The sequence below is a fragment of the Bacillus sp. FSL R9-9492 genome (assembly GCF_038007365.1).
Lineage (GTDB): Bacteria > Bacillota > Bacilli > Bacillales > Bacillaceae_G > Bacillus_A > Bacillus_A mycoides.
Genome location: NZ_JBBOXC010000001.1, coordinates 886,030 through 943,700, shown reverse-complemented (window position 1 = coordinate 943,700; position 57,671 = coordinate 886,030). Strand labels below are relative to the sequence as shown.

The following is a 57,671-nucleotide window of genomic DNA, read 5'->3' as shown; positions in this document are numbered from 1 at the left end:
TCATCGAAGCAAATTCACGAATTTCTTCTGTACCAATTTTCGCTAACGCTTGTATGTAAGCTTGCCCTGTTAATTTTTGTGCTGTATATGTTTTTCCAGACATCAAAATTTTCTCCGGGACACGATCTCTTACTAACCTGTTATAAGTTGACATCACTTTTCCTCCCACTTTTAATAACACCCAAGCTCTGCTTTATAGAAAAACCACTCTTTTTTCACACAAGCACTTAACATATCAATTCCTGATCCGTGCGCCTTTACTACCGGAAAGAAGTAATGCTCTGGTTCTTCTTTCTTATCGCCGTATAAGGTTTGGTACTCATCAGGAATCGCCTCTTTTTTCACATCCCGTTCTTTCTTCACTTCACCAGAGAAAGAAACAGTTGGATGTCCCTCAAAGAATAATGCAGTCCGTACCGCAAGAGATGGTGTACTATGCAAAGCATAATATGTAAGTAAAATAATAACGATAACACCGATAATTTTCTTCATTTATTACTCCTAAAAAAAGTGCTAACACAATTATACTAAAATGTGTTAGCACTTTCTTCCCTTTATCTCGAATTAACGGGCAGTAAGACTAATAATCCGCGGGTGATAAACAAATCCCCACGGATTAAAGTTTCACTTTATTCCCCTTTAAATGCTGGTAAACGTTTTTCTAGAAAAGCAGCAATACCTTCTTTATGGTCCGCTGTTTGTCTCATCGCATATTGACCACGCTTTTCGAGCTGAAGCGTTTGTTCTAAATTAGAACGATTTACTTCACATAAAATTTGTTTCGTTTGAATCATCGCCTTGATTGGTTTTTGTAACCATTCATTAATTTTTTGCTTCACAGCCGTTTGGAAATCCTCACCGATTACTTCATCAATTAAACCGATATCTAGCGCTTCTGTCGCTGATAATTTCTTCCCTTCCCAAATAATTTTCTTCGTCATATTTTCACCGACGCGCTTTTGAAGGAAGAAATGGCCACCACCATCTGGAATTAAAGCGATTCCAATAAAGTTCATCGCAATAACTGATGATATATCTGCCATAACATAATCAGCTGTTAATGCAATACTTAATCCAAGTCCAGCAGTCGGCCCATGAATTGCACTAATAACAAGCTTCGGCATCGTATATAACGTCACAACGATTTCAGAAATTGTATTCATGATGCCTTCAAACTTACTTTCATCATTACTTGAAAGCATTGATTTAATATCTCCACCCGCAGAAAAACCACGGCCACTTCCACACAACACAACAACGTGAACAGAACTTTCCGCCACTTCTTTCAACTTTTGTAATAACTCTTTTAACGTTGGTTCATCTAATGCATTTAAAACCTCTGGACGATTGACCATAACCGTTGCTACGCGCCCTTCATATTTCACAACAACAGATTCTGTTTTACTTGTTACTTCCATTATATATACCCCTCTTTTCAACATAAAGATTATACTTATATAATTATAGAAAGCATGTTAAAAATCCTTCTTTTTTCTTAATTTTCTGTCTAATTTTCTCGTAATTTGTATATATCTCCGTATAAAACATCCAATTTCGTTAAAAAATATAGAAATTAAAGTCGGTTTATCAATATTTTTCATCTATTTACCATTACAATGAAATGGTGTATTCTTAATTTTGATGCAAAAAAATAAATATTGAAATTCATTCGCCTTATTATGTAAACAAGGCTTTTATCCCCATCTCTTGGGTATTGAACTAAAGGAATGAAGAAATGGAGGAATATATGGTTAATAAGTTGAAACAAACGGATAACTACTTCCCGCATTTCCTATTGCTATTCATTGTGTTTCAACCAATTTTAGATTTATTAACGTCTTTTTCAATCTATGTATTACACATGAGCGCAACAGTTGGAATTGTAGTCCGTTTCGCCTTTATGCTTCTTGCATTAGGTTATCTACTTCTTCATAGAGAACAACCTGGAGCGAAAAAGTACATTCTCTATTTATGCCTACTCGGGATCGTACTAGCAATTGGTCTTGCAAATAATATGATGATTAAATCTCCAGTTTCATTTGGCGAAGAAGTAAAGTTTATTTTAAAGAGCATATATCCAATTGTGCTACTGTTTGGATATACCATCGTCTTTAAAGAGTTGAAAAATAAAGAATATACGTTGCATAAAATCATTACATATTTCTTATATGCAACTTTAATTTTAAGCATCACACTGATTGTTGCAATGCAAACTGGTACAGATTTCCCAAGCTACCCTCACTCAAAGATTGGCTCAAGAGGTTGGTTCTTTGCTGGAAATGATTTAAGTTCTATTTTTGCAATTATGTTCCCAATCGTAGTGCTCTATTCGATTCATAAAACAACTTCTTTCTCGAAAATCTATTACTGGATTCCAACAATGCTTGCGATGTATGCAAGTATTATGGTCGGAACGAAAGTAGGATATGGTGCAATTGTTCTAACGCTTGGCGTGGCACTTTTATTCTCATTCATTGAATATATGATTCATCGCAAAAAAGAAGGAACAGGATTCACATATCTCGTAAATACAGTTGTTGCCGCTATTGTACTAGGAGGTTTAATTGTACTTACACCACATACTCCTATCGCAAAAAATATGGGCATCCACATGCAAATATACGAATACAAAAAATCAGTACAAGAAGAAAAGGATAGAAAAGAAGGAAAAGTAATTAAAGAAGAAAAACATGAGCAGGGTGAACTAACAGACTCTGAAATGAAAAGTTTAATTTACAGTGATCGCGATAAATTTTTAAAAGTATACAAACAATACTATAAAGACGCACCACTATCACAAAAACTATTCGGAATGGGCTATGCTGGTAACTATACTGATAAAATTAAGTTAATCGAAATGGATTTCCACGACCTATTCTTTGCATTCGGAATCGTCGGTTTCCTTATTTACTTAATACCATTTCTATACTTCGGTATTAAATTATTCATTCGTATCATGACAAACTTCAAGAAAATATTAACTGTGAAATATATGCTACTGGCTAGCACGCTCGTCCTATCACTTGGAATCGGCTTTATGTCCGGGCACGTATTAACAGCGCCATCCGTTAGTATTTTCTTCGTTGTTATACTCGCTTATATGATTGTTGATTTTGAAATTGAATAAAAAAAAGGTGCTCCAACAAGTCAGTTATGCTGGCTTTTGGAGCACCTTTTTTATAAACGCATCTAGATAAACAGTTTTTCTCTTTTATATTTAATTAGTGTGTTACGTATTCTAAGTTTTCTTTTGCGATATATGCTTCATTTACAGCAGGATTATCAGAAATAATTTTAACCCACACTTGTCCATTTATCGTTTCTTCACCTGTAACTGTTACAACTTTATTTGTAGTTAAGCGATAAAGTCGTTCATTTGATCTATGCGGATCCTTTTTCACTTCCACATCATTCTTCACACGAGCAAGTTTATACTTGTTGTATTCTTTTTTACCTAAATAAGAATCAAAACGATTCATATGCCCCGCTACTTTTTTACCCCAATTCGCATCAGATGCATATTTCGCATTTAAACCAGCAGCTTTATCACCTGTATATGTTGCTGTATAACGCCAATGTCCTGGATTTAAATATCCTTCATTCATGTATACTTTTGCTGCATGTTCAATACAATCTTCTTTTGAATTAAATGCTTCCCCGTTACCATATGGACTATCGTCTGTTGCTTTTAAACCAAATAAATTATTTTTGTCTTTTGCAAGAGCGCTTGTTCCATAATAACTTTCATGAATTGCTAATGAATATAAGAATAATGCATTTACATTATACTTGCTTTCTACTTCTTTAAATTTCTTTCCTAAACCAATTAATGGAGAGTCTGGCTTAATCGATTTCACATAACTATCTAGTTGTTCAGCTGTATAACCTGTTTTCGAACGTAATGATAAATAATTGAAATATTGATAGAAAGTTTCGTCTCCAAATGTCTTTCCATCTACACTATACATTTGCTGTCCTTGCTTCATGAAAGAAGGTGCCACACCATATCTAAATTCTGTATATCCAGGTGAGCTTGTATTATATGTATAATATTTATGGTATAAATATCCATCTGATTTCACATAATAAGAAGACTGTTTCATTTCATTTGTAGGAATTAAAGTGATTTCATTCTTCTTCACATAACCTGTCAAACCAGAAACTTGAACTTTCACACGATCTTCGCCAATTTCTAACACTTTCAATTCTGTTCCATACTGAATATATGTATATACTGCTGACAATTTCTCGTCATAAATATTAATAATATTTTGCCCAGTTATTCTCTTCGCACTTGCAAAACCATCTTTAATCCATAAAAATTCGTTCTCGTATTTCACCGCATTCATACCTTTATTTTGAGCAGCCGTAACCGCTTCTTTATACGTATTATAGCGCTCTACTTCTTGCTCTGTTCCGTTTTCTCTTACATTTATCACGACATATTTCTTAGTTTCTACAGGATTGCTATTTCCGTTTTTTTCAATTGTCTGAAGCATGCGATCCAACATAGCTGAAGCCATACCTCTTGTAGCTGATAAATGTGGTCTAAATGTATTATCTTCTGGATACCCCTTAATAATTTGAGTAGCCACCATAACTTGTACATGCTCTTTATAGTTAATACTATCTTTATCAGTAAAGGTAAGCGGACTTACAGCTATTTTAATATTTTTATAGTCTAACGCTCGCTTTACCATTATCGACATTTCTTCACGTGTAATCACATCATTTGGTGAGAATGTCTCGTTAGTACGACCATTAATAATTTTCGCTCCATATGCTCTACTTACACCATCATATAAACCGTAAGTCTTCGGCACATCCTCGAAATTCGAATCAGCTTTCGGTAAATTTAAAGCCCTTGCTATGAATGTAGCAAACTCTGCTCTTGTTACTAATTTATCAGGCGCATATACATTCTCACCATACCCCATTAAAACTCCTTTAGTAATAAGTGAACGCATATGCGTCTCAAACATATGACCTGTAATATCATCATTTGCCGCATAACTTGAAATAGGAGTTAAAAGTAATGAACCCGTTAATGCCACTGCTGTTATACCTTTTGAAAAAGTCTTCACGGTTGTCCTCCTCGTAATCTACGAATTTATTATCACAAATTTGATTATATAATAATCGCAATCATTTTAGCATAATAAATAGAAATTAACATAAAACGTTTTTATAATTAGAATTTTCATTAAATTGAAAAACAAAATAAAAGACACTTTACTTTTTTAATAAAGTGTCTTTTTCCATATGATCAATGAGTTTCTTTGTTGCCTGTTTGCCTTGCAACCGAAGTTCATCTATTGTTAATTGTAACTCTTGCTGCACAGTTCCTTGTTGCATTAATTGCTTTTTCGCAAGTTCATATAAATACTCAGCACTCCATTCGCCATCCACACTTCCTATAACTGGCTGATTCACTTGACTTAAAAACGAATCAATTTTCGGATCGTACGAAATCCCGACCATTGGAGTTTTGGCTACTGCAGAAAAAACAAGTGCATGAAGACGCATACCAATTAGTAATGAACATTGTGATAAAATGAATATTTTCTCGTCGATATCCATTTTATATGGAAGCATATACGTCTCTTCTCCCATTAATTCTATTACTTCACGCGAAGCTTTTTGATCAAATGGCTCATGCATTGGAACAAATAAAATTTGGTATCCTTCTTGCTTTAATTTTTTTAATGCCATAGCTAATTTTTTTATATAATCTTCTTTTGCATGCCAATAACGTACACTAACCGCGATTACTTTTCCATGTATCGAATGCTTTTGCAACCAATCCGATTGTTTTGTTCGTTTCCATGTTAAAACAGGGTCTGGAACAATTTCAATATCGTTTTTTATACCAAGTCCTTTTAAATATAAAAACGAATCCTCATCTCGAACTGATACATAGGAAGCTTTTGACAAGTTCCATTTTACTAATAGACGATTATATCCTTTTGTAATTGGCCCTATTCCTTGTGAATAAATATAATACGGCTTTTTTAATAATCGAGCGAGTCCCATAATACCCGTATAATATAGAATACTCTTCGTACTTGTCTGATCTTGAAGAAGGCTCCCGCCACCGCTAATAACTCCATCACTGTTTTTTATCGCATGATAAACAGCTTTTATATTCCAGCGATCTACCGATTCTACACCATACATTTCCTTTGTATATTTAGAATCATTTGATAGTACTACTAGTTCTATATCCGGGTTCTCTTTACTTAACGATTCAATAATTGATTGTAGAATCGCCTCGTCTCCAACATTATAAAAACCATAATATCCTGATAAGACTAAACGCACCCTAAATCTCCTCCAAAACTAGGTAACCGTTTATTTCATTTAACATAAACTGGTACCCATTCCTTACCTAAACACTTGATACCCTACATAGTTTCCTCTTTATCAGTTCATATGAATTTTAATAAAAAATTAAATTTCTATATTTATCTTTTCAAAAATGGTATTTTTTTTATTGATATCCATTTTAATTTCAAAGCACATACACCATACAAAATGGTTGTAATACTTAATGCTATACCACTGAATAATAACGTCATAATTCTTGAAGATGTAACATCTATCACATTACATAGTTCATACAATCCTAGTCCCAAAATACATGCTATTCCTAGCACACCAAAAAAGCTTTTTAAATGAATAGAATAGGCAATATAGCTTCGAATATACAAATAATTTACAATACAAATCAATACGTAAGTAATTAATGTACTATACGCCGCTCCATCTATGCCAAACTCCTGCACTAACATCATGTTTAACACGACTTTCACACAACTCGCGCCAATAACAATCCATGCAGCTTGTGCAGAACGATTAATCCCCTGTAAAACACCTATTGATAATACCATAACCGCAGTAAAATACGAACTGCCAATCATAACTGTTAACATACTACTGCCTTTTACGTCTGTGAACAATCCGATATTTAACGGTACTGTTAATGCCATCAACCATATTGTTAACGGTGCTGTCAAAACATGCGCTAGTCGATTTGTATTTTGAATTGTTATTTTCGCCAAATTTATATCTCTTTTGGCCAATGCGGAAGTTAAGAGTGGTATTAACGGAAATACAATTGCACTTGCAAAAATAACAATTATTTGCGTGAATGCAAAACCGCGACTGTATATTCCAAATTGTTCTTGAATTTCTGTTGATGATCCTTGTAATACATGCGGTATTGTAAGCGAGTCTACTAAATTTAAAAGTGGCATTGATAAAGCTCCGATAGCGATTGGGATCGATACCCGCAATATCTTTTTGCCGTTTTCTCTTAAATCTCGGAGCGAATAGGAATTGCTTTTATTGTAGTATGGACTTCTATTATATTTTATACGCAAATATATAAGCGAACTAATGACTCCAAGAAAAGAGCCAACCATCGCACCACTAGTAATAACAGTATTACTCTTATCCCATGATACTAGTATGTAAGCAATTATTAGCATAAAAAACACACGTACAAATTGCTCAATGACTTGTGATACCCCTGTTGGTTTCATATCACCGAAACCTTGAAAATACCCTCTATAAACCGCCATGTATGGCGCAATGAGTAATGCTAATGAAGTAATAAGCAACGGCATTCTAGTTTCTTGTCCACCAAGCATATTTGCAATTTCAATAGAAAATAATACAATGACTAAACAGCCGAAAACGCCAAATGCTATCCCTATAATTGACGCTGATTTAAATAATTTCGCAATTTCCTTTTGCCTATTTTTTTCGTTCAACTCTGCAATTAATTTCGAAATTGCAAGTGGAACTCCGGCTACCGATAATGTAAGAGCAATCATATATACAGGAAAAACAAGGCGGAAAATACCGAGCACTTCATCTCCTGCAATATTTTGTAATGGAATTTGAAAAAAACTACCAAGCAATTTCGACAAAAAAGTTGTAATGGTTAAAATTGCTGCTCCTTTTACAAATGTTTTATTCATATTTTTTCTCTTTTCTTTTATACATATACTCTCAAGCATATTGTTTTAAACGATAGGGATTCACTTTATCCCATTGATTATCATAACAAATTTATTATAGGTTGAATACTTGGTTTTTTTTTCAAAATAGAAAAGAGAACCAGTTCACGCCTATTTCTTCACAATTAATTTTCCGATTCCTTCCATTATATATGTACATATTATCACTGTTTCTGTTACTCAAAAAAGCTCTTCTTCTCTATCACTGCGATACATATTACTAAAAACATTATAAGAATATCCCACAACTCTACATTATAATGTATGTAAGATTGTGAGATATTCTAATTACCATCTAAACACTTAAGATTTTCAATTGCTCTTTCTGTTCATCGTTCGCCATTACTACGATTGTTTTTTCAATACTCGGATGTACTTGCTCAAGCTTTACACTTGCTCCTACTTTATTTGATTGCTCAACAAAATTTAATAATGCCATAGCTCCTGATACATCCATATAACGCACATCTTTCATACGTAAAACAACCGGTGACTTCACATCTTGTAAAGTAGAGAAAATACGATCTACTGATAGGAAAGAGAGCGGCCCTTGAATCGTGTACGTTTCTTCTCTTTCTTTTACGATAGAAGTTTTACGTTCTTTACACTTCACCATATATATGATGAACGAAAGAATAATACCGAATGCAACAGCAATCATTAAATCGAACTTCACCGTTACAATCATCGTTACGAGCATAACAACGACATCACCTTTAGGAGCGACATGCATCTTTTTCATGCTTTCCCAATCGAACATTCCAATACCAGTTAAAATTAAAATACCTGATAATACAGCAAGCGGAATGTATTGTACGACCGAACCAAGACCCATAATAAAAATAAATAATATAACACTATGCATACATGCCGAAAGTGCTGTTTTACCACCACTTCTTATATTCACGATAGACCTTACAGTCGCACCTGCACCTGCTAATCCGCCAAACAATCCGCTCATCATATTACCGATACCTTGTCCAATGAGCTCTTTATTACTTTTATGACGTGTACCTGTCACATTATCCATTACGACCGATGTTAACAACGAGTCAATCGATCCTAATAAAGCAATACTAAGCGCTGGTAAAATAAGTGTTGCTATTCCTGTTCCACTTAAAGATGGAATATGAAGCGTAGGCATCGCTTCTGGAATGGTTCCAATCTTTTCAATTACTTTATTTAATGAAAGATTTCCGATAATCGGTAACTTTACTGTAAGTCCTTCGAGTAGAGAAGAAAATAAAGGAAGCAAAGCTGTCACACCGACTAGTGCTACTAAACTAGACGGAATCGCCTTAATCCATTTGCCAGAAACAATCATTACAATAATCGTTAACACAACAAGTAGAAAACTATTTTGTACGTGCTTTATTTCACCTAAAATAATGATTAATGCAATACCATTCATAAATCCTGAAACGACAGGATACGGAATATATCGAACGTAAGAACCGAGCTTACATACACCGAATAAAATTTGAAATAACCCTGCCATCATAAAGGCAATAAAACTTGCCTCTAAGCCGTGCGTCGCAATAACTCCTGTTGCGATAACAGTAATTGGTCCAGTTGGCCCCGTTACTTGCCCAGGTGTCCCGCCAAATAACGCTGCGAATAAACCTGCAAAAATCGCACCATACAATCCGACAAGTGCTCCCTCAGACGTTCCCGTTGCAGCAATACCAAATGCAATCGCTAGCGGCAAGGCAACAATCGCAACAGTAAACCCTGCTAAACATTCCTTTGCTATTTTTTGAAACATATAAATAACCACCTTCTTATAAAGTCCATGTTCCATTGTACATCTAAAACAAATCATTCGTTAGCGTATTTATAAAAAACTCTTTACAGTCTCGTGAAGTAAACGTCTACATTGATAAATAGCCTTCCCAAGTCAAACTAAAAAACAGCAATATGACGAATCTACCTTTGGAAACAAACTTGACTATGCTATAATGAACAAATTAAATCTTTTACTATATACTTGGAGGCACTATGCTAACTTTTGAAGAAAAATTATCAATTATTGAATCTTTCCCGGAATTAGAAAGAAAGAACGTATCATTAAAACGCGTAAACTTTCACTTTGAAGAAAGTCGTTTAGATAAAAAGAACGTTGTATATCATTTACACCCAAATGGAAACGGATTTGTATATGCAAACTTCATTAAAGGTTATAGAACAGATGATAAAGGTATGATTAACATCCGTGAGTTTTCAGAAGAAGAACTGCGTTCATTAATTGAAAAAGTAATTGAACGTCTATCACAGGAGCAAGAGGAAATTGTAGCACCAATAGAACCTGCTGCCGAAGAGGAATGGAAGAACGAAGACGGTCATATCCTAACTCTTATTCAAGAGGATGACATGTGGAACGTTTACGCTGGCGTAAACTTAGACGGTACATTCAACTCTTATCCAGAAGCTGCGGAATACCTTGATGAAGAAGGTTTCTCACGCAAATAATACGTTCCTTACTACTAAAGAGGGCCGTCCCAGTTTTTTTGGGGATGGCCCTCTTTTTATTAATAGGTAGGCTATCATTGTCTTATTTTGTAGTTAAGCCGATATCCTTTGTCGAAACGTCGATATATGTAGAGTTGCGTTCGATATAATTTCATGCACTGTTGCAAATTAACCCAATAAGAACATAAATCCATTTCGAAATTAGGCTTTTTGGGCAGTCCCATCCATAAAATTATGGAATCAAAACTTCTTATTTTCACTATCCCCTATAAAAATTTGAATTTGACAACTATACGTCTCCGTATTAAAAATATCACTAACTAACTCCACTTCAATAAAACTCTCCACTTCTATATTATTTTCTTTTATGTATTTAATTATGGCATTTCGACGTTCTTCCTCATTTTCTTTACTATACGCTAATGTTACATATTTCCCGCCCGGTAATACTTTTATATTTTGCATCTCTTCCATATGTACATGGTCTTCTACCTTATTAAACACATACTTCGGTTCTACATCCCACTTTTCATTGACATTGTAGAGAATCCCCATTTCCATTGCCATTTTCTCTTCATAATCTTGCACGATCTTCTCTAAATCGGAATAATACAGTAACTCCTGTAAACTCCCCACTTCTTTACAAGGTGCTACAATCACATTCCGCTGTTCAAAGAACTGAATACACACTTCATCACCTTTTAATATTTCCTGTGAACTCCCTACTTTCGCATTTAACCCATCAATCGTTTCAATTACCTCTTTCATTTTCTTTATATGCTCTTCCGCTTCCGCTCTCTTTAATTGCAAAAATTGCAGCAATTTATCCATATCACATTCCTTAAAAATCTCTTGAAGTTCTACTATACTGGTATTCAACTCTCTACAGCTTTTTATAATATCAATGTGAATGAATTGATCTATAGAATAATATCTATATCCTGTTGATTCATCAACATATGTTGGAATAAGAATCCCCATCTTATGATAGTACCTTAACGCTTTTATCGTAATATCCTTTATTTTTGCAACTTCTCCAATAGAAAATAATGTTTTCACCTGAATCTCTTCCTTTTTATTTTTTTCGCATGCAACTATTGACTCTCCCCTTAGAGGAGACCTTACTATTTATAATAAGTCATTTACATTAATAAAGGGAGTATACAATTATGAACACAGTAAAATATAGAAATCTTGTCAAAGAAGACTATGAGCCTATAAAACATTTAATTGGCGAGGCATTTGGATTTAATGAATTCATTACAGATAAAAAATTTTTAGATTCCGTATTAAACTTCTATCTACACAGTTGCATTTTAGGAAGTTCCTTTAGTAAGGTAGCCGAAAAAGATAATAAAGTTATCGGTGTTATTTTAGGCGATTCCAAAAAAGATAAAAACCGTTTAAAAAGATTCCATAATACTGTTAGCATTGCCTTTAATACGCTGAAACTATTCATGACGAATAAAGAGAATAGAGAATTTTTAAAAGCATTTATAAAAGTTAAAAAAACATATAAAGAACTCATTCAAGGAAAAGAAGAACATTTTCAAGGATGCATACAATTATTCATCGTATCCGAAGAATCTAGAGGTCTTGGAGTTGGGAAATCTTTAATGAATCACTTGTTCCAATATATGACAACCGAAGATGTAACATCTTTATATTTATATACAGACAATAACTGTAACTACGTATTTTATGACAAACAAAACTTCAAACGTATACAAGAAAAAGCAGTTAATTTTGGACCAAAAGAAGAAGATTTCAACATATTTTTATACCGCTATGACTTTAGCCAACGATAACATTTACACTTCAATGCTCTTTGCTAATTAGCAAAGAGCATTATTAAGTATGATATCACTCGCGAGTGGTTGTCAAAAAATCATACTAGCTTAAATACTCCAGCCAAACTCTTCTACTACTATTGTTTCAGTTCGATTAGTGCGAAAGAGAGGAAGATGTATAACAACTTCAATTTAAAAAGGAGCGCACAATATGGAATGGATTCACGAATTATTTCAGCAATATGGGTATTATGTCGTACTTGTCGGATTACTATTAGAATATATTGCTCTACCGTTTCCAGGAGAGCCAACATTAGCCTATGCAGGATTTTTATCACATCAAGGTGATTTAAGTTTACCAATTTTAATTATTTTATCCTTTATTGGGACAAGCGTAGGTATGACATTCCAATACTTTTTAGGAAATAAACTTGGTATGCCTTTCATTCAGAAATACGGAAAATATGTATTTTTAACCGAACGAAAAATTAATTTAACGAAAATGTGGTTTGATAAATACGGATATTTTCTAATCTTTATCGCCTTTTTCATTCCAGGCGTTCGCCACTTCACAGGATACTTTGCAGGAATTATCAACTTACCGTTTCGTCGCTTTGCGATGACAATTTATTCAGGCGCCCTATTTTGGGTATCCTTCTTCTTAATCGGTGGTTACTGGTTAGGGAAAAACTTAGAAGATATATTCCTAGTACTTGAACAACACATTTGGAAAATTATCTTCGGTATTATTATCATTACGCTAATCACCCGATTTCGCAAAAAAATAAAACATGTGATTTTAAAAGGTATAAATTAAATCTTTCATCAACAAACTTATATGCGTACAAGAATAATAAAAAGCGGGGACACATAGTCTCCACTTTTTATATACAGCCCGTTCTCAAACTAAAAACACAAGAGCTTGACACTATTTCCTTATTAAGAAAGATAATCTTATTTGTAAAGATAGCTCCCTATTTTTTCGCGCCTTTTAACGACTCTCTCAGGACAAATTTTTGTAATTTCCCGCTCGCATTACGAGGCAGTTCATCCACAAATAAATAGTGACGTGGACGTTTATAGTCTGCTAATTCATCACTTTCTTTACAATATATTTCCAAATCTTCTTCTGTAATCGCTTCATCTTTCTTTACAACAACAGCCACGACACGCTCTCCCCATAGTTCATCTGGCTCACCAAGTACTGCAACATCTAATACACCAGGGTGACTATGAAGAAAATCTTCAATTTCGCGAGGATAAATATTTACGCCACCGCTAATTACCATATCATCAACGCGGTCTGCAACGAATAAATAGCCGTCTTTATCGAAGTATCCTAAATCACCAGAATGATACCAGCCTTTATACATCGATTTTGCATTTGCTTCTTCTCGGTTATGATAACCAGCCATCATAGTTGGACCGCGCAAAATAATTTCCCCTACTTCATAAGGAGGCAACGTATCATCTGGCTCTGCTGGTCCATCTTCGTTCGGTTTTACAATGCGAATTTCATGACTAAAACATGGCGTGCCTGCTGAACCCGCCTTCGTAATTTGATCCTCTTCTACGAGAAACGCAACAACTGGTCCCATTTCTGTCATTCCGTAAATTTGAACAAGATCAATATAAAGACGCTCTTTACATTCCTTCACTAGCGCCGGTGCCATTGCAGCTCCGCCGTATACACCGATTTTCATTGAAGTTAGATCATACTTAGTTAGATCTTTTTGCAGTAACATATTCCACATCGTCGGTGCTGCAAAAAACGTCGTAATCTTCTCTTCTTGAATGGTATGTAATACTCTATCCGTATCAAAATGATGTAAAATAACATTCTTTCCGCCAACTTGAATGCGCGGTATGATTCCAGCATTTAACTCGCCGCAATGATATAAAGGTGCTACCACAAGCCCGGCGCTATCCCTGTTATATTTTATGAAATACGTACAAATCATACTATGCTCAGCCATATCACGATGGCGATGTAGTACACCTTTTGGATGACCAGTCGTACCGCTCGTATAAAGCATAGAACAATAATCCATTTCATCTACTACAATATCTACTTTTTCAGCTGATGCTTCATTTACTTTTTCATGGTAAGAACTCGCATAGGAAGGTGTATCGTCTTCCACGTACCAAAAAGACGAATTTGGAAAATCTCGTTCAATCATAGCAACAGTTGATTCGACTGCTTTTTCAAAGACAACTACTTTCGAGGCTGCATCTTGGAGGATATACGATAATTCTTTTGCTTTTAAGCGGAAATTAATTGGATTGAAGATCGCGCCAATTTTCGCACAGGCTAAGTAAACGTTTACAAATTCACGACAGTTATATAGGTAAACAGATACACAATCTCCCTTTCTTACTCCTTCTTTCAATAGAGCTTGCGCCGTTTTATTTATTTGCTCATCCCACTGTTTATATGTCCAACGAATATTTTTTTCTGGTTCTACTAACGCCTCTTTATTCGGATACTTGCCAACTGTCAAATCAAAAATTCTCCCTATCGTCATGTACATGCCAACAATTTCCCCCTTTTCTCTTTCATAAATCTATCATTTCGTCTATAAGTAGACATTGTCCTCTAATAATATGACTAATTTTTCTGATTATTATCGACATAGTTTTACAAATGGACCGTTTGATGGTAAATGAAATTATATCGGCGATTTTTTGAATATATCGAACGCAACTCAATTTATATCAGCTATTTTTCGAATATATCGACTTACCGACAAAAACTGACAATATAAAAAGAGGCTGTTCCAAATCGGAACAACCCCCTTCTTCTTACACGAATAGCTCTTCTAAAATTTTCAGTTTATCTTCTGTATATTTCACGAAGCCATCGTTATATGATTTTGGATCTTTCGGATTCGCAAAGTGTGTAATTGCTCCTGTTTGTGGGTGAACAAATTTACTTGATGCCCCGCAACCAAGTCCGATAATCGATTGTACTTCTTCCATAATAACAATATTGTAGATACTTTCTTGCGTCGGTATTGCATACCCAACGTTTTCTAAGTTACCTAAAATATTTTTTTGACGATATAAATAGTATGGCACGTAATTATGGTTCTTCGTCCACTCTTCCGCCTCATGCATCATCGCAGTAATTTCTTCGCGACCTGCTACTTTATATTTACGTTTGTTTTGCGTCATTTCAGAAGCACGTTTAAATGATAACGTATGAACTGTTAACGATTCTGGCATTAACTTTTCTGTTTCATCTAACGTGTGCTTGAAGATGTCTAACCCTTCACCAGGAAGACCAATAATTAAATCCATATTAATATTGTTCATTCCCATTTCACGTGCTAAATGATACTTCTCAATCGTTTCTTCTACAGTGTGATGACGTCCAATTGCTTTTAGTGTTTCTTGGTGGTATGACTGCGGATTAATACTAATACGGTCAATATTCCATTTATTTAACACTTCTAGCTTTGCTGGTGTGATCGTATCTGGGCGACCTGCCTCAACTGTTACTTCACGTACATCTTTCACATCAGGGAAAGCTTGGTACATTTCTTCATACAACATATCCATCTCTTCTGCTGTAATACTCGTCGGTGTACCGCCGCCGTAATAAATCGTCGTAACTGTAACACCTTTTTCTTTTAAAAACTTACCAATTTCACGAACTTCATAATGTAACCCGCCTAAGAACGAATCAACTGATCCTTGGCGTCCGTTAATTGCATAAGCCGGGAACGTACAGTACGCACATTTTGTAGGACAAAACGGAATACCGATGTAAATACTTACTTCTTCTTTCAAACGGTATAAATCCGGAACAACCGCTAATTGGCAATCAACAATACGCTGAAGAAGTTCAATTTTCTCTTCATGAATTAAATAACTTTCACGAAGTTCTTTATGCGCTTCTTCTTTTGACATACCATTTTGAAGCAGTTTGTGAAGAAGTTTCGTTGGGCGTACCCCAGTTAATATTCCCCAGCTCTGTTCAAGTCCAGTTAGCTGTTGAAGTACAGAAAGATATACGTAAGAAACAACATGTTTCACTTGCTTCATACGTTCTTTTTCTTCTGTGAAAGCAGATAAATCTTTTGCGAATGTTTCTTCATATACATTTCCGGTTGCAACATCTGTTAAACGAGCCGATGCTGTCACATTACCTTCTATCTGTATATCAACGATAAGATTTGCTTCTTCTTTCTCAAACCCTATCGTGCTCTCTTCAAAAAATAAACCGCCAATATTTTGTAGCGGACGTAAAAAACGATCATCTTGTAACGTTTTAATTGAAATTAACAACATTATCACCTTTTCATTTGCAAACTCTCTTTAGTTTACTTGAAGGGCGTTTGAAGGTCAATACAGAAGGTTTTACCTGTTTCTCTTACATTTTTTCAAATAATTCTTTTTATGAATATCGCTCATGTATATAGACATCATGATTTTCTCTTGTTAAAATTTATTAGTACGAAAATCTATACATAGTGAAAATACAATATATAAAGGAGGAATGTTAACACTAGATTCCATAATCTAATGTGTTAAAAAAAATATGAAAAAGAAATTTTATAGTGTTTTAACTCTCTCTCTTGCATTACAAACTGTTCTTGCACCTACTTATTCATTTGCAGAGAGTGCTGAAAAATCCGCCGAAGTATATACGGAGGATCAAGTTTTTAAAAGTATCAAAGAGCATGTGAAAGAGCATAGTACTCATGAAGAAGATATCGAGGTTACTGGCCAATTCCTACTATACACATCAAAAAAACATTCATTATATACCGCGAATGATTTAAAAAACAAATCGAATATCGAGATTACAGAACAAGTCGTAACGGCGACAAAGAAAAAAGGGAATGCATACTACATAACAACTCCAGCTGGCGCTGGGTGGATAAATAACAATGATAATAGCTTAGAAGTTCAAGAGATTCATAAACTATCTAATCAAAAATTAATTGTGAAAGAAGAAGCTTCCATACATTCATTACCATTCCAAACGTTTAAAGAAGAGGGTAAACTACAGCCTCAAGTAATTATTCCTACTGAACAAGCAGGAAATTGGTTTAAAGTCCAAATAAATGAAACATCAAAATGGATTTATGCACCTTCTGCTACATTTGAAGGTACAAAAGCTTCATTATTAAAAAACGGTCGTTCTGCTAAAAGTAGTTTATTGAGAGCTCCAGCTACTCTACAAACAAACAATATTTATGGCGTTACATTTAAAGAAATGATTGTCCCAAAAGGAAATGAAGATATTCGCCCTGGCTACGCGATGGTCCCTAAATATATTACGATTCACGAAACGGCTAATCCAGCGAAAGGTGCCAATGCTCTAAATCACGCAAAATTCTTAGATAGTCAAGCACGCGGAACAGCTGATCGCGCCGCATCTTGGCATTTCACAGTAGATGATAAAGAAATTTACCAACATCTTCCAGTAAATGAAGTTGGATGGCATGCTGGAAATAAAACTGGAAACTATGAATCTATCGGAATTGAAATTGCCGTTAATCAAGATGGAAACTATGAAAAAGCGGTAGAGAATGCCCGTAAATTAGCAGCTTATTTAATGAACGAATTAAATATTTCTCTAGATAAGGTCCAAAAACACCAATTTTGGTCAGGAAAAAATTGCCCTGCGTATATGATTCAACGCGGACAATGGGATGCTTTCTTAAAAGGAACTGAAACATACTATAAGGAAAACCGAAAAGATCCAGTAACTGATGACATTACAGGTGGATGGTATGAACAAGACATTCGTCAATTAGCAGCTAGAGGCATTATGCAAGGAGAAGGGAACGGCAAGTACTTCCCAGAACGTCTTGTAACGCGTGCTGAATTTGCTACATTAATTACTCGTGCTTTACAATTACCAAGTGGAAATGCTAATTTCACAGACTTAGAACAAGTACATCCATCTTTAAGAGACGGTATTAATCGTGCAGCAAGCGCAGGCATAATCCGCGGACGTGGTGATAATACCTTTGATCCAAATACTACAATTACACGCGAAGAAGCTGTTATTATGATTGATCGTTCTCTAAAACACGCTGGTATTTTCGCAAAACCAGTTGAACTACCATTCGTAGACCAAAACTTAATTTACGCTAAAGAAGAAGTACAAAGAGTGTATGGATATGGAATTGTAAAAGGTAACGAATTTAATCAATTCGTACCAAAAGGACCATCACAACGTGCTCACGCAGCTGCATTTATAAACAGAATGCTTAACGTGATTGAAGCTTAAAAACATTTATAACTAAATATAGATGTTTTTACTTTAATCCTTCTGTATTAACCTAAAAGGCAAAAGAGATAATATTATCTCTTTTGCCTTTTATACATCTATTAACTATTTTTAGTCATAAATTTTAAACGTATTCCTAATAATAGAAGAACAACACCGACGAATGGAAGATAATTCATATCATGCCCTGTAGCTGGAAGTTTTTGATTGTTAGAACCGCCTTGTTCTTTTTCTGGTAAGTTAGGCTTTTCTACTTCTTCGCCTGGGCTTTCTGTTCCTTCACCTGGCTTTTCTATTCCTTCACCTGGTGTTCCTGTTTCCCCACCTGGTTTTTCTATTCCTCCACCTGGTGTTTCTGTTCCTTCACCTGGCTTTTCTATTCCTTCACCTGGCTTTTCTGTTCCTTCACCTGGTGTTTCTGTTTCTCCACCTGGTGTTTCTGTTCCTTCACCTGGCTTTTCTGTTCCTTCACCTGGCTTTTCTGTCTCTCCACCTGGTGTTTCTGTCTCTCCACCTGGTGTTTCTGTCTCTCCACCTGGTGTTTCTGTCTCTCCACCTGGTGTTTCTGTCTCTCCACCTGGTGTTTCTGTCTCTCCACCTGGTGTTTCTGTCTCTCCACCTGGTGTTTCTGTCTCTCCACCTGGTTTCTCTGGACCTTTTCCTGTTTCTTTTTCATTGGTAATTTGAAGCTTTATAACTTCTACTTTCTCATTAGAAATCGTAAATTCAATTCCCTTATCAGATAAATTATATCCTTCTGGAGCCTGGACTTCTTTTAAAACGTAATCTCCTGGTTCCAGTTTCTTCGAAGTTGCTTTACCATTTTTATCTGATGTTAATGTGTCTATTTTTATTCCATCTTTCAGAATTTCAAACACTGCACTTTCTAATTTTTTCTCTGTATCATTAGCATCTATCTTTGTAATTTCTACTTGACCTGTGATTTTTTCTTTCACTTTTTCATTCAATACTTCTTGTTTTACTACTTCATTTGCTACAACATTTACTTCCACTTTTAATTCTACCGCTTTGTAGCCTTCCGGCGCTTTCGTTTCTTCTAACGTGTACTTACCTGGCACTAAGTTTTCGAATGTCACAACACCATCTTTATTCGTTGTTTTCGCTGCTCCAACTACTTGACCAGTTTCGTTTTTCAGTCTGAATTCTGCGCCTTCTAGAACTTTTCCACTCTCTGCATCCTTTTTGATTACTTGTAAGCTTCCTAGTTCTTTCGCATTTTCTACTTGTACTTGTACTACTTTGTTTGCTTCCACAACGACTTCAATTTCTTCTTTTAGTAATTTATATCCTTTTGGTGCTTTCGTTTCTTTTAACGTGTATTTTCCTGGTTCTAATTTCTTAGAGATTACTTTACCTGTTTTATCTGTTCGTAACATCTCTACTTTCTTACCATCTTTATACACTTCAAATTCTGCGTCTGATAAAAGCTTCGTTTTATCGCTTGCATCTACTTTTACGATTTCAAATTGACCAAGGCTCTTACTATTCGTTACTTTTACATCAACAACTTTTTCACCGTCGACTGTTACATGAATTACTTGTTTTGTTAACTCATAACCTTCTGGTGCTTTTGTTTCTTCTAACGTATACTCACCCGGTACTAGTCCTTCTACTTTAACCGTTCCAGACTTATCTGTTGTAATTTTTTCTTTTACAACATTTCCTTTAGCATCTTTCAATGTAAATACTGCGCCTGCTAAACGTTCCGCTTGATCTTTATCATCTGTTTTAATAATTTGTAGAGAGCCCAAGAGTTTTTCATTTTCTGCCTCTACTTTTACTACTTCTTTCTCATTTTGAATTGTTACTTTCCATTCTTTATTTGAAATCTTGTAACCTGCTGGTGCTTTCGTTTCTTTCACTGTGTATTCACCTAATGGTAATTTCGGTAACATCGCTTTTCCACTCTCATCAGTTTTCAACTCTGCTACCTTTTTGCCATCTTTATACACAGTAAATTCTGCATCTGATAATAGCTTCGTTTTATCATTCGCATCTACTTTTACGATTTCAAATTGACCCAGAACTTTTTCGTTCATTACTTCCTGTTTTACTACTTCATTTGCTACAACATTTACTTCCACTTTTAATTCTACCGCTTTGTAGCCTTCCGGCGCTTTCGTTTCTTCTAACGTGTACTTACCTGGCACTAAGTTTTCGAATGTCACAACACCATCTTTATTCGTCGTTTTCGCTTCTCCAACTACTTGACCACTTTCGTTCTTCAGTCTAAATTCCGCGCCTTCTAGAACTTTTCCACTCTCTGCATCCTTTTTGATTACTTGTAAGCTTCCTAGTTCTTTCGCATTTTCTACTTGTACTTGTACTACTTTGTTTGCTTCCACAACGACTTCAATTTCTTCTTTTAACAACTTATATCCTTGTGGTGCTTTCGTTTCTTTTAATGTGTACTTTCCTGGTTCTAATTTCGTAGATATTACTTTACCTGTTTTATCTGTTCGTAACGTATCTACCTTTTCACCATCTTTATACACTTCAAACTCTGCGTCCGATAATAGCTTCGTTTTATCATTCGCATCTACTTTTACGATTTCAAATTGGCCTGTAGCTTTTTCAGCGATTTTTTTATTCAACACATCTACAGTCACTGTTTTATTAGCAGCTACATCAACACGAACTGAGCTAGATGATAGTTCATAACCTTTTGGTGCTTCAACTTCTTTTAATGTATATGTTCCAACTGGAAGTTGTTTTGATAAAGCTGCACCTTTACCATCTGTAATAATTGTTTCAACAACATTTCCATCTTTATCTATAACCTCAAATTTTGCACCTGGTAGAAGTTGACCAGATTCACTATCTTTTTTCAACAATTTAAATTGACCATTCTCTACTTTTTTCGTATTCTTCATAACAATTTCAATTACGTTTGTACCATTAATTGTTACTTTTACTGGTGTATCAACTTTTATATATCCTTCTGGTGCACTTATTTCTTTTACAAAATAGTCACCAAGTGGTAAATCCTTGACTTCAGCAATACCCTTTTCATTCGTTGTAACAGTAGCTACAACATTATTGTCTTTGTCTATAACATCAAATTTTGCATCTTTTAAAACAATGTTTTCATCGTTTGCATCAACTTTTTTAATTTGTAAATTTCCTTTTTCAACTGATGGATTTTTCCATTTCGGCCAGTTAAATTTAAAATTGTGAACCTCAAACCCATCTCTTTGGTGTAATCCCCCAACATAGGCTTGTCCATTAATAGAACCACCCTTTGTCTCTACAACAGCATTTGGAGCAAACACACTTCCTACTACGCCATATCCTTTTGTTGATATTTTTGTAGCATTCGGAAACGCCCAAATTACTTTACTAGCTAACTCAGTAAAAGGTGAATTAGGATCATATGCTTGTGATGTATTAATTAAGTCTGTTGCCATCCCAGTATTTTTCGTATCGTACAAAATTGCACCGCTACCAAAATTCACTTCTTCTGCGTCTGAATAAATAACAATAAAGTCTTTGTTATTTACATTCGGAAGATAAACATCTCTTACATCAAATGTTTTCTTTCCTGTTAAGCCTGAAGAAACATAAATATTAGGATTGTTTACATCCTCTCCGATGCCAAAACTCATATTAGGTTTTGGTTTATCAGTATGTAATTGACTCGCATCTCCAATTACACCATCAACGTCTTTTCTAAATTCTTTGAACTTGGCATCAATCTCTGCTTGCTCTCTATAAGAGATACGGTCATAAGATGACTTCATTGCACCTTCTGGGTCACCATCTTTTGTCATCGCCACTGTTCCATCTTGAATGATTACTTGTCCTGCTCCCGCTTTCGTAAATTGACCACCTAGTAATAATGATGGATATCCTTCATCTTTCCATGTTGCTCCAGCTAAGTTGTTTGCTCCAGTTGCAGCCGCTACGACTGTATAACTTGATGCGTTCATGTTCTTTTGAACAGCCATCGCACCCTCAATATCCGCACTCGTTGCACTATGATCACCAAAAATGATTGCGTTATAATAAGATGTATCGCCTAAACCTTTTAATTCTGTTGTAGCTGCCTCCGCTTTATACGGTAAATGGATTAAAAAATTCATACATACTAACAATATAATTATAAAACTACTGCATATCTTTTTTACTTTTTGACTTAATGATTTCCTCAAGAAATTCATTCCCCCTTTTCAAATTTCAAAAACTTATAACAAGAAGTACATTTCAGATGTACTTAAAACCTATTCATACTAATTTACAAATAATCCATTTAAATAAAACAAAGAAGCTCTACAACTAATTGGCGAAACTACTACAATTCATTTTTGAGATAATACGTGAACTAAACTAACATGCCGAAGTGTTTTACGTACGGGAGCTCAATAAAATTAACTCGAAGAATATTTCATGTGGTGTAACTATTTTGGCAACATCATCCACTCTACAACAGTTTTCTAAAGTATTCAAGTGAATTGTATGGATTACAGACACAATTCCTCACCTGAAACGCTTTCATTTCTTATTGGAATATTGATTTAAACTTTTCAAATAAAGTCGACAAAAAAACGTAGCCAAAAAGCTACGTTTTTCTTTCATCGTTTCGGTGTATGTTTATGATTCTTTAAAAAAGGAAGCGGGAATTGCTTACGAAAATGCTCTTTAATCATGTACTCTACGCCGTTCTCAGTATTAGAACGTGTAATCCAGTCCGCCGCTTGCTTTAATTCTACAGGAGCGTTCCCCATCGCTACCCCAAGCCCAACATTTTCAATTACCTCTAAGTCTTCTACGCTATCTCCAATCGCAACCATTTCACTAAGGTTAATATTTAAATGCTCCCCAAGTAATTGTAAACCACGTAGTTTTGATACATTTTGAGGGAGAATTTCTATATGTCTTTCATCACACTCGACGTACTCTACATCTTGAAATGCCTTTTTTAACGTATTCATCCCTCTTTCTTTTTCACCTTTCGTATGGAAAACAATATCAATTTTTGGCGCAGCTACTGGATGATCACGCAGTGCATCCCCTAGCGAATCTACAAATTGAACTGGATAAAATAACGGATCTGCGCTTGATAATACAGTACGCGCAATTAAGTTTGGTGTATTTCTCTCACGATTCCCAATTGAATATCGTTCATGAGAAATGCGAACATTACAATCAAAATGCTCTAACACTTGCACAATATTAAAGGTTTTCTCTTCAGATAATCTCCTTTGAGCGAACGGCTTATCTAACGATGCTGAAACGAAAGCACCGCCATGCGTAACTAATATAGAATCTAATTTTAACGCCTTCGCTATTTTATGAGCAGATTGAAAATTACGATTCGTAAATAATGTAACGTATACATCTTTTCTTTTCACAAAGTCAATTGTTTCTCGTATCCCTTTTGCGATTTTTCCGTTGTTGTATAGTAGTGTCCCATCTATATTAAGAGCTAGTAAGCGATAAATCATGTCGCACTCCCCCTCTTCGCTGTTGTACTCTATCCATAATTTATGAAATAAATGTAGTAAATAGAACGAGTTAGAATTACTACTGAAAATTTGGTTTACTATATACATATACAACTGGCAAAGGAGATAGTACAATGCAGGCACCTTCTTCTTTTTATGAAGGCGATACGTTAGAGGTCGCAAAGAAGTTACTCGGACATAAACTCGTTCATATTGTAGACGGCATAAAGCGGAGCGGAATTATTGTAGAAGTAGAAGCATACAAAGGTCCAGATGATAAGGCCGCTCATAGTTACGGAGGCAGACGGACTGATCGAACAGAAGTAATGTTCGGTGCACCCGGACATGCTTACGTATATTTAATTTACGGCATGTATCATTGCTTTAACGTAATTACAGCACCAATCGGCACCCCGCAAGGAGTTCTCATTCGTGCTCTTGAACCTGTAGATGGAATCGAAGACATGAAACTAGCGCGCTACAACAAAACCGACATTACGAAAGCTCAGTATAAAAACTTAACAAATGGCCCCGGAAAACTATGCCGCGCGCTCGGAATCACTTTAGAAGAGCGCGGCGTATCACTTCAAAGTGATACGTTACATATTGAATTAGTTCCTGAAGAAGACCATTTATCATCCACACATAACATAATAGCTGGCCCTCGTATTAATATTGATTATGCAGAAGAAGCCGTTCACTATCCCTGGCGGTTTTATTATGAAAAGCATCCGTTTGTTTCAAAATAAAGAAGCTATCCTATAAGTCAGTGAAACCAACTTATAGGATAGCTCTTTTTTCGTAATTCATCACACGTCGAAAAGCCGAAATCCGGGCTCGGATTTCGGTTTTGTTTCTATAAAAGAAACCGTTGTTCCTCCAACATTGCCAAATACAGCTCATCTCCAAAGAGAAAATCTTAAAAGCATTATTTTTTTAATGCATAATAATTATCTAAATTGAATTTCGACATAATGAAAGTTCCTGTTGGCGTTAAAAGTTGTGACATAGATTGTATGACCTGCGGTAATTTCGCTGGCTCAATGGGATGTGATAGTAGGATGTACTGGAATTTTTCATCTATAAATACCTCATGTAACTTGTCATACGCAGCAGAAGTTGTAGGAGCTACCCTATTTGCAAGAGCTGCTGCTTTTTCATTAATTTCTGCTCCAAATATGGAAACTGCCGGGTAACGCCTTTTCATTTCTAATAAAGTTGCACCACATCCAGCTCCTATATGAAGAATATTCACTTGATCAGGCGCAAATCGATCTACAATTGCTAGTAAATCATAATGAATGTATAAACTTTCACCATAAAATCCCCATTTTTCATACAATTTTATATTATTTGCATGTAAAACTACAGAAAATTTCATACTATCTTCTTTCCATGAGACACTTCCGTAGTGATGAATAAATGTATCTTTACATAAATACAGTTTATATCCTTTTTCAAACATTCTTAGTGACAAATCATCATCTTCATAATTCCCCGGTGTAAATCGTTCATCTAATAATCCAACTTCATCTAGCACTGATTTTTTTATAAGCATACAGAATCCGATTAATTTCATACGTTCTTCCCATTTATCTTTATCACTTTGATTATATAAAGTTGCAAACCTCTGCATTCCTTCAATATCTTTATAAAAAGTTTGTATAGCAGTATAGTAAGCGGCATTATTAGTTACGGGCCCTACCGCTCCAGCATCCTTACTTTCATATAAACACCGAATTAAGTTGCTTAGCCAATTTTCAGTTACGACCACATCATTATTCAATAATAGAATATTGTCACCTTTTGCCTCTTTAATTCCCTGATTGCATCCCTTTGGAAAACCCATATTCTCCGCATTTTCCACTAGCATAATATCCGATTGTTTTTGTAACCATTCTACAGTACCATCTGTTGACGCGTTGTCCACAACTATTAACTCATACTCTTGTTCCACTGTATAAGTTCTAATACTTTGGATGCATTCTTTTGTATATTGTAATTGATTATGAGTCAATATAATTATACTTGTGAGCATGAATCAAACTCCTCTCAGCAGCCAAAATGATTATCTAGTATTATTAAATATTATTTTCCCGATAAACTATCAAAATATTTTCTATTATATTCAATGCTCGGATTATTAGGTATGAACTGTGCAGCTTGTTCGTTATGATAAATTGCCTTTTCATATTCTTTTATTCGATCATAACAAATACATAGTTGAATATGCGGCAACCATGTATGACACTCTTCTCGGACAAACGGAGAATCCTTTGGTCGTGGCCCGTCAATTGCTGCATGGTACCAATATATCGCTTTAGAATATTCCCCTTGTTGCAAAAATACACGTCCTAAGTGGCAACAAAGTTCTCCTCTAGGCGTGTCATACGTAAATGATTGCAAACAAGACTGTATAGATTTTTTTAAGTCCCCCAATTCTAAATAACATTCGGCTCTTTTTAAACAAGCTTGAATGTTATCTTCAACCCAACCCTTTTCTTCATCTAAAAACCTAGAATACCCCTTAACAGCCTTATCAAATAATCTGTGATCCTTACATTCATTTGCATAATAGTACACATCGCGGGGGCTAAACTCTTTTCCACTCTCAAGATGTTTTTCATATATTTTCAAATTACGATTAGTATATGCTTTTTCTTTTTTATGACTTACCCCTACGTCACTATTTATAAGATTTCCATACACCTCTAAATATTCATGAACAAATCCATACCATTGAAAATTTTTACTTCTGTTGACTAATCGATATCTCCTTAAAGAATGTGTTGGATTTCCTTCTATATCAAAAGTTAAATAATATTTCATAGATACTGCATCCGTGCTACGATCTAACGTATGTTTTAACTGCAACAATTTCTTTATATCTTCCGTATCTATTATGTCATCTGCGTCTAGCCAAAGAATATATTCTTTTGTAGCTTTAGAAAACGCAAAATTTCGTGCCGCTGAAAAATCTTCAATCCATTGAAAATCATAAACTTTCGCGTCGTACTTCTTCACAATTTCTTTTGTACCATCTGTTGAACCTGTATCTACAATAATAATTTCATCCACAACACTTTTAACCGATTCTAAGCATTTTGATATAGTTTGTTCTTCATCTTTTACAATCATGCATAAACTAATAGTAATGGAGTTTTCCATCATATCCCCCCTATCCTTTTGATGTATATGTTTGGAGAGAAATTTATATTTCTTTTGCTTCAAAATTGAGTTTTCATTTTACAAAAGAAACATAATGAGGCGGTGCGGTGCAGTGAAATTGGATAGGGGAATTTCACTCGAAGATTGCAAATCAATGAAAAAACCGAAGCCTGAACAAGACTTCGGTTCTTTATATAGAGAATACATAATTTCGATTCCTTTTTACTCCGCACCTTCCGCGGTCGCAATATCATTCTCTAAGTTTTCTCTTGATAATTCAGCTGCCATAAAATCAGCTGTTTCAGGAAGTGCTAAATGCATATGAGCTTTTTGACAAATTTGGATCGTACAGTTTTCTACAAAATAGTCGAAAACATGTCCGCCACCGCTTCTTTCATCATCAATGTAATGTAAGTGGAAACCAGCTACACCAATACCTTGCGCGTAATCTGGTGTCCAAAATCCAGCTAGCGTACCTTCTGTATCTTTAAACGAAAAAATCGGTTGTGATTTCGTCACTTCAACGAGCGGCGTATACGGTTTTTCTTGTCTTGGAACAGTTCTCGTTCTAACTTCACGGAACGTACCGTCCATTCGAATACCATAAAATAAATTTTTACTTGGCATTAACTCATGTAATAATGCTTCCACTTCTTCACGATTCATCGGACGCTCTACCTTATAACTCATTTCTTTTTCAAAAAACGTTACAGTCGCAAACGGTGTTGTTTCTTCCAGGTCTACTTTTTCTGCTGAACCGTCTGAACGTAAATGATAAAACTCATTATCAAATGCAATCATTTCACCATCTAATTGATCAAATGTGCCGATGCCGAAATCACCACGTTCTTTCAATTCCTCAAAGTTAATAACACCATCATATATACCATCTAATAGCGCAAGCATTGTAGATGTTTGATATACTTCATTATTCGTTTTCGTTCTTTTTGCATCAATATCAATTAATTGCGCAACTGTCATCTCACTCATGCCCCCATCAGTTTAATTGGTTTGGTAATAGTTTTTCGCTTAATTTAATGTTGTCACGGTAATCGATTGGAATATCAATAATGACAGGACCGTCTGCTTCTAATGCCGTTTTCAATACATCTTCTAATTCATCTGGTGTATTGACACGAAGACCTAACGCCCCGAAACTTTCCGCATATTTCACAAGATCGACATCGCCAAACTCTGTAGCTGATGTTCTGCCGTATTTCATCATTTGTTGGAACGCAACCATATCGTACGTACCGTCTCTCCATACAAGATGGACAACCGGAGCATTTAAACGTACCGCTGTTTCTAACTCCATCGAAGAGAATAAGAAACCACCATCACCTGACACTGAAACAACTTTTTTACCCGGCTCAACTAAAGTAGCGGCAATTGCCCAAGGAAGTGCAACACCTAACGTTTGCATACCGTTACTAAATAATAGTCTACGTGGTTCATAAGAACGGAAACATCTTGCCATCCAAATAGAATGGGAACCGATGTCACATGTAACGGTTGTATCGTCACTAATTAAAGAACGAAGTGTACGAATGACTTGAAGTGGATGCGTAACACCTTCTGAAGCACGATTTGGAACTTCTGCTTGCTCTGATAATTTCGAGCGTAATCGTTCTAAAACTGCTTCTGATTTCGTATTTAATACAAGCTTCGGTAATTTCTCCGCAATGCTATTTACAGTTAAAGCGATATCGCCAATTAATTCACGCTCTGGTTGGTAATCATGATCGATATCCGCTTGGTGGTCATCAAGATGAATAATCGTTCTGTCTCCAAGTTTATTCCAAAATTTAGGATCATACTCAATTGGGTCATAGCCGATAGAAATAACAAGATCCGCTTCTTCTAGTAAAATATCACCTGGTTGGTTACGGAATAATCCAACGCGGCCGAAGAAATGATCTTCTAACTCACGTGAAATCGCGCCAGCTGCTTGATATGTTTCAACGACAGGAAGTTCTGTATCCGCAATTAATTCACGAACCGCTTTCGTCACTTCATTTGTGCTCGCTCTCATACCGAGTAAAATAACTGGTAATTTCGCTGATTTTATTTTTTCTACTACGTATTCAATATGACTTGTGGGAGCGATTCCAAGCTGTGGCTTAGAAAGCGCACCGATAGATTCTACTGTCGTTTCCGCAGTCATAACGTCTTGCGGAAGACTTACAAGTGTTGCTCCTGGATTTGTAGAAGTAGCACTTCGAAATGCATTAGTAAGTGCTTCTGGTACATTATCAGGATGCTCGACTTCTACGCTATATTTAGTGATTGGTTCGAATAATGCAGCATTATCCATAGATTGATGCGTACGTTTTAATCGATCTGTACGCGGAACTGCACCAGCTAAAGCAACAACGGGATCACTCTCCGCATTCGCAGTAACAAGACCTGTCGCTAAATTTGATGTCCCTGGTCCTGAAGTTACAAGACATACGCCCGGTTTCCCTGTTAATCTACCAATAGCAGCTGCCATAAATGCTGCATTTTGTTCATGACGACAAACAATTAACTCTGGTCCTCTTTCTTGCAGTACATCAAATACAGAGTCAATCTTCGCTCCTGGAATACCGAAAACATGTGTAACACCTTGTTTAATTAAACAATCAACAACAAGATCTGCTCCTTTTGTTTTTGTTTTCACGTCGTTTGCTTTTACACCTGTACTCAAACTAATCATCCCTTTATTTCATAATGTGTGTAATAAAGATTTTAATTTTATATACTTCACCACATTAATTAACATAGTGTAATATATCTCGTTTATCATTATAGTACAAATGCATTATTTTTCCAACGATATGAATTTGACAGTTTTTTGACAACCTCTAAGGAATACGCTTACAAACCTTTGTTTATCCTAAAATAATATTTTTATATCTCCTCTAAAAATGCACGAAAAAATTCCATCTAATCACAGTATTAATAAGATTATAGTACCTTGCAAAAAACACTACTAAATGATATATTTGTAAATATTGGAATACCCAACATTTGGAACGCACCTTATAATTCGTATCCCCCTTTTCAAAAGATAGGATTCTCAGCTGTAATTCATCATTTTATAAAGGAAAGTGATTGTTATGAACAAAAGTGAATTTTTGGAACAACTTAGTTCTTCCCTGCGGAATATGCCTAATGTAGAAAAGAAAGATATTATCTCAGAGTACGAAACTCATTTTATCAGTGGTAAACAAGATGGGAAATCTGAAGAAGAAATTGCTAGAAAACTAGGAAACCCTAAAACGATCGCGAAAGAGCTTAATGTTTCCTATGCAATACATAACGCTGATAATAAACGAAGCTTTAAAAATATGATAACCGCACTATTTTCTGTTATGAGTTTAAGTGTTTTAAACTTTACCTTTATCATTATCGCCTTTTTCGTACTACTCTTTTTATTACCGATTCTTCTAGCACTTATCATTGCTACTCCATTTTTAATCATTTCACCTATTTTATTAATAGCGTTAGGATTTTTTAAAGGGTTTCATCAAATCAGTTATTCCGATGTTTACAATGTGTTCATCGCTTTTTGCAGCGGTTTACTCATATCCGTCATATCTTACCAAATGGTAAAACATCTATACGCAACTTTAGTAAAGTATTTGAAATGGAATATAGCTATTTTACAAAGATAATAATGAATATAAAAGGAGATTAAAATGAAGAAGTATACTTTATATCTACTCATGTTACTTACAATTTTATTTCTATCAGCTTGTTCAAACAGTGCACAACCTAAGGCAGAAAACGATGTGCAATCTATTAAAGATGTAACGATAAAAATTCCAGAAACTATATTCACTTCCTCAAAAAAGAATGAAACGATTAACGAAGACGAAATGAAACAAAATATAAAAATTTATTTAGATTATAGCAGAGAGTTAGACGAAAACATCGTTCCACTTTCATCATCTATGTCTGACGAGAATGTCACGGAATCCGACCGAGAGAAATTAAAGCAACTAGTAGATTTAGCGCAACAAAATGATGCGAATTTCCATGATTTTATTAGTAACAATACGATCCCTGATGATTACAAAAAACCTTCGAAAGAAATCTATGAATTTATTTCATCGTCTACAGCACTTTCAGTAGAACTAGATCAAGAAATAGAAAAAATCGCTCAAGATGGTAACTTATTCAAGACCGATTTTTCTTTTACAAAGCGCTTTGAGAAAGTTAATGGTAGAAAGCAAAAAGAGATTGAAAAGTTTTTGAAAGAAAAAAATATTAGAACTGAGTATTTCAACAAGTAATTATATATATAAAAGAGAAATTGAAAGATACATCATATATTCCCGTCAAAAATAGTCACTAACACATGGCTATTTCGGCGGGGATTTTTTTGTGGAAGGACTATCAAATTCCCCACAAAAAAAACGCCCCCATACTAGGAGCGTCTTCCATCATTACGCTTGTTGCGCGCTATATAATTCTTCAAGTGGCTTCATGATGATTTTGTTAACGTCAGTGATAACGATGTTTAAACGTTGCTCAGTTTCCATTAACTTTGTGATTTTTGCATCTTGTTGAATACGAGTTACAACTTCTTGTGCTTTTTGGTTATCTTCTTCAGTGATTTCTTGGCCTTGCATCATTTTTTGTTGTAAGCCAAGTTGCATCGCGCGGAACTCTTCGAATAAGTTCTTTGACTCTGCATCTCCTTGTACTGCTGCGTAGCTTGCTTTTAATGTTTGGAAATCTTCGTTTTCAGCGATTGTTTTTTGTAATTCATATGCAACATCATGAATGTTTTTTGTCATTTTATTTTTCCTCCTTTAGAAGGCTAGCGCTTTTCGTTCGCACTGCCTTTTAAGTGCATTTACATACGCACCTCTTCTTACCATATCAAACTATGCAAGAGATGTGAAGAAATTTCACTTTTATTTCTATGTATTCGCTTTTATTACCTAAGGAACAGAAGTAACACCCCTTGCACGAGTCCGATCATTCCTCCTAATAATGCCCCTAAATACGTAATCATTTTCAATTCATTTTTCGTTATGGACAGAACTAGGTCTTCTAATCTCTCCGTTGAAAATGTAGATACTTCCTGCTGGACAATTTCCGCAAGCTGTAGATTTCCCAATATACTTCCCACATTTTCTGTCCCCCACTTCAAGCCTTTCTCTACTGCGCTAGGGACCACTTTTTCAACGATTGTTTCTCGAACTGGCTCACATACTTGCTGAACAGACTGATTTAAAAATCTACTCACTGTTTCCTCTACTTTAACCGCTGACAATATGGAGTTCACAATCATTTCTTTCTCTACGAACGTTTCTAATTCTTTTACATCTCTTCCTTTTAACTTTTCCCACTCTTTTTGCAGTACATCAGTTAAAAGCTTTTTCGTGCCATCTTGTCCTAAAAACTTAATGACTTCTGGCTGTACTCGATCCACTAAACTGACATTCCCTAAAAACATTCCGACTAAGTTAAGTAGCGTTCCCCTAGAAGCAAAGAAATCATCAATCATTTTTGAAAGACGACCTTTCCCTTCTTCACTTTCAAAAAAGCGAATTCCTCGATCTAAAATAAACGCCGATACATTCGGAATCGTATTCTCTACTTTTTCATGTATAGAATGAGGTAACGCCTGTTCCCATGTATATGTATAGTACTCTGCTAAAAATGCATGAATTTTTTCTGTAATAACATGTTCGATTTTCCCGATCGCCTCTTCTTCTACATGTTCTAAATTCCATTTTTCTAACATATCCCGTAACGACTGTTCATTTGTAATTACTTTATCAACTTCCACTTGTGTCCAGCGAATTAAACTGGTTTGAAACTCTTTATTTGTTAGTTTTTTTCCGATTCCTTCTGGTGTTAACAAATGGTCTACAACCATTTTACCTAATTGAACAGCAAGCTCATCGCGGCGCTTCGGAATTAATCCTGGCGTAAATGGAACCTGAAACTTCCCAATATAAATCGGACGATGAGGACGAAATAACATTTTTATCGCTAAATGATTTGTGTATCCTCCAATAATTGCCCCGAGCCCTGTCGTTATTAACATATTTAACCATATATTCATCACAATCAACCTTTCACTTCTCCAAAACTATAGCATATCATCATACGGACAAAAGTATAATGGTATAAAAACGTATTTGCAATATATAGCTTCGCCTATAATGCAAACATCTTATTACTAAAGGAGTGATTTCGTTGGTTCTTGGTCTTTTAACTTCCGGGCTCCATCACGAGCAAATGTATTACACCGAAATCGCTAAGCGAGCTCGTCTTTATCATAACGTCGTTGCCCAATTCACACCGTTTAGCATTGATTCAAAGACAGATCTTGTTTCTGGTCTTATTTACGATACAGATACAGGAAATTGGATAGATCAAACCTTTCCCATTCCTTCATATATATATGATCGTTGTCATTTCAAAGAGGATGAGGAATTCCAACAAGCAAATGCGATTATTCATTCATTACACAAACGTTCTTCCACTACTTTTTTAAACAACACACTTATTAACCCAAGCGATTTACACAATCTTTTTCTTACTAATAAACGTCTTTCCCCTTACGTACCAAAAATAATAAAAGGAACAGTACAAGGAATTTTTAAATTACTACTAGAAACAAGAGATATTATTATAAGACCAATCAATATACACTCCAATGAAAATTTATATCGGGCCACTTACAAAAATAAAACATTTCATATCGATACAATAAATGAACAACATCATACTTCTACTCAATTCAAACGAACAGATAAATTTATATCATGGTGCAAATCGAACATACACTCATTCCGTTATATGATTCATCCAATGTTACAACCTCCAAATCAACTATCATATCCGATTCATATTCGAACCATTATGCAAAAAAATAAAGAACAGCATTGGAAAGTGCTCGGTCAATTTATACAAAAATCTTCATTCCCAGCACAATTTTTACTTTCAGCAACAGAACGTTCTATGTTACATCCATTTTCTAAAATTAAATATTTACTTTCTCCAACTGGCGTTCAATTATTAAAAGATGCTTTACATGATGTTGTAAATGAAGTGTTTAAAACACTCGATCAGTCCTATTCTTCATTATTTGAACTAGAGCTTTCTACCATTATGGATCAAAAAGGTGCCATTTGGCTTATGTACGTCAATACGATGCCATCTTACGATGTTTATACTAGGTACAACGACGAACTGGCTGAACAAATTTTTCATGGTCCATTAAAGTTTAGCCGATTTACACCATAACGAAAGGAGGAAATCCCTGTTGAAAGAGCACATATATACATTAAGTATTTCAGATGAGCATCCAAATAGTATTACTTTACCTTACGTTTTTTCTATTACACCACCAATTACATCCTTTTTCTTTGGCTTACGTTATATTACATGTGAGAATATTAAAATTCATTATTCATTCACGCGAGAAATTATTATTGGCGAACAGATTGCAGCCGATCTTTTACTACCGCATTCAGCAACAATCCATGCCTTCTTACACAATCAAACCATTGTTTTCGGCCCATTAATCGGGATTTTTACAACTGGCTTTAACGATGATTTTAATTCTCCTTTAGGAAGTCGTTCCATCTCTCTCAGTGAGTTATTAACACCACCATTCACATTGCAGCCATTTGTATTTGTCTTTGGCATTCAACATATAAACTGGGAAGAGGAAACAATTGAAGGGTACTTCTTTCAAGAAGGAAAATGGGTAAAAAACAAAGTCCCTTTACCAAATGTCATTTACGACCGATTACCAAATCGGCAAGCAGAAAATTACAAACCTATCGTAAGAGCAAAAAAACGTTTAGAAAGCGACTATGGGATTCCGTGGTTTAATCCGGGATTTTTCAATAAATGGGAAGTGCATCAACTTTTAATGAAAGAAGATTCAATTAAACCATTCTTACCAAATACAGAAGTATTTCAACATTTTGAACAAGTAGAACGACTTCTCGGTACGTATAAGTACATTTATATGAAACCAATACACGGTAGCTTCGGAAGAAATATTCATCAAATACTCTATTCTCAAACTGATAATTGCTACTATTGTCGTTACCGTGAAAATGAACAAAACAAACTAAGAAAGTATCAATCATTAGAAGCCCTTCTTAACCATGTGTTAAAAGGACATGATTTAAAAAAGTTTATCGTACAACAAGGTATCTCACTGCTCCGATTCGAAGGGCAACCCGTCGATTTTCGCATTCATACAAATAAAAACCATTTTGGTAATTGGGTAGTCAGTGCAATCGTCGCAAAAATCGCCGGCAAAGGTAGCTTAACAACTCACGTAAATAGCGGCGGTGATACGAAATTACTTCAGGAACTATTTCCTGATTCAACAAAGCAAGTTCAAATTGAAAATAAACTAAAACAAACAGCCTTACAGATCAGTTATGCACTTGATGGGCAAGTAACCGGGAACATTGGAGAAATTGGTTTTGACATTGGTTTAGACACCACGGAAAACCCGTGGCTATTTGAAGCAAATTCTAAACCGGGGCGAACTGTATTCCAAGATGAAAAGTTAAAAGAACAAAGTGAACTTACGCGCCAATTATTTTATGAATATGCCATCTATTTAACTGAACACTCTTTGCGCGACAAGAAAGAAAAAATGTCACAAATAAAATCAGGTCCTTCGTCACATACCGAAAACATCCCTTCCCCTATGATTAACTCACAAATACAAAAACAAAAACTTCCACCTCCTTCATAAGGTGGAAGTTTTTTATTTAAACGAGCTTCACTACAACTTCTGTTTCCACATTACATACTCCGCAATAAAAAACATGATTGCAATACTCCTGTGAATTATTATGTGTTAAACCGTCTACTGCACTTAATAATTCTTGATCCATATATGCACTGTAATCGTCTATGTAATCTACAGTTTTCCCATAATCTTGGAGTATACCTTGGCAATTTTGACAAGAATATGTCTGTGATTCTAGCGCGTTGCAAAGCGGGCAAATTCCCATCATGATTCCTCCATACGTTATCGTTTAAAAACAATTAAAAAGCCCTTGTTTTAGATTGAAGAGAGCATCTAGCCGTGCATAGACGCGGTCAGTTCCTTTTTCTGCCCCATCCTGGGTTAAAACAGAACTATGTAGTTGCTCCCGATTTAATTTTCATTTTACTAAACTGAAATTTGTCTCACTTTAACAAATCATAAGTTAAGTAAGCCAAGCTGGTTATACAAGGAAAAAAACGCATATGATTTCGCTCTTAGTTTAGCCTTCTTTCTTAAAAATACAACGATTACTCTTATTTCATAATTTACGAAATGATGAAATATTTTTTACAAAATTTACAAATTATTTTTTTGTATATCTTTCTAGGTAACATCCATACTATGAGTACAAACTTAATTACCGATGGATTAGCGCCAAACGGGGCGATAATCTGGTTCAAATCCAGCTAGTCCAACCAAAAAAATTTTTATAACTCTAAGGAGGATATATTCCTATGGCAAACCAAAATTCTTCAAATCAATTAGTAGTACCAGGTGCAACAGCAGCAATCGATCAAATGAAGTACGAAATCGCTCAAGAATTTGGTGTACAATTAGGAGCAGATTCTACGGCTCGCGCTAACGGTTCTGTTGGTGGAGAAATTACAAAACGTCTAGTTGCAATGGCTGAGCAAAGCCTTGGCGGATTCCAAAAATAAATATATATGGCAAAAAGGTCTCAAGGCATATGCCTTGAGACCTTCCTTAATTTATTGCAACATTTGTAAAAACTTCTTCGTTCGTTCTTCTTTTGGATTTGTAAATACATCTTCCGGTGTACCTTGTTCGACAACGACACCGCCATCCATGAAAATAACACGGTTCGCAATTTGATGAGCAAAGCGCATTTCATGCGTTACAATGACCATCGTCATTCCTTCTTTAGCAAGTTCTTTCATAACCTTTAAAACTTCTTGAACTAGCTCAGGATCAAGTGCTGACGTTGGCTCATCAAATAGTAAAACTTCCGGCTCCATCGCAAGCGCACGAGCGATTCCAACGCGCTGTTGTTGTCCACCTGATAATTGGAACGGATATAAGTCTACTTTATCCGCAAGACCAACTTTTTCAAGGAAATAGTTTGCTTTTTTCTTCGCTTCTTCTTTCCCCATCTTTTTCACTGTAACGAGCCCTTCCATTACATTGTGAATTGCTGTTAAATGAGGAAATAGATTATGGTGTTGGAATACCATACCTGTTTGTGTACGAAGATTTACAATATCTTTCTTCGATACTTTTTGAGAGAAATCGAGCTCTTTTTTGCCGATGCGAATGTTACCAGCGTTCGGCGTTTCTAACACGTTGAGACAACGCAAGAATGTCGTTTTACCAGATCCAGATGGCCCGATAATAACAACCACTTCGCCCTTCTCAACTGATAAGTCTATATGTTTTAATACGGTATTATCTCCGAAACTTTTTTGTAAATGTTGAATTGAAATCATAAAAACAAAAACTCCTTTTATGAAAGGGTTATTTTAGAGTATAACGTTCTGAACGTTTTTCTAATATTTGTTGCACGATAGATAATAAGAAGCAAATTACCCAATAAATTAGACCTGCTTCAAAATAAACAATTAAAAACTCATAGTTCATTGCCGCAATTTCCTGCGCTTTTCGGAACATTTCTGTTACTAAAATTAACGACGCTAATGACGTATCCTTCACTAAACTAATAAATGTATTCGAAAGCGGCGGAATTGATACGCGTGTTGCTTGTGGTAAAATAACACGTTTTAATGCTTGCGGGTATGTCATCCCAATTGTGTAAGCTGCTTCCCACTGTCCTTTCGGGATTGAAAGGATAGAAGCACGAATAATTTCAGATGCATACGCACCTACATTTAATGAAAATCCAATAACTGCTGCTGTATATGGCTCAACCTCAATATTAAGAGTTGGAAGACCATAGAAAATAATAAATAACTGTACAAGAAGTGGCGTTCCGCGAATGATAGATACATAGATACGAGCAATCCATTGTAAAATACGACTACCTGAAATACGCGCGAGCGCTGTTAACGTCGCAAGTATAATACCGATAATAAATGTAATAAGCGTTAACGGAATTGTCGTAAAGACAGCTTCCTTCAGCATAGGCGCGAAGGAAGTCTGCATAATATCTATCCAAGTAGACAATCGATCTGACATCAATGCGCTACTTAGATACATTTTCACCGAACCATTTTTTCGTTATTTTATCGTACGTACCATCTTTTTTCATAGCTTCTAACGCTTTATTTACTTCTTGTACAAGTTTGTCGCTACCTTTACGGAATAAGAATCCACTTTGTGACGCTTCTTTTTCTGTATCTACAATTTTAATTTTTGCATCTTTTTTCGTTTCTAAATAGTTTAACACTGATAATTTATCATTGATTGTGAAATCAACGCGGCCAGAACTTAATAATTCTGCTGCTTGGCTAAATCCTTCTACACCTGTGATTTCCGCACCATTTTTCTTAGCAATATCTGCGTAGTTACTTGTTAAAGATTGTGCAGCTTTTAATCCTTTTACGTCAGCAAATGTAGCAGGTTTATCTTTATCTTTCGCAATAACTAATGCTGCTGAAGAAGAAATGTATGGACTAGAGAAGTCATATTTCTTTTGGCGATCTTCACGAATACCAACTTCGTTCGCAACCATGTCGAAACGTTTTGCATCTATTCCTGCAAGTAAGCTATCCCATTGTGTTTCTTTAAATACAGGCTTTACACCTAAACGTTTTGCAACTTCTTCTGCTAATTCAACGTCAAACCCAGTTAATTTATCGTTTGTATCGTGGAACGTAAATGGTGGATATGTACCTTCTGTACCAATTACAAGCTCACCGCTTTGTTTTATCTTCTGTAATGCATCTTGATTAGCTGTATCTTTTTTCTCTTCTTTACCGCAGCCCGCTACAATCCCAATCGCTAATGTAGTTACTGCAAGCACTGAAAATAATTTTTTCATGATAGTAGTCCTCCAAGTATTCTGATAGGAATTTAAAAACTATATTGATTGTATGCAATTTCGAACAATTTTTCAATGAAAATGTTCTTATTTAGTTTAACCTTTTTCTTCATAATCAAACAAAATGGAAAAATAGCGCTACATACAAAAAATAAGTAACATTTTTTAATATAGCATTTATAAAGAAAAAGGTAAAACAATACCTACTTATTTATAAGTTTTTCAGCCGGTGAAATATATTAACTTCTGAGCGGACAATCCGATCAAAAAAGAACTTGCGAAAATCGCAAGTTCTTCTAAAAATTAAGCACTCTGGTTTCCTTCCATTTGCGTTTTATACATATCGTAATAACGCCCGCGCTTTTTCATTAATTCATCATGGGAACCTTTTTCCAAAATCGTTCCTCTATCAAGCACAATAATTTGATCAGCGCTCTTAATTGTTGAAAGACGATGAGCGATAATAAACGTCGTTCGTCCTTTCTTCACAACTTCTAGCGCTTGTTGAATCATCGCTTCTGTTTCTGTATCAATACTGGAAGTCGCTTCATCTAAAATTAAAATAGCAGGATCAAAAGCAAGTGCCCTAGCAAACGATATAAGCTGACGTTCTCCGGTTGAAAGCGTACTTCCTTTCTCCGTAATTTTTTCATCTATATTGTTCGCAAACCTTTCCGCACCAACATCACGTAACGCCTTTACGATGCGATCTTTTGAAATTTTTTCATTTTCTAAGCTTACATTGGATGCCACTGTCCCGCTAAATAAAAACGGATCTTGCAATACAATTCCCATATGTTCACGTGTTGCTTGTTTCGGCATCTCTGTTACATCGTGACCATCAATCGTAAGCTTCCCTTTTTGAAATTCATAAAACTGAAAGAGCACATTCATAATGGAACTTTTTCCTGATCCAGTATGACCGACAAGTGCCACTGTCTCCCCTTGTTTCGCTTCAAAAGAAATATTTTTTAATACTTCATCTTTTCCATTGTAAGAAAACGAAACATTATCGAATTTCACATTTCCGGTTAAGCGAGGCATACGTTCTTCTTCTACTGCCTCTCCCTTTTCCTCTAGCAATTCAAAGACGCGCTCTGATGCAACACGCGATTGCTCTAAGTTAGCAAGTTGGTTCACCATGTTCGTAATTGGCGAGAACAATCTCGTTAAATAATCGACGAAAGCATACAGTATCCCTAGAGAAAGGAGGCCAGAAGCACTTAATGAAGCACCACCGAAATACCAAATTACACCTGTAAAAGCGATGTTTCTTAATACAGACACTAAATTATGCGAAGTTGCTGCATTTAAATTTAAAATTTTATTTTGATATTTAAAATAATCACCATTTAACTCTTCAAATTCCTTCTTCGTTTCATGTTCTTGACGAAATGCTTGAATAATTGGCATCCCTTGAATTGATTCATTCACTGTTCCGTTAATATCCGATAAACGCGAACGCATTTTATGATTGTATACAGACGCATACTTTCTATACATAATCGCCCAAACAATTAAAATTGGGATGATGAGTAAGCATAGTGCCGCCAGTTTTACATCAAGTAAAAATAGCGCAGCAAAAATCCCGATAATATAAATGATACTAGAGACGAATGTCGCAAGCACTGTTACATATAAATCACGAATCGCTTCTGTATCATTCGTTACACGCGATACAATTTTCCCTGCTGGTAAATGGTCAAAATAACGAATTGGCAACGTTTGAATATGGGAAAAGACGTCTTCCCTCATAATTTGAATAATTTTGTTTGCCGCCTTCTGTAAGAAGAACTGCTTTCCGTATGCAAATAATGATACGACTACTAATAAAGCGAAATATCCACCGCCAAGTAGTAATAACCTATTTATTTCTGGTTTATAAAACGCAAATACTTCTTCTTTCGTTAAGGCTTTCGATTTATACACTTGCACTGCCTTACCACTTTGTACTGTAAGCACATCACCCTTAACAGAACGAGTTCCTTCAAGCGTTATTTTATTCGGTACAAAATAGTACTGAAAACCAACTTGAATCACTCGGACTTCTTTCCCTTTTTGCTCACCTTGTTCAAAGCGATCACTTCGCTTATAAAAGGCGCCATTATATGAAACAGCATCCTCACTCTTTTCTGTTTCATACCAGGGTCTCTCTATTCCAACGATATGCTCATCGATCATCGTTTTTGCGACGAAAGGACCCGCGAGTTCTGCAATAACGAAAACAAATAGCATCGCCATCGCTGCAAAAATCGGCCCTTTTACTTTCATCGCGTATTGAAACAATCGTTTTGAAACACTCATATTTTCACCCCACTATCCGTACTTTCACTTTCACCTTGTTGTCTTTCGAACTGCTCTGCATACCAGCCCCCATTTCGAACGAGCGCTTCATGCGAACCTTCTTCAATAACCTCACCGTTATCCATAACGAGAATCCAATCAGCATGCTGCACTGCTGACAAACGATGCGTTGTTATAATCGTCGTCTTCCCGCTTCTTTCTGTTCGTATGTTTTCAATAATTGCCGCTTCAGTACGAGCATCAACAGCTGATAAAGAATCGTCCAAAATTAAAATTTCCGGATTTTGAATAACAGCCCTCGCAATCGAAATCCTTTGCTTTTGCCCACCTGATAAAGAAACTCCTTTCTCTCCAACAAGCGTTTCTAAACCTTCCGGTAAAAACTCTAAATCCTTTTTAAACGCAGCTATTTCAATCGCTTTTTCAAGTTCTTCTTCAGTCGCTTCTCTGTTTCCGAATAAAATATTTTCCTTCGCTGTTTTTGAGAACAAAATGTGTTCCTGAGGTACATACCCAATCCAGCCAAGTACGTTATCATTCGTAATTTTATCTAGCTTCACATCAGAAACCGCAATATCCCCTTCCCCAAGTGGATATTGACGAAGAAACTGACGAACGAGCGTCGTTTTCCCGCTTCCTGTTTTCCCAACAACTCCAAGTGTCTCTCCTTGTTTTAATGAGAACGAAACATTTTTTAAATTTGTTTCAATTGATGAAGGATATGAAAAAGTAACTTTATCAAATTCAATGTAATCTGGCTCTTGTACAACCTTTGGATCTTTCGGATTCTTTACATCCGGTTCATAAGCTAACGTTTCATTTACACGGTCGAGCGACGCATTTCCTCTTTGCATAACATTAATCAATTCACCAATTGCAAACATCGGCCAAATCATCATCCCTAAATAGACGTTAAAAGAAACGAGCTCACCAAGTGTCACCTTTGATTGGAATACGAGATATGCACCGTACACTAAACCAATTAAATAACTAAGACCGACGAGCATTTTTACAGTTGGCTGGAATAATGCATCGATTCTTGCTACTCTCATATTTTTCTCGTATACGTCATCTCCTAAATGATGAAACCTTTCTTGATCAGCATTCTCCTGTACATACGCACGAATAACGCGTACACCCGCAATTGATTCAAGTACTTTATCGTTCATATCCCCGAACGCATCTTGCGCGACTGTAAATCTTTCATGCAACTTCTTTCCGTATCTATTCATCGCATACGCCATAATCGGAAGCGGTATAAGCGCAGCAAATGTTAACTGCCAACTAATTGAAAAGCCCATCATACAAACGATTGTAAGCATATATAGACTAGAATCAACGAGCGTTAATATACCAAAACCAGCTGTCATGGAGATTGCTTTTAAATCATTTGTCGCTCTCGCCATTAAATCGCCAGTACGATTTTTTTGATAAAACGTCGGTGTCATCTTAAGTAAATGCCCCATAAATTTTGAACGCATCGTTTTCTCAAGTACGAACGCACCGCCAAATAGTTGGTGCTGCCAAATGAAAGTAAGCACATACCCACCAATCGTTACCCCAAGTAAAATAAAAATATATTGCATAATCGCCTCATTCGTTAAGGCTCCCGTTTTAATATTATCAATTGTAATTCCTAACACTTTCGGTGGAATTACCTCTATCACGTTTACAATTAAAAGTACCCCAATTGCGATACTATACCTTTTCCAATGCTCTCTAAAAAACCAGCTTAACTTTAGTAATACTGAAAACAATATAACCTCCCCTTTCTCGTTCCCGTTTGATTCACATTTCTTTACCCGCTATCCAAACCCATCACATTTACATTTCGTAAGCCATACAATTCCATCACATTTTTCACCTTCCAAATTCTGATTTTTTATAGTAACCACGCAAACAAGGAAAATAAAGTGAAACTTTAATCAGTGGGGGTTTTGTTCATTCCCCACTGATTATTAGCCCGCAAATAGCGGGATAAACAAAAAAAAGCATACCGCCGCTTGACGATATGCAAAGAATGCATAAAAGCGTACGTTACGATATACGCAACGTACGCTTCTCATAAGACGCAAAGGTCCTATATATCCGCACGGGTTGCGTAATGATATGAATGTTTTCCGCCATTTAACAGAGCTAAGCCCATTACATTTACGATTACAATCATTACGCACACCCCCTTCATTTATTTTCCATTTATAATCTTACAACTTTATTGAGTATTCTGTCAATTGTTTTTTTTCGCTTTAGAATAAAATAATCTTTTATCACAAAAAATGAAAGTGATGCATTCTACTTATAATTCAGTTTGAAATAAGGGAATCTTCTGTAAGAAAGGGCATACAAAACAAAAAAATAGTAAGAAATCGTTTTCACAAACATTTCATTTGAAAAATATTATCAAACCACCTACAATCACCTTATACTCACTCTTACAAGTTGCTATTTTAGGAGGACTAATCATGACAACTAGCAATACGTACAAATTTTATTTAAACGGAGAATGGAGAGAAAGCTCTTCAGGTCAAACAATCGACATTCCATCTCCATACTTACACGAAGTAATTGGGCAAGTACAAGCAATTACTCAAGGAGAAGTAGATGAAGCAATTGCATCTGCAAAAGAAGCTCAAAAATCATGGGCTGAAGCTTCTCTACAAGATCGCGCAAAATATTTATATAAATGGGCTGATGAGCTCGTAAATATGCAAGATGAAATTGCCGATATCATTATGAAAGAAGTCGGTAAAGGCTATAAAGATGCGCAAAAAGAAGTCGTTCGTACAGCTGACTTAATTCGTTACACAGTTGACGAAGCACTTCACATGCACGGTGAAAGCATGATGGGTGATAGCTTCCCTGGTGGATCTAAATCTAAACTTGCGATTATTCAGCGCGCACCACTTGGTGTTGTATTAGCAATTGCACCATTTAACTACCCAGTAAACTTATCTGCTGCAAAACTTGCACCAGCACTTATTATGGGTAACGCTGTTATCTTCAAACCAGCAACTCAAGGTGCAATTAGCGGTGTTAAAATGGTTGAAGCACTTCATAAAGCTGGCCTTCCAAAAGGTCTTGTAAACGTAGCTACAGGACGCGGTTCTGTAATTGGTGACTACTTAGTAGAACATCCTGGCGTAAATATGGTATCGTTCACAGGTGGTACAAATACAGGTAAACATTTAGCGAAAAAAGCTGCGATGATTCCACTTGTATTAGAACTTGGTGGTAAAGATCCTGGTATCGTTTGTGAAGATGCAGACTTACAAGAAGCTGCAAAGCATATCGTAAGCGGTGCATTCTCTTACTCAGGTCAACGTTGTACAGCTATTAAGCGTGTACTTGTACATGAAAATGTAGCAGACGAACTAGCTGGCTTATTAAAAGAGCAAGTAGCTGAACTATCAGTTGGATCTCCAGAACAAAACAGCACAATCGTTCCATTAATCGACGACAAATCTGCTGACTTCGTTCAAGGTTTAATTGACGATGCTGCTGAAAAAGGTGCAACAATCGTTATCGGTAACAAACGTGAGCGCAACCTAATTTATCCAACATTAATCGACAACGTAACAGAAGAAATGAAAGTTGCTTGGGAAGAGCCATTTGGCCCAATCCTTCCAATCATCCGTGTTTCTTCTGACGAACAAGCGATTGAAATTGCTAACAAATCAGAGTTCGGTCTGCAAGCAAGTGTCTTCACAAAAGACATTAACAAAGCATTTGCAATTGCTAACAAAATCGACACTGGTTCTGTTCAAATTAACGGACGCACAGAGCGCGGCCCTGACCACTTCCCTTTCATCGGTGTAAAAGGTTCAGGTATGGGCGCACAAGGTATTCGTAAGAGCCTTGAGTCTATGACTCGTCAAAAAGTAACTGTATTAAACTTAGTTTAATCTTATATGTAGCAGCTGATCTAATATTTAGGTCAGCTGCTTTTTAGTTAAAACCCTCCGGGACCTAATAACAAATTCTTCTCTATAATCTGATTATTACTATATCCATTGACGTATAAAAATACATTTGTTACTCTTAAACATGTTAATTTAATACATAAATCCTCATTCGTATCTCGGTGAGGTAGAGGTTGCAGTCATTAAGAGTATCATTTCAGGAGATGTAGTGGCATTGATGAAGAAATGAGAAAGGAATGATTGCCGAAGTAAGTCGTGTCCACCATGCACGCTTGCTGGGTCTGCATTTAATAAGTGCAGAACTGTCACAAACGTTTCGTTTGTGGAGAGCTATCGAGAGGTATGTCGTGGGTTTCTTATAAGATAGAAAGCATGTAGCGGCAAATTACGTGCTTTTTTTGTTTTGTTTGGACCTTCTCTTCCTTATCAGGAAGACATACATATCTCCTCGCTTGACTTGGTTATACTAACTTTGGAGGTATTTTCTATGCAACAAAAAAAATGGGGCTTTTGGGTACTAACAGCTTTCGTTGTCGGTAACATGGTTGGCGCTGGTATTTTCATGGTGCCAAGTACGTTAGCACAAACAGCAAGCCCACTCGGTGTCACTTTAGCTTGGTTAACAACAGGGTTTGGTGTTTTAATGCTAGCTCTTGTTTTCGGTAATTTAGCAATTCGTCGTCCTGATTTAACGACAGGACCACAAAGTCATGCATATGCTTTATTCTCAACACCAAAAAGAAAGAAAATGGCTGGTTTCAGCATGGTATGGGGATATTGGGTTGCAAACTGGGCAAGTAACGTTGCCATCATTACATCTTTCGCGGGATATTTATCACTCTTCTTCCCGATTATGAAAGATACGCGACTATTATTTTCAATCGGCTCGTTCGATATTGAAGTTGGAAAGCTCATTACATTTACTATTTGTTCCGTCTTACTTTGGGGAACTCATTTAATATTAACAAACGGTGTAAGCGGAGCTGGGAAACTAAACTTCTTAGCAACAACAACGAAAGTAACTGGATTCCTTCTATTCATCATTGTTACGTTGTTTGCGTTCGAAGCTTCAAAGTTTGGACAATGGTACACACCGATGATCGATAAAGAAGGCGTATCACACGGTCTCCTTTCACAAGTAAATTTAGCCGCTCTTACAACACTTTGGGCATTTATCGGGATTGAATCAGCCGTTCTTTTATCAAACCGAGCTACCTCTCCAAAAACGGTAAAACGCGCAACTGTTGCAGGATTACTTATCACAGTTGCAATTTACTTAGGAATTACAATTTTAACAATGGGTGTACTTCACGTTGATAAATTACAAGCTTCTGAACGTCCATTAGCAGATGCATTAAACGCTGCAATGGGTCATGGCGGCGGGAAACTTATGGCATTACTTGCTCTTACTTCCCTATTCGGTTCAATATTAGGCTGGATTTTATTAAGCTCAGAAGTACCTTATCAAGCAGCAAAAGAAGGTTTCTTCCCTTCCTTCTTCGCAAAAACGAATAAAAAAGGAAGTCCAATTCATTCACTACGATTAACAAACATTATGTCGCAAGTGTTCTTATTCTCAACATTATCAGGAACAATTGCGGAAGCTTATACATTCGTTATTACCGTATCAACACTGGCCTACCTCATTCCATATCTCGTTTCACCAATCTTCCAGTTAAAACTGGTCGCAACTGGTGAAACTTATAAAAATGAAATGCGGGCAAGAATTATAGATGGTGTGGTCGCAGTCATTGCAATTTGCTATGCACTATGGGTTATTAAAACCGGCGCATCCGATATAAAAACATTTCTTCTCGGAATTGGTTTATTCGGGATTGGCTTTGCCTTCTATCCATTAATGAATCGTGATCAGAAAAAAAATAAAGAAAAGAAAAACGAGCAAGTTGCGTAACGCAATTTGCTCGTTTTTTACTTTATAAAACATATATAATAGAAAAAAGAGGTGAAAAACATGTCAATCGAATCACTATGGAGCTCTCGCTTTCAACAACATATTCAAAATGCCATCACATACTTTGCACGTATGATTAACGGTTTACTATATAGCTTCATCTTCGTCTCATGTGTAGGTGCATATTATTACGCTAAGTTTCTTAAAACGGATCCTTCTAAAGGAATATCTTTATTACTCATCACGATCGTACTTACACTCATTATAACGAGATGCCAAGTTCGCACATTTATTCAAAAACCGGACGCTGTCTATTTACTCGCATTAGAAGAGAAATTAATATCTTATTTTAAAAAATCTCTTCTATATAATTACATCATTCAGCTTTTCCCATTATTATTTACGTTCCTTATTCTCGTACCGCTTGCCATGCAATCATTACAATTAACCGTACCTTTTTTATGTACAATCTTTATAATTTTAATGATTCTAAAGGGCTGGAACATATACATACATTGGATGTGGCGTGATAGTTATGAAAAAAGCATATGGTTTATCATTCGCATTGCTTGTAACGCCCTGATCATTTACATGCTGTTTTATGTTGCAAATGTAATTGTATTAGGCGGATTACTCTTACTTCTCGCTTTCCTACTTCTATATACGAAGAAACAGCCCACAAAGCGAATACCATGGGAATACATAATTGAGCAAGAAGAAAAAATGGACATACGCTTTTATCAATTCGCTAGCATCTTTACCGATGTTCCGCAGCTAAAAAAACAAGTAAACGGCAGAAAATGGCTTACAAATTGGATTGAACCTTTATTACATAAAAAACGAGCTACTTTCTTTTATTTACATACACTTGCATTTTTACGTGGTAATGATTATTTCGGTATATATATTCGCTTTGGGGGAATCGGTGCTTTCATCCTATATTTTGTTCCGAATATATACGTAAAAGGTGCTATCGCTTATATCATCCTATATATGATTTCTATGCAGCTTCGTTCTCTGTGGAAATATTTTTCGGGAAATATTATCGTAGCATTATATCCAATTGATACTGAAGAACGAATGAGTCAATTTCTTAGCTTAATTTTCATATTGCTAAGTATTCAACTCATTGTATTTTCAAGTATTATACTCATTGCCACAGGGCAATTTTCACATAGTCTTATCATTATGATTATCGGGTTAATCTGGATCAAATTTATTATTGTACCAAAAACGAAGCAACGCGTTTCTTCGTTTTAACGAAAAGAATTATCTTAAAAGCCAAGGAGAAAATAAATTATCTCCTTGGCTTTTTTATTTTTCTTCCTCAAACAAGAATCACTGAAACAACCGATATTTTATGATTTTTACATACAAAAACGATAATACATGTTTACGTCCTAATAAAAAGGGTAGTTATTAAATTAACAGGGCAAAGGAACTGGAGGGAATGAAAAAATATGAATTAAAGTTTCACTTTATAAAAGGCGTTGCTCAAGGACGATTCTGGAACCGATTATATAATATAAGGAGCTGATTGCAATGAGTAAAAAAATTGCTATTTTAATAACGGATTATTTCGAGGACACAGAATACACAGAGCCAGTAGAAGCTTTTAATCAAAAGGGATACGAATTAACAACTATTGAAATGGAAAAAGGTAAAACGGTACACGGTAAACAAGGAAAAAGTGAAGTCGTAATTGATAAAAGTATTGATGATGTTTCTCCAGAGAACTTTGATGCCCTCTTTATACCAGGCGGATTTTCCCCAGATATACTTCGTGCAGATGAACGTTTTGTTCGCTTTAGCAAAGCATTTATGGATGCGAAAAAACCTGTTTTTGCTATTTGTCACGGCCCCCAATTACTCATCACTGCACAAACACTTGAAGGACGCGATGTGACTGGATATAAATCCATTGCGGTCGATTTGAAAAATGCCGGTGGAAATTTTCATGATAAAGAAGTGGTTGTATGCCAAAATCAGCTAGTAACAAGTAGACAACCAGAGGACATCCCAGTGTTTATTGAAGAATCATTGCGTATATTAGGATAGTTATTATAGGTTAACCAAAGTAGCTAAATAACTACTTTGGTTAACCTTTTTCTTTGTAAAAAACAAAATTAACACCATATGAAACATTTCTTCATCTTTAATGATTTTTTGAGACAGCCTCTTTTCTCGTCCCAAAATTTCTAATCACTTTTCATAGGCATTTCTCATATAGTGAAAATGACTATACGATTCCTATCCATAAGTTAATAATGATTTCGCACATATAAATAAAAAAGATAGGAGCTCTATTATGAACAACAATCCACCTGCAACGCCCCAAAACAACTCAGAAAAAAATAGCCGTGACATTAAATTGCAAACATTACGAGTCATCGGACTCATCGTCCTTATTAGTGGTTATATCCTCGTCGCTCTCTCAGAAGTAGGTGAGCTGAAAACCTTATTAACAAACCCTAACGCCAATCCTGATTTAGCTGAAGTTGATCCGTTTTAAAAATTATATAAAAAGCGAGTCCCAGTATAACTGGTTCGCTTTTATATAGTTTCATCCAATCTGAGAAACATTTCCTTCATTCTGATACTTCTCTTTCCCTATCGCCTTCATAAATAATAAAATACTGATCATACCAACGATGAAATATAGAGCGCTCATGCCCCAAGATGCAATAAATGAACCTCTTACTTCATTTGGTACCATATGTGCCAGAATAGATTGACATACTGGCACATACATCATCTCTCCTACAGTTTAGAAAAGCCCTGCGATTAATAAGATCCATAAACTATAGCTCACTCCGAGTATTGTAAATCCAATTATATAAATGAATAAGCCTACATATTATGACTGTAATTATTGAATGACTTCTTCTAAATGGTTCTTCAAGTTCTCTAAATACTTCTCAACAGTAGGATTTTTCACCACATCATAACAAGCAAAACTCTTTAACGGACTCATCCCAAGAAACTTCTGCACACGATGTAAATGACTAAGTGCTGATTCTAAACTTTCTCCTTCAAAGAACTTCGTCTTATCTCCGAATGCTTTTTCAGGTGCGTTCCAAGTTGTAGAAAACATATACTGCTTCTCTTTTAATAAACCACCTGTTCCATATTCATCTGCACCTTTAAAGAACAAGCCATATTCATATACTTCATCCATATAAGTTTTAAATAATCCAGGAACACTAAACCAATAAATTGGTGTTTGATAAATTACAACATCAGCCCATAAAAACTTTTCTTGCTCTTCCTTAATACTGTATCCATCTTGAATCGTTGTTGTTTTCACATGATGATTCTCGCTTAATACAGTTACCATATAATCTAATAACGTTCTATTTAATCGTCCTTCTTTCGTACCGTATTTTTCATGCCCATTTATAATGAATATATTTTTCATCACTTTTCTCTCCCTTATTTTACTCTTCAGCTATTAAGCCGAGTTGCTGCTTCAGCGTAAGATTATCTTCTAAATGCCAATCTTCCGTTATCTTTCCGTCTTTCACATGTAAAATATCCATCGCAAAAAAATTGATTTTCTTACCATTATGCGTTCCTGTAAAAGAAAGACGGGCTGTTACTTTATCACCAACAACCAATAAATCTTCAATCTCACAATGTATATCAGGAACGACTTTATGAAAATTTTGCGCTGCAAGCTTTAATCCTTCAGTGCCTTGTGGTCGACCTTTCGGCAGTGTGTTATCGAAAAAATTTTCAGTAACCGTCTGCGGAATAAGTTCCTCTCTACCTGTATCCCAAAATGCATAAAAGCGCTGAGCTGCATGAACCATTTCTGTCGCTTCTTTTTTGCCTAGTGAAGGATCGATTGTCATTGTTTTTGGCTTCGGCATTTCCTTCAATAATTGGATTTCAGTTTTTTGCTCACCACTACATGCTACAAGCACAATACAAATAACAAACAAACTAAGAAATCCAAATAACTTTTTTATCCCCATGGAAATCACCACCTCCTCATATAAATTCTTTCTGTTTCGTATTGCTATTGTATACGCACTAACTTCCTTTATGGAAGTAGTGATATTTTTTTCATATAGTTACGAAAAAGATAGTTTTGTGATACGATAAGGCAAATTCATTCAAAAAATTTTTATGGAGGCTATTTCCATGAGCAATATAGATCCAGTTGTATTAACGAAAGGTTTACCTGGTATACCTTGTCCTATCGCTAAAACGCTTGACGTAATTAGTACAAAATGGACATTTTTAATTATTCGAGACCTTCTTATCGAAGGAACGTTACGATTTAGTGATTTACAAAAATCAATGGATGGGATTAGTCCGAAAACATTATCGCTTCGACTAAAAGAATTAGAAGCACAAGGGATTATAACGAGAAAAGTATATCCAGAAGTTCCGCCTCGTGTAGAGTACACGTTAACGGATAAAGGAAAGCAATTAGAGGGGATATTTATTGAATTAAAGCGGTTTGGATTAAGTTTATAAAACAAAAAACCCCTTACCATCGTAAGGGGTTTTATTACTTCGCAAAACTTTGAGCTAGCTGTTTCTCTCTCCACATAAATGTAATGCCGAGACCAACGATTAAAACAACACCTGAAAATGCATATGGATAATTAATGTTTATATCAAATAATATTCCGCCCATCGCTGGTCCTGCGATATTTCCTAAGCTCGTATACGTTGAGTTCATACCAGCAACGAATCCTTGCTCTTTTCCAGCTGCTTTTGATAAAAACGTCGTTAAAGCTGGACGAAGTAAATCAAATGCTAGGAAAATAAAGCAAGTAACGAGAAGTACACTCCAATAATTAAAGACTACAGTTGAGACGAATGCTAATACTGCACCTACAATTAAACATATTTGAATTAATACTTTCTCACCGAACATGTCAACCAATTTGCCAAACATAAATACTTGCACAACTACCCCAAAGATGGAGCTAATCGTAATAATTGCAGCAATATCTTTCGGTGTGAAACCAAATTTATGATCAGAAAACAGACTAAACACAGTTTCATATGCTGATAATCCAAATGCGAGTACAAATACAATAATAAATGCGATTGCATACATTGGATTTAATGATTTCTTTAAATCTCCGATAAAGCTGGATTCTTTCGTATTAGCTGCAATCTCTGCAAGTTCTTCTTTCGTTAACGGCTCTTTCAAAATAAATATAGAAATCACGCATGCAACAAAGGCAATCACTGCTGCCACAAAGAACGGCACACGTATACCGTATTCTGCAATAAACCCGCCGATTCCAGGCCCTATAATAAATCCGGTGCTGATAGCTGCTGAAAGATAGCCCATCGCCTTTGGACGTTCTTGAATAGAAGTAATATCAGCAACATATGCCGTAACACCCGGCATAATAAACGCGGCACTAATTCCGCCTAACACCCTCGCTGCATAAAGCATCCACACATCTGTACCTAATCCAAAAAGAAGCTCTGAAACACCAAAAATAAATAATCCAATGATTATCATTTTCTTCCTACCGTAAATGTCGACCCAACGACCCGTAATAGGTGAAGTAATAAGCTGCGCCATTGCAAACACTGCAACGAGATAACCCATCGTCTTTCCTGTTAAATTCATATCATTCATAAAGGACGGCATAACCGGAATGATTAATCCAATCCCTAAAAAAGCGATAAATATATTACTCAAAAGAATGATCAATACCATCTTTTGTTCTTTTATCGGTTTCTTCAATTTTTAACACCTCTTCCCGTAGTTCCTCTCAAAAATAATGCCCAAGAAGCTTTTTCTTTATCCTGCTATTTGTGGGCTCACACTGAGTAAAGATGTCCCCACTCATTAGAATTTCACTCTATCCTTCCACACATACATAAACACAGGGTGAATGACTATCATTCAGTTTCCCGCAGAAATGAACCTACCTTTTCAGACAGGTTCATCTTACTACTTCTTTATCCCGCATTAACGGGCAGTAAGACTCCCACCTCAAAATTCAGCGAATGCGAGGAAGTTAGGTGGGAGATAACTGCCCTTAAATGCCCGATTGGTGAAGGCTAATAAACAGTGGGGATGAACCCTCCCACTGTTTAAAGTTTCACTTTATATGTAGTGCATGTGTTAAAAAATCTAGTACTTCTGCCTTTTGTAGCTCGACTTGCTCATCATCTTTATGATCATATAAATAAACTTGTTCCGCTGCTGATTCAACAAGAGCGATAAATAACTTCGCTGTTCGCTCAGCGTGAACCGAATCACGAATTTCACCTGATTCTTTTGCCTCACTTAAAAAGTCACTTAGCCATATATAAAGAGGCTCATATACAGCTTCCCATTCTTTTATATGTTCAGTTGATGCAAGGCCCGCATACATTAATGCTTGTATTTCACGATATTCAGCTATAAAGGTAAATACTGCATCTATTACTTGCTCAACTTTACTTGAAAAAGGTGAATCGTTCTGTACTTTTTCTTTCACTGCAAGTATCATCTTCTCAACCATCACTTCTGCTATTGCAGGCATAACAGATAACTTAGAAGGAAAATATAAATAGAAAGTTCCTTGTGCAATGCCAGCCAATTTCACGATATCAGAAATCTTCGTTTTTTCAACGCCCTTTTCCTGAAACACTTCAATAGCTGCATAGACAATTTTTTCTTTTTTATTCATCATCTAAACCCTTTCACACGCGTATTGAATGACTGTCACTCATTTTATAAAATAACTAGCTGTACTGTCAATCATCGTGCACTTTTCATAATAAAAATCTCCCAACAAATCGTTAGGAGATTTAACTTTAATATCCTTTTCTTATGAAAGAGCCTTTAATCCCGTAACTCCACATACAATAAGAGCTACACTAATCAAACGTGCCTTACTTTTTGATTCACCAAACAGAAACATATTTAATAAAACAGCTCCTGCTGTTCCAATGCCAATCCAAACCGCATAAGCTACACTTACTTGTAAGAACAAGAAAGATGTGTATAAGAATGCAAAGGAAGTTGCAAATCCACCTATATAAATCGCTCCATTTGCTAACGTCTTATCTTTACTATACATTTTAAGGCCTATCACACCGACTATTTCACTAATTGCAGCACAAAATACGAAAAACCAACCCATTTTTAAGCAGCTCCTTTCACAATTTCTTCCGCGGTTTCTTCTTTATTATCAGCCAGTTTTAAACCGATAACGCCCGCTACAACCATCACGATAAAGAATAGTTTTCCTACACTGAAACTGCCGCCGAAAAGGAATACATCCATTAGGAAAGTACCTACCGTACCAGCTCCGGCAAACACAGCATATACAGTCCCTGTTGCAAGATGTTCGCACGCTTTCGATAGGAAGTAAAAATCAACAGCGATAACTCCTACAATAATGACCCAATGCCACCAAGTATGAGCTGTATTAAAACCAAACACCCAAAAAATTTCAAAGATACATGTTAATATGACATATAACCAAGCTTTATTTTTCATATCTCTCACCTTCTATTATTTACTGACTGACCGTCAGTCATTTTTGATTTAAAAAATATAATCTCACTCTAACTACTATTTAAAAAACCAATATCATCCTCATTTATCCTTATATTTGTTCCGTTATTAAGCTAACTACATATACAAGTTGCTTATCTACACCCTTCCACAGAAAAAATGACTGAATGTCATTCATAAACATTCTACATGACCAATTGATAAAGTGTCAACACCCGGATTCTATTAACCCAAAAATATTTTAAATTTCTTAAATCCACATGTATATTTCTTAATAATCTGTCAATAATGGTAGTAACATAATATTTTCTCCATTCCCCCCTTGGAGATCCCTTTGAATCGAGCAGTTGCTTTTAGCTAACTGCTCTTTTTTAATTTATCGGCACATTATAATTAAATACTCATAGATAAATTCCAAAACAAAAACCTGTACTCCCTTTTCAACATGCAACAAAGAACGAAATATTTTGTACGCTATTTACTTTTCAACGAGTCTTTGTATGCAATAATTTTATTTTCGAGCATCTTCTCTGTAACTTCTAAATTTTCTCTTTGAATCTGAATAGATTTCCTATGATCTTCTAAGAGCTGTAAACGAGCTTCGGTTGTATGCTCCCCTTCTAAATATAATCTAGCATATTCTCTTATTTTCGCTATCGGCATTTGTGTTTGTTTTAATTTCATTACAAACTGCAACCACTTTATATGTGACTCTTCATACAATCTATTCCCATTTGCATCGCGATTTGCAATTAATATGTTCTCCTTTTCATAATAACGTAATGTATGTGTGCTCACTCCTAATAATTTAGCTACCTCGCTAATTGTGTACATAACCATTCTCCCTCCGCACGCCATTTACTCTCATATATTTTACTGCCTTATCCAAATTATAAAAAACATTTGACTTAGAGTATACTCTAACAAATACAATCTAACCATGATAAATTAATTTGAATTTAGGAGGCTTTTATATGAAATATACTGTTATTACTGGTGCTAGTTCAGGAATTGGCTATGAATCCGCTTTAGCCTTTGCATCTCGCGGAAAAAACTTAATACTTGTAGCTCGAAGACAAGCAGAATTAGAAGAATTAAAATTGAAAATTAACGAAATGCATCCGGAATTGGATGTTGTCATTCGAAGAACTGATTTATCAGTCACTGAAGAAGTTTATAAATTTTATGAAAGTCTACAAAGTTTTCAAATTGAAACGTGGATTAACAACGCAGGTTTTGGTAATTTCGCCTCAATTGCTGAACAAAATTTAAACAAGATAGAAACGATGTTGCATGTAAATATAGAAGCACTAACAATACTATCTTCCCTTTTCGTTCGAGATTATTCAATGACCGAAGGAACACAGCTTATTAACGTTTCATCAGGCGGTGGATATACGATTGTTGCCAATGCTGTTACGTATTGCGCTACGAAATTTTATGTAAGTGCATTTACAGAAGGACTATCTCACGAACTGAAAGAACAAGGTGCAAAACTACAAGCAAAAGTTTTAGCTCCTGGTGCAACTGAAACAGAATTCGCAAAACGTTCATTTGATATTGATGAGTTCCAATACGATAATGTTGTACCGAAATTCCACACTGCAAAACAAATGGCACAATTTATGCTCGACCTTTATGATAGCGATAAAGTTGTAGGGCTTGTCGATGGTTCTACGTATAACTATGAACTTAGAGATCCACTTTATAATTTTGCCGTGAGAAAAACGAATTCAAATTCCTAATACCATCTCATTTTGTATTAAAATATAGATACCCACTATTTCTTAAATAATAGTGGGCCTTTTTTCTCTCTAAAAATTTCATCCAACATACCGTATCATCGCCACCTCATCACAATAATTGACTTTTGGACAATGTCTACAATCAACCCATACTTTCTCTGGCAGCAATTCTTTATTTACAAAATCAAATCCACACTTTTGAAAAAATACTGTTTCATACGTTAAAGAAATCACTCTTTTTACATTTATTTTCGTCGCTTCCTCCATCACATGACTCACGAGCATACGCCCTATCCCTTTTCCTGCATATGTATGCGAAACTACTAACGATCGTACTTCTGCAAGGTCCTCTCCTAACACATGTAAACCAGCAACTCCAACGACTTCCTCTCCTTCTTTCATAACATATAAACATTGTAAATATTGATAGAGAGACAAAAGAGAACGCGGCAAAACAACTCCTTCTTTTGCATACATTTCAATGAGATTATAAATTTCTTTCACATCACTTGTAACCGCATTAAAGATTTTCATATTATATCCCCTTGCCCCAGTGTTAATATTTATAACATTATATGAATTTTAATTCATAATTTCATATAATAATACATCTCTCTTTTCTCTCCGTCAATCACTTTTCTGAATTTTATCCCGCATTAACGGGCAGTAAGACTCCCACCTCAAAATTCGGCTGAAGCAAAGAAGGTAGGTGGGAGTCGGGCTGCCCCTAAACGCCCGATTGGTGAAGGCTAATAATCAGTGGTGGATGAACAAAACCCCCACTGATTAAAGTTTCACTTTACACAAACAAAAAACCAAGCAACTTAATCGATGCTCGGTTCCTCATTTCGTATCGGCAATACCGTCGAATATTTAATTTCACGAAGTGCTAAACTCGTCTGTATACGTGTAATACCAAGCTTGTTCAACTTTCTAATAAACTGCTCCAGTTCTTTACGATCACGATTCGCAACTTTTAATAAATAATCATACTCTCCTGTTAAACAGTGACATTCTAACACTTCAGGCATAGATTCTAATTCTCGTTCTAACACTTCAAGCTTTTCATACTGATGAATATTCGTGCTCATAAAAATGAAACATAATAAATCAAATCCAAGCTTTTCTTGATTTAAAATTGCTACTTGCTTATC

At 35.7% G+C, this 57,671-nt stretch carries 51 protein-coding genes, 1 pseudogene and 1 riboswitch (2 of these 53 only partly in view); of the genes and pseudogenes, 18 read left to right on the top strand and 34 right to left on the bottom strand.

Annotation, left to right across the window (positions count from 1 at the left end; translation table 11 throughout):
* From MKY70_RS04695 to MKY70_RS04685, 3 genes are all read right to left on the bottom strand, one after another.
* Nucleotides 1–154, bottom strand: the beginning of a protein-coding gene (locus MKY70_RS04695) for a nucleoside triphosphate pyrophosphohydrolase (protein ID WP_002125566.1). Its footprint begins 173 nt before the window's first position; the window shows 154 of its 327 coding nt (coding positions 1–154); its start codon is at nucleotides 152–154; its stop codon lies beyond the left edge, outside the window.
* A 17-nt stretch (nucleotides 155–171) separates the two neighbouring features.
* On the bottom strand, nucleotides 172–492 hold the full coding sequence (locus tag MKY70_RS04690) for a hypothetical protein (protein ID WP_098636385.1): 321 nt from the start codon (nucleotides 490–492) through the stop codon (nucleotides 172–174).
* Between the two features lie 137 nt (nucleotides 493–629).
* Complete coding sequence (locus MKY70_RS04685; RefSeq protein WP_002010905.1) at nucleotides 630–1,418, bottom strand: enoyl-CoA hydratase; 789 nt, start codon at nucleotides 1,416–1,418, stop codon at nucleotides 630–632.
* 329 nt (nucleotides 1,419–1,747) lie between these two features.
* On the opposite strand from MKY70_RS04685, the gene MKY70_RS04680 reads away from it, so the two are divergent.
* Nucleotides 1,748–3,127: an O-antigen ligase family protein gene (locus MKY70_RS04680; RefSeq protein WP_063217453.1), complete on the top strand. Its 1,380-nt coding sequence runs from the start codon at nucleotides 1,748–1,750 to the stop codon at nucleotides 3,125–3,127.
* Nucleotides 3,128–3,221: 94 nt separating this feature from the next.
* Here the strand turns inward: MKY70_RS04680 and MKY70_RS04675 are convergent, their stop codons facing one another.
* From MKY70_RS04675 to MKY70_RS04660, 4 genes are all read right to left on the bottom strand, one after another.
* Nucleotides 3,222–5,084, bottom strand: coding sequence for an S-layer homology domain-containing protein (locus MKY70_RS04675; RefSeq protein WP_078184540.1), 1,863 nt, complete (start codon nucleotides 5,082–5,084; stop codon nucleotides 3,222–3,224).
* A 148-nt stretch (nucleotides 5,085–5,232) separates the two neighbouring features.
* The gene (csaB, locus tag MKY70_RS04670) at nucleotides 5,233–6,321 is read right to left on the bottom strand and encodes a polysaccharide pyruvyl transferase CsaB (RefSeq protein WP_002087333.1); all 1,089 of its coding nucleotides are present in this window, start codon (nucleotides 6,319–6,321) and stop codon (nucleotides 5,233–5,235) included.
* A gap of 143 nt (nucleotides 6,322–6,464) precedes the next feature.
* Nucleotides 6,465–7,985, bottom strand: a complete 1,521-nt coding sequence (locus tag MKY70_RS04665) for a putative polysaccharide biosynthesis protein (protein WP_341023445.1) — start codon at nucleotides 7,983–7,985, stop codon at nucleotides 6,465–6,467.
* A gap of 334 nt (nucleotides 7,986–8,319) precedes the next feature.
* Nucleotides 8,320–9,789, bottom strand: a complete 1,470-nt coding sequence (locus tag MKY70_RS04660) for a SulP family inorganic anion transporter (protein WP_012260397.1) — start codon at nucleotides 9,787–9,789, stop codon at nucleotides 8,320–8,322.
* Nucleotides 9,790–10,022: 233 nt separating this feature from the next.
* Between MKY70_RS04660 and MKY70_RS04655 the strand changes: the two genes are divergently transcribed.
* Entirely contained in the window at nucleotides 10,023–10,493 is a 471-nt protein-coding gene (locus tag MKY70_RS04655) for a hypothetical protein (RefSeq protein WP_002030036.1), read from the top strand.
* Between the two features lie 240 nt (nucleotides 10,494–10,733).
* On the opposite strand, the gene MKY70_RS04650 is transcribed toward MKY70_RS04655, so the two are convergent.
* Nucleotides 10,734–11,552 carry a MerR family transcriptional regulator gene (locus MKY70_RS04650; RefSeq protein WP_341023441.1) on the bottom strand — a complete coding sequence of 273 codons (819 nt, stop codon included), beginning with the start codon at nucleotides 11,550–11,552 and terminating at the stop codon, nucleotides 10,734–10,736.
* 110 nt (nucleotides 11,553–11,662) lie between these two features.
* Between MKY70_RS04650 and MKY70_RS04645 the strand changes: the two genes are divergently transcribed.
* Nucleotides 11,663–12,301, top strand: a complete 639-nt coding sequence (locus MKY70_RS04645; protein ID WP_215576791.1) for a GNAT family N-acetyltransferase — start codon at nucleotides 11,663–11,665, stop codon at nucleotides 12,299–12,301.
* Between the two features lie 193 nt (nucleotides 12,302–12,494).
* Nucleotides 12,495–13,100 carry a DedA family protein gene (locus MKY70_RS04640; protein ID WP_341023437.1) on the top strand — a complete coding sequence of 202 codons (606 nt, stop codon included), beginning with the start codon at nucleotides 12,495–12,497 and terminating at the stop codon, nucleotides 13,098–13,100.
* A 157-nt stretch (nucleotides 13,101–13,257) separates the two neighbouring features.
* On the opposite strand, the gene MKY70_RS04635 is transcribed toward MKY70_RS04640, so the two are convergent.
* Nucleotides 13,258–14,814, bottom strand: a complete 1,557-nt coding sequence (locus tag MKY70_RS04635) for a fatty acid--CoA ligase (RefSeq protein WP_088035269.1) — start codon at nucleotides 14,812–14,814, stop codon at nucleotides 13,258–13,260.
* A 271-nt stretch (nucleotides 14,815–15,085) separates the two neighbouring features.
* The gene (locus MKY70_RS04630) at nucleotides 15,086–16,576 is read right to left on the bottom strand and encodes a coproporphyrinogen III oxidase (RefSeq protein ID WP_002010930.1); all 1,491 of its coding nucleotides are present in this window, start codon (nucleotides 16,574–16,576) and stop codon (nucleotides 15,086–15,088) included.
* A gap of 250 nt (nucleotides 16,577–16,826) precedes the next feature.
* Between MKY70_RS04630 and MKY70_RS04625 the strand changes: the two genes are divergently transcribed.
* Nucleotides 16,827–18,530 (top strand): S-layer homology domain-containing protein, encoded by a 1,704-nt coding sequence (locus MKY70_RS04625; protein ID WP_088035267.1) that lies wholly within the window; start codon nucleotides 16,827–16,829, stop codon nucleotides 18,528–18,530.
* A 101-nt stretch (nucleotides 18,531–18,631) separates the two neighbouring features.
* Here MKY70_RS04625 and MKY70_RS04620 read toward each other — a convergent pair whose 3' ends face one another.
* Complete coding sequence (locus MKY70_RS04620; RefSeq protein ID WP_341074465.1) at nucleotides 18,632–22,702, bottom strand: SpaA isopeptide-forming pilin-related protein; 4,071 nt, start codon at nucleotides 22,700–22,702, stop codon at nucleotides 18,632–18,634.
* Nucleotides 22,703–23,122: 420 nt separating this feature from the next.
* The gene (locus MKY70_RS04615; RefSeq protein WP_000640394.1) at nucleotides 23,123–23,995 is read right to left on the bottom strand and encodes a Cof-type HAD-IIB family hydrolase; all 873 of its coding nucleotides are present in this window, start codon (nucleotides 23,993–23,995) and stop codon (nucleotides 23,123–23,125) included.
* 134 nt (nucleotides 23,996–24,129) lie between these two features.
* Here MKY70_RS04615 and MKY70_RS04610 point away from each other — a divergent pair, with 134 nt between their 5' ends.
* Nucleotides 24,130–24,744, top strand: a complete 615-nt coding sequence (locus tag MKY70_RS04610) for a DNA-3-methyladenine glycosylase (protein ID WP_044444668.1) — start codon at nucleotides 24,130–24,132, stop codon at nucleotides 24,742–24,744.
* Between the two features lie 179 nt (nucleotides 24,745–24,923).
* Here the strand turns inward: MKY70_RS04610 and MKY70_RS04605 are convergent, their stop codons facing one another.
* The 4 genes from MKY70_RS04605 to alsS form a co-directional block, all read right to left on the bottom strand.
* Nucleotides 24,924–26,033 (bottom strand): glycosyltransferase, encoded by a 1,110-nt coding sequence (locus tag MKY70_RS04605; protein ID WP_341023431.1) that lies wholly within the window; start codon nucleotides 26,031–26,033, stop codon nucleotides 24,924–24,926.
* 50 nt (nucleotides 26,034–26,083) lie between these two features.
* On the bottom strand, nucleotides 26,084–27,163 hold the full coding sequence (locus MKY70_RS04600; RefSeq protein ID WP_289403154.1) for a tetratricopeptide repeat-containing glycosyltransferase family 2 protein: 1,080 nt from the start codon (nucleotides 27,161–27,163) through the stop codon (nucleotides 26,084–26,086).
* A 222-nt stretch (nucleotides 27,164–27,385) separates the two neighbouring features.
* Nucleotides 27,386–28,144 (bottom strand): alpha-acetolactate decarboxylase, encoded by a 759-nt coding sequence (gene alsD, locus MKY70_RS04595; RefSeq protein WP_341023426.1) that lies wholly within the window; start codon nucleotides 28,142–28,144, stop codon nucleotides 27,386–27,388.
* A gap of 16 nt (nucleotides 28,145–28,160) precedes the next feature.
* On the bottom strand, nucleotides 28,161–29,849 hold the full coding sequence (gene alsS / locus MKY70_RS04590) for an acetolactate synthase AlsS (protein ID WP_088035256.1): 1,689 nt from the start codon (nucleotides 29,847–29,849) through the stop codon (nucleotides 28,161–28,163).
* Nucleotides 29,850–30,261: 412 nt separating this feature from the next.
* Between alsS and MKY70_RS04585 the strand changes: the two genes are divergently transcribed.
* A complete protein-coding gene (locus MKY70_RS04585) occupies nucleotides 30,262–30,819 on the top strand; it encodes a DUF1700 domain-containing protein (RefSeq protein WP_088035254.1) in 558 nt (185 codons plus the stop codon).
* A gap of 24 nt (nucleotides 30,820–30,843) precedes the next feature.
* The gene (locus tag MKY70_RS04580) at nucleotides 30,844–31,440 is read left to right on the top strand and encodes an NDxxF motif lipoprotein (protein WP_088035252.1); all 597 of its coding nucleotides are present in this window, start codon (nucleotides 30,844–30,846) and stop codon (nucleotides 31,438–31,440) included.
* A gap of 153 nt (nucleotides 31,441–31,593) precedes the next feature.
* Here the strand turns inward: MKY70_RS04580 and MKY70_RS04575 are convergent, their stop codons facing one another.
* Together MKY70_RS04575 and MKY70_RS04570 are read right to left on the bottom strand one after the other, a co-directional pair.
* A complete protein-coding gene (locus MKY70_RS04575; RefSeq protein WP_088035249.1) occupies nucleotides 31,594–31,947 on the bottom strand; it encodes a YlbF/YmcA family competence regulator in 354 nt (117 codons plus the stop codon).
* A 143-nt stretch (nucleotides 31,948–32,090) separates the two neighbouring features.
* On the bottom strand, nucleotides 32,091–33,236 hold the full coding sequence (locus MKY70_RS04570) for a DUF445 domain-containing protein (protein WP_341023420.1): 1,146 nt from the start codon (nucleotides 33,234–33,236) through the stop codon (nucleotides 32,091–32,093).
* 125 nt (nucleotides 33,237–33,361) lie between these two features.
* Between MKY70_RS04570 and MKY70_RS04565 the strand changes: the two genes are divergently transcribed.
* Both MKY70_RS04565 and MKY70_RS04560 read left to right on the top strand, forming a co-directional pair.
* Complete coding sequence (locus tag MKY70_RS04565; RefSeq protein WP_341023418.1) at nucleotides 33,362–34,414, top strand: YheC/YheD family protein; 1,053 nt, start codon at nucleotides 33,362–33,364, stop codon at nucleotides 34,412–34,414.
* Between the two features lie 19 nt (nucleotides 34,415–34,433).
* Entirely contained in the window at nucleotides 34,434–35,894 is a 1,461-nt protein-coding gene (locus MKY70_RS04560) for a YheC/YheD family endospore coat-associated protein (RefSeq protein WP_088035243.1), read from the top strand.
* A gap of 16 nt (nucleotides 35,895–35,910) precedes the next feature.
* Here MKY70_RS04560 and MKY70_RS04555 read toward each other — a convergent pair whose 3' ends face one another.
* Entirely contained in the window at nucleotides 35,911–36,156 is a 246-nt protein-coding gene (locus tag MKY70_RS04555) for a hypothetical protein (protein WP_002087367.1), read from the bottom strand.
* A 490-nt stretch (nucleotides 36,157–36,646) separates the two neighbouring features.
* Between MKY70_RS04555 and sasP the strand changes: the two genes are divergently transcribed.
* Nucleotides 36,647–36,850, top strand: a complete 204-nt coding sequence (gene sasP / locus MKY70_RS04550) for a small acid-soluble spore protein, SasP family (RefSeq protein ID WP_000013339.1) — start codon at nucleotides 36,647–36,649, stop codon at nucleotides 36,848–36,850.
* 51 nt (nucleotides 36,851–36,901) lie between these two features.
* On the opposite strand, the gene MKY70_RS04545 is transcribed toward sasP, so the two are convergent.
* The 5 genes from MKY70_RS04545 to MKY70_RS04525 all read right to left on the bottom strand — a co-directional run bounded on the left by MKY70_RS04545 (nucleotide 36,902) and on the right by MKY70_RS04525 (nucleotide 43,208).
* Nucleotides 36,902–37,636, bottom strand: a complete 735-nt coding sequence (locus MKY70_RS04545) for an amino acid ABC transporter ATP-binding protein (protein ID WP_341023415.1) — start codon at nucleotides 37,634–37,636, stop codon at nucleotides 36,902–36,904.
* Between the two features lie 28 nt (nucleotides 37,637–37,664).
* Entirely contained in the window at nucleotides 37,665–38,363 is a 699-nt protein-coding gene (locus MKY70_RS04540; protein ID WP_033706449.1) for an amino acid ABC transporter permease, read from the bottom strand.
* Entirely contained in the window at nucleotides 38,350–39,147 is a 798-nt protein-coding gene (locus tag MKY70_RS04535; RefSeq protein ID WP_341023413.1) for an amino acid ABC transporter substrate-binding protein, read from the bottom strand. Before MKY70_RS04535 ends, MKY70_RS04540 begins: the two co-directional genes overlap by 14 nt.
* Before the next feature lie 303 nt (nucleotides 39,148–39,450).
* Nucleotides 39,451–41,451, bottom strand: a complete 2,001-nt coding sequence (locus tag MKY70_RS04530) for an ABC transporter ATP-binding protein (RefSeq protein WP_002140515.1) — start codon at nucleotides 41,449–41,451, stop codon at nucleotides 39,451–39,453.
* Nucleotides 41,448–43,208 carry an ABC transporter ATP-binding protein gene (locus MKY70_RS04525; protein WP_341023409.1) on the bottom strand — a complete coding sequence of 587 codons (1,761 nt, stop codon included), beginning with the start codon at nucleotides 43,206–43,208 and terminating at the stop codon, nucleotides 41,448–41,450. Before MKY70_RS04525 ends, MKY70_RS04530 begins: the two co-directional genes overlap by 4 nt.
* Before the next feature lie 705 nt (nucleotides 43,209–43,913).
* Here MKY70_RS04525 and gapN point away from each other — a divergent pair.
* From gapN to MKY70_RS04500, 5 genes are all read left to right on the top strand, one after another.
* Nucleotides 43,914–45,353 carry an NADP-dependent glyceraldehyde-3-phosphate dehydrogenase gene (gapN, locus tag MKY70_RS04520; RefSeq protein ID WP_002010835.1) on the top strand — a complete coding sequence of 480 codons (1,440 nt, stop codon included), beginning with the start codon at nucleotides 43,914–43,916 and terminating at the stop codon, nucleotides 45,351–45,353.
* 177 nt (nucleotides 45,354–45,530) lie between these two features.
* Nucleotides 45,531–45,712, top strand: a riboswitch (Lysine riboswitch).
* Between the two features lie 146 nt (nucleotides 45,713–45,858).
* Complete coding sequence (locus MKY70_RS04515; RefSeq protein ID WP_341023405.1) at nucleotides 45,859–47,283, top strand: amino acid permease; 1,425 nt, start codon at nucleotides 45,859–45,861, stop codon at nucleotides 47,281–47,283.
* A gap of 60 nt (nucleotides 47,284–47,343) precedes the next feature.
* Complete coding sequence (locus MKY70_RS04510; RefSeq protein WP_341023401.1) at nucleotides 47,344–48,543, top strand: ABC transporter permease; 1,200 nt, start codon at nucleotides 47,344–47,346, stop codon at nucleotides 48,541–48,543.
* Between the two features lie 282 nt (nucleotides 48,544–48,825).
* The gene (locus tag MKY70_RS04505; protein ID WP_002029999.1) at nucleotides 48,826–49,341 is read left to right on the top strand and encodes a type 1 glutamine amidotransferase domain-containing protein; all 516 of its coding nucleotides are present in this window, start codon (nucleotides 48,826–48,828) and stop codon (nucleotides 49,339–49,341) included.
* Between the two features lie 250 nt (nucleotides 49,342–49,591).
* Complete coding sequence (locus MKY70_RS04500) at nucleotides 49,592–49,795, top strand: hypothetical protein (RefSeq protein WP_044444657.1); 204 nt, start codon at nucleotides 49,592–49,594, stop codon at nucleotides 49,793–49,795.
* 51 nt (nucleotides 49,796–49,846) lie between these two features.
* On the opposite strand, the pseudogene MKY70_RS04495 reads toward MKY70_RS04500, so the two are convergent.
* From MKY70_RS04495 to MKY70_RS04485, 3 genes and pseudogenes are all read right to left on the bottom strand, one after another.
* Nucleotides 49,847–50,140 (bottom strand): annotated as a pseudogene (locus MKY70_RS04495) (MDR family MFS transporter); the annotation flags it as partial.
* Between the two features lie 12 nt (nucleotides 50,141–50,152).
* A complete protein-coding gene (locus MKY70_RS04490) occupies nucleotides 50,153–50,701 on the bottom strand; it encodes an NAD(P)H-dependent oxidoreductase (protein ID WP_341023398.1) in 549 nt (182 codons plus the stop codon).
* Between the two features lie 19 nt (nucleotides 50,702–50,720).
* Entirely contained in the window at nucleotides 50,721–51,260 is a 540-nt protein-coding gene (locus MKY70_RS04485) for an ester cyclase (RefSeq protein ID WP_341023397.1), read from the bottom strand.
* Between the two features lie 169 nt (nucleotides 51,261–51,429).
* Here MKY70_RS04485 and MKY70_RS04480 point away from each other — a divergent pair, with 169 nt between their 5' ends.
* On the top strand, nucleotides 51,430–51,768 hold the full coding sequence (locus tag MKY70_RS04480) for a winged helix-turn-helix transcriptional regulator (protein WP_002166316.1): 339 nt from the start codon (nucleotides 51,430–51,432) through the stop codon (nucleotides 51,766–51,768).
* 34 nt (nucleotides 51,769–51,802) lie between these two features.
* Here the strand turns inward: MKY70_RS04480 and MKY70_RS04475 are convergent, their stop codons facing one another.
* From MKY70_RS04475 to MKY70_RS04455, 5 genes are all read right to left on the bottom strand, one after another.
* Nucleotides 51,803–53,005, bottom strand: a complete 1,203-nt coding sequence (locus MKY70_RS04475) for an MFS transporter (protein ID WP_088035229.1) — start codon at nucleotides 53,003–53,005, stop codon at nucleotides 51,803–51,805.
* A gap of 361 nt (nucleotides 53,006–53,366) precedes the next feature.
* Nucleotides 53,367–53,942: a TetR family transcriptional regulator gene (locus tag MKY70_RS04470; protein ID WP_002029987.1), complete on the bottom strand. Its 576-nt coding sequence runs from the start codon at nucleotides 53,940–53,942 to the stop codon at nucleotides 53,367–53,369.
* Between the two features lie 138 nt (nucleotides 53,943–54,080).
* Nucleotides 54,081–54,395: a DMT family transporter gene (locus MKY70_RS04465; RefSeq protein ID WP_000539672.1), complete on the bottom strand. Its 315-nt coding sequence runs from the start codon at nucleotides 54,393–54,395 to the stop codon at nucleotides 54,081–54,083.
* 2 nt (nucleotides 54,396–54,397) lie between these two features.
* Nucleotides 54,398–54,754, bottom strand: a complete 357-nt coding sequence (locus MKY70_RS04460; protein ID WP_002134594.1) for a DMT family transporter — start codon at nucleotides 54,752–54,754, stop codon at nucleotides 54,398–54,400.
* Nucleotides 54,755–55,246: 492 nt separating this feature from the next.
* Complete coding sequence (locus tag MKY70_RS04455) at nucleotides 55,247–55,606, bottom strand: MerR family transcriptional regulator (RefSeq protein WP_002188427.1); 360 nt, start codon at nucleotides 55,604–55,606, stop codon at nucleotides 55,247–55,249.
* Nucleotides 55,607–55,746: 140 nt separating this feature from the next.
* Here MKY70_RS04455 and MKY70_RS04450 point away from each other — a divergent pair, with 140 nt between their 5' ends.
* Nucleotides 55,747–56,517: an SDR family NAD(P)-dependent oxidoreductase gene (locus tag MKY70_RS04450; RefSeq protein WP_088035227.1), complete on the top strand. Its 771-nt coding sequence runs from the start codon at nucleotides 55,747–55,749 to the stop codon at nucleotides 56,515–56,517.
* Nucleotides 56,518–56,595: 78 nt separating this feature from the next.
* On the opposite strand, the gene MKY70_RS04445 is transcribed toward MKY70_RS04450, so the two are convergent.
* Together MKY70_RS04445 and MKY70_RS04440 are read right to left on the bottom strand one after the other, a co-directional pair.
* Nucleotides 56,596–57,051: an N-acetyltransferase gene (locus MKY70_RS04445; RefSeq protein WP_002166324.1), complete on the bottom strand. Its 456-nt coding sequence runs from the start codon at nucleotides 57,049–57,051 to the stop codon at nucleotides 56,596–56,598.
* Between the two features lie 290 nt (nucleotides 57,052–57,341).
* Nucleotides 57,342–57,671: the 3' portion of an Lrp/AsnC family transcriptional regulator gene (locus MKY70_RS04440; RefSeq protein ID WP_000446110.1), read on the bottom strand. The gene runs 165 nt beyond the window's last position; the window shows 330 of its 495 coding nt (coding positions 166–495); its start codon lies beyond the right edge, outside the window; it ends in the stop codon at nucleotides 57,342–57,344.

What these genes read in the sequence shown, in the direction of transcription:
- MKY70_RS04690 (WP_098636385.1), bottom strand. Translation starts at nt 492, where the DNA reads ATGAAGAAAATTATCGGTGTTATCGTTATTATTTTACTTACATATTAT.
- MKY70_RS04685 (WP_002010905.1), bottom strand. Translation starts at nt 1,418, where the DNA reads ATGGAAGTAACAAGTAAAACAGAATCTGTTGTTGTGAAATATGAAGGG.
- MKY70_RS04680 (WP_063217453.1), top strand. Translation starts at nt 1,748, where the DNA reads ATGGTTAATAAGTTGAAACAAACGGATAACTACTTCCCGCATTTCCTA.
- MKY70_RS04665 (WP_341023445.1), bottom strand. Translation starts at nt 7,985, where the DNA reads ATGAATAAAACATTTGTAAAAGGAGCAGCAATTTTAACCATTACAACT.
- MKY70_RS04660 (WP_012260397.1), bottom strand. Translation starts at nt 9,789, where the DNA reads ATGTTTCAAAAAATAGCAAAGGAATGTTTAGCAGGGTTTACTGTTGCG.
- MKY70_RS04655 (WP_002030036.1), top strand. Translation starts at nt 10,023, where the DNA reads ATGCTAACTTTTGAAGAAAAATTATCAATTATTGAATCTTTCCCGGAA.
- MKY70_RS04645 (WP_215576791.1), top strand. Translation starts at nt 11,663, where the DNA reads ATGAACACAGTAAAATATAGAAATCTTGTCAAAGAAGACTATGAGCCT.
- MKY70_RS04640 (WP_341023437.1), top strand. Translation starts at nt 12,495, where the DNA reads ATGGAATGGATTCACGAATTATTTCAGCAATATGGGTATTATGTCGTA.
- MKY70_RS04635 (WP_088035269.1), bottom strand. Translation starts at nt 14,814, where the DNA reads ATGTACATGACGATAGGGAGAATTTTTGATTTGACAGTTGGCAAGTAT.
- MKY70_RS04630 (WP_002010930.1), bottom strand. Translation starts at nt 16,576, where the DNA reads ATGTTGTTAATTTCAATTAAAACGTTACAAGATGATCGTTTTTTACGT.
- MKY70_RS04625 (WP_088035267.1), top strand. Translation starts at nt 16,827, where the DNA reads ATGAAAAAGAAATTTTATAGTGTTTTAACTCTCTCTCTTGCATTACAA.
- MKY70_RS04615 (WP_000640394.1), bottom strand. Translation starts at nt 23,995, where the DNA reads ATGATTTATCGCTTACTAGCTCTTAATATAGATGGGACACTACTATAC.
- MKY70_RS04610 (WP_044444668.1), top strand. Translation starts at nt 24,130, where the DNA reads ATGCAGGCACCTTCTTCTTTTTATGAAGGCGATACGTTAGAGGTCGCA.
- MKY70_RS04605 (WP_341023431.1), bottom strand. Translation starts at nt 26,033, where the DNA reads ATGCTCACAAGTATAATTATATTGACTCATAATCAATTACAATATACA.
- MKY70_RS04600 (WP_289403154.1), bottom strand. Translation starts at nt 27,163, where the DNA reads ATGGAAAACTCCATTACTATTAGTTTATGCATGATTGTAAAAGATGAA.
- alsD (WP_341023426.1), bottom strand. Translation starts at nt 28,144, where the DNA reads ATGACAGTTGCGCAATTAATTGATATTGATGCAAAAAGAACGAAAACG.
- MKY70_RS04585 (WP_088035254.1), top strand. Translation starts at nt 30,262, where the DNA reads ATGAACAAAAGTGAATTTTTGGAACAACTTAGTTCTTCCCTGCGGAAT.
- MKY70_RS04580 (WP_088035252.1), top strand. Translation starts at nt 30,844, where the DNA reads ATGAAGAAGTATACTTTATATCTACTCATGTTACTTACAATTTTATTT.
- MKY70_RS04575 (WP_088035249.1), bottom strand. Translation starts at nt 31,947, where the DNA reads ATGACAAAAAACATTCATGATGTTGCATATGAATTACAAAAAACAATC.
- MKY70_RS04555 (WP_002087367.1), bottom strand. Translation starts at nt 36,156, where the DNA reads ATGGGAATTTGCCCGCTTTGCAACGCGCTAGAATCACAGACATATTCT.
- sasP (WP_000013339.1), top strand. Translation starts at nt 36,647, where the DNA reads ATGGCAAACCAAAATTCTTCAAATCAATTAGTAGTACCAGGTGCAACA.
- MKY70_RS04545 (WP_341023415.1), bottom strand. Translation starts at nt 37,636, where the DNA reads ATGATTTCAATTCAACATTTACAAAAAAGTTTCGGAGATAATACCGTA.
- MKY70_RS04540 (WP_033706449.1), bottom strand. Translation starts at nt 38,363, where the DNA reads ATGTATCTAAGTAGCGCATTGATGTCAGATCGATTGTCTACTTGGATA.
- MKY70_RS04535 (WP_341023413.1), bottom strand. Translation starts at nt 39,147, where the DNA reads ATGAAAAAATTATTTTCAGTGCTTGCAGTAACTACATTAGCGATTGGG.
- MKY70_RS04530 (WP_002140515.1), bottom strand. Translation starts at nt 41,451, where the DNA reads ATGAGTGTTTCAAAACGATTGTTTCAATACGCGATGAAAGTAAAAGGG.
- gapN (WP_002010835.1), top strand. Translation starts at nt 43,914, where the DNA reads ATGACAACTAGCAATACGTACAAATTTTATTTAAACGGAGAATGGAGA.
- MKY70_RS04515 (WP_341023405.1), top strand. Translation starts at nt 45,859, where the DNA reads ATGCAACAAAAAAAATGGGGCTTTTGGGTACTAACAGCTTTCGTTGTC.
- MKY70_RS04510 (WP_341023401.1), top strand. Translation starts at nt 47,344, where the DNA reads ATGTCAATCGAATCACTATGGAGCTCTCGCTTTCAACAACATATTCAA.
- MKY70_RS04505 (WP_002029999.1), top strand. Translation starts at nt 48,826, where the DNA reads ATGAGTAAAAAAATTGCTATTTTAATAACGGATTATTTCGAGGACACA.
- MKY70_RS04500 (WP_044444657.1), top strand. Translation starts at nt 49,592, where the DNA reads ATGAACAACAATCCACCTGCAACGCCCCAAAACAACTCAGAAAAAAAT.
- MKY70_RS04490 (WP_341023398.1), bottom strand. Translation starts at nt 50,701, where the DNA reads ATGAAAAATATATTCATTATAAATGGGCATGAAAAATACGGTACGAAA.
- MKY70_RS04485 (WP_341023397.1), bottom strand. Translation starts at nt 51,260, where the DNA reads ATGGGGATAAAAAAGTTATTTGGATTTCTTAGTTTGTTTGTTATTTGT.
- MKY70_RS04480 (WP_002166316.1), top strand. Translation starts at nt 51,430, where the DNA reads ATGAGCAATATAGATCCAGTTGTATTAACGAAAGGTTTACCTGGTATA.
- MKY70_RS04470 (WP_002029987.1), bottom strand. Translation starts at nt 53,942, where the DNA reads ATGATGAATAAAAAAGAAAAAATTGTCTATGCAGCTATTGAAGTGTTT.
- MKY70_RS04465 (WP_000539672.1), bottom strand. Translation starts at nt 54,395, where the DNA reads ATGGGTTGGTTTTTCGTATTTTGTGCTGCAATTAGTGAAATAGTCGGT.
- MKY70_RS04460 (WP_002134594.1), bottom strand. Translation starts at nt 54,754, where the DNA reads ATGAAAAATAAAGCTTGGTTATATGTCATATTAACATGTATCTTTGAA.
- MKY70_RS04455 (WP_002188427.1), bottom strand. Translation starts at nt 55,606, where the DNA reads ATGTACACAATTAGCGAGGTAGCTAAATTATTAGGAGTGAGCACACAT.
- MKY70_RS04450 (WP_088035227.1), top strand. Translation starts at nt 55,747, where the DNA reads ATGAAATATACTGTTATTACTGGTGCTAGTTCAGGAATTGGCTATGAA.
- MKY70_RS04445 (WP_002166324.1), bottom strand. Translation starts at nt 57,051, where the DNA reads ATGAAAATCTTTAATGCGGTTACAAGTGATGTGAAAGAAATTTATAAT.